Origin of the sequence: Nonomuraea sp. NPDC059194 (assembly GCF_042754765.1) — a bacterium.
Lineage (GTDB): Bacteria > Actinomycetota > Actinomycetes > Streptosporangiales > Streptosporangiaceae > Nonomuraea.
In genome coordinates, this window is sequence record NZ_JBHZBH010000048.1 from 1 (window position 1) to 53,273 (window position 53,273).

Below are 53,273 nucleotides of genomic sequence, written 5' to 3' on the forward strand. Positions count from 1 at the left end.
ACCCGCAAGACCCTGCTCGTCCTGGCCGCCGAGCCCCGTCCGGCACTGGCGCCGCCACCGGTTCCCGTGGTCCCTGATCACCCCGCCTACCAGCAGATTCTCACCCTCATGACCGGCACCGGCCAGCCCACACGAGCACGTGACCTCTGCCTGGCCCTGGACCTGCCCCTGGAGCGTAAGAACATCGAGAACACCCGCGCCAAGCTCAAACGCCTGGTCAGCCTCGGCATACTCGTGGAGACCGAGCCGGGATTGTTCACTCAGCCGCGTCCGTAGCCCGGCAACGAGCCCGTGGCCTGCTCTCCTCCTGCAGCGCAAGCGATCAAAGGGACATCAACTCGCGAACCGCCCTCTGAGGGGCCAGGCCAGGCCCACTCTTATCGCACGTACACCCGGCTAACCCCGCAATGCAAAGCCCGGCGGTCGTGGCCGCCGGGCTGACAAGGCTCACTCGAAGAAGTCGGTGATGTCGTCCCCGAAGGGCACCCGCTTGACCCGCACCGCCGCGGGCGCCGAGATGGTCGCCTTCGCGTCCCAACTTAACCGGGTGTTCGAGACCATGTCCCAGATTGCGTTTTTCGCGTGTTCCTTCCCCATCCTCAGCACCGTCTGGACCATGATGGGGCGTCCGCTGAGATCGGTGGCAATCCCCCACATCAGGGTGAGGCCTCGCATCCCCGGGTTGAGCGGCCCGCCGACCATCTCACGGAAAGCGGGCGACAGCTTGAACAACTCACCCAGCGTGATCGTCCCCCGGAAGCTCCAGGTCTTCTTGACCGCCCGGTCGTCGGCATCGAAGACTCCGCCGGATGCCCTATCGAGGGTGGCCTTACCGACGAGGGCTTTCAGCGTGGGCAGCTCGAAGACGTCGATGACCTGATCGCCGTAAAGCGCGGCTCCACCTGACGCTTTGCCCAGGTTCACCCATCCCTTGCGCCCGTACGCGAGCCCGTCGGCGTACAGCGCCCCGCCGACCGTTCGCAACCGCTGCGGACTGGTGAACAGCTTGACCAGATCCGCGTCCCGTTGATCACCGTTGGCGGCATCCTCCTTGAGGAAGCGCACGTGCCAGTAGTTCGCTCGGACCGCCCGCCGCAGGTCAGAGCCCGCGATCCCAGAGCCGCCAAGCCGCAGGTTCCCCTTGGTCGTGACGTAGAACTTGGTGGTCGGGAACGAACCGCGAGGCAGATCATCCATCCGGGGGTCATGCGGCATCACCGCGCTCGCCAACTGCGTGACCCGCACAGAGGCCCCGCCGGCGATCAGCTTCCTGACCGCACCCACCACATCAACCGATACCGCCTGCGCCGGGGCAGCCGGGATGACCACGACAGTCGCCATCATGGCCATCAACGATTTCCTCATAGCGAGGATTATGAAGGCATATGCCGACATGCCATCGCCATGGCTGACCGCTGCTCGACCAGGAGATCCCCCAGCTTCTATCCGTACGGCGCAGCAGGCTGGGCGTGGTGGCTGGCGTCTTGATCGCCAGGACGCAGATACGGAAGCCGCCGAGAGGCGGCTGGCCTGGCGAGGGTGCGCTCCATGATCCAGCGAACCTTTGGCGGGACTCGATGTCTTATCGGGTTCGGGAGGGAGTTCAGCGTCGGCGTGTTGCGGGGTCGCGGCCTTCTTGCCAGCGGGCGAGGGCTTCGGGTGAGACGCGGGCGTAGCGGGCAAGGGATGCGACGGAGGTGTGCCCGGAGTAGGCCAGCAGCGTGGAGGCGTTAGCGCCGTCTTCGGCGGCGTGCGTGAGCGCCGAATGGCTTGTCCGCGCACCGTCCGTGTTCGGATGAGTTCGTGTGGCGATTGACCTGTCGAAGTTGTGGCACCCCGCTGCAACGCCCTCGGGCAGGGGCGTGTTGTGATTCGCGGTTGAGTATGTGATGCGGATCACAACGCGCGAGGTCATGGTCAGTCAGGCTCCTGCGAGGAGTCCCGGGAGTTTGCGCATGTCGTCGAAGACCGTTGTGTTCGGTCCTTCGAGCCATTGCGCGGGCGTGAGTCCGCCGGTGTATCCAAGGGCGCGCATGCCGGCAGCGCGGGCTGCCTGGATTCCGTATTTGCTGTCCTCGACGACGATGCAGGCCGACGGGTGGACGCCCATCTGCTTGGCGGCGTGCAGGAACAAGTCGGGGGCCGGTTTGCCGTGGGCGACCTCACTGGCGCTGAAGATGCGGCCTTCGAAGTATCGGTAGATCCCGGTGTGGCCCAGGGTGTGGCGCATCGTGTCGTGACTGCCGCCAGAGGCGACGCAGCTGGGAAGCGTGAGGGTGTCGAGGACTTCGAGGATGCCATCAACCAGGGTGAGTTCGGCATCGACGGCCGCGCGGTGGAGTTGCTCGAATCTCTCCAACCAGAGCGTGGCCCGGCTCGGACCTACTCGAGCGGTGATTTGCTCTCCGTTGGAGACGATCGACCGGCCGATGAACTTTTCGATCACCTCGGCTTCGGTCAGCGGCCAGCCCAGCTCGGCGCCCACGGCGACGTGGAGGCGCACGGCTATGCGTTCGCTGTCGATGAGCACGCCGTCGCAGTCGAAAATGACGAGCTCAATCGGATTGATCATCCGGTCAGCGTAGGGAGGAGTGGTCGCCCGTGTCAGCTGCATGGTCCGGTTGAGGGGCTTCGGGGCACCAGGCGCCGTACTCGGTTGTTGTGATCGTCTTGTCGGCGGAGTCGCTGGATCTCCTCGTGCTGGGCGGCGAGCTGGGAGAGTGCTTGGGTCTTGAAGGCGGAAAGGTCGGCGATCGTCTGGTCTCGGTGGGTCAGCCGTTCTCTGAGCGCGTCGATCTCGGCTTTGAGCCGCTGGATCTGGGCGTCGCGCCGGTCGGGGAAGCCGCCTGCCTGGAGAGCTGGGTTTGGAGCCGGGGCTCGAACTCTTCGCGGAGGTGGGCGCAGGGCCGGGTGCCGTAGAAGGCTGTGCGGTCCACGTTCGATTCTCGGGCGAGGGCCTTGACGTCGCATTTTCCGTCCGCGGGGATCGCCCCGCTCAGCAGCGAGTCCATGACGTCCCGGATCCGGCGCTCGTTCTCTTTGCGCTGCTCAGCACTGAGCCGCATGCTTACTGTTCCTGACCTGCGTTCTGGGCGGTCGCGTCGATCTCGGCGAGGACGCGCTGGGCTCTGCTGTAGTCGGCCTCAAGCCGGGCCCGCTCGGTCCTGCGGGTCGGGCTGAGCTGGGTGAGGAAGGCTTTGGTGGTGGTGGCGGTCTCAGCCCAGACGGGCCGGTGGCAGGGGTGGTGGGTGGCCTGTGGGCAGCGGGCGGAGTCACACATCCCGGCCAGAGGTTTGTCGGCGGTGAGAGTGCCGGCGAGCTTGAGACAGAGAGCTCGGGAAGGATCGGTGAACCAGCAGTAGTTCGCGGTTCCCAGGTGCAGTGTCTTGGCGCGTTTGGTCCGCGTCCGAGATGCTCGAGTAGATCACCGTAGGGTGGCGAGCGTGGGCGACGGTGTTCTCCCACATGGCCGCCAGGCCTGTGGTCGTCAGCCGAGCAGGAACGTGCGGGCCTGGTCTGCGACCGGCTCAGGGGCCATCCAGAAGGCGGAGTGATCCTGGTCGGCGAGCGTCAGCACGGTCATGTTCGGCAGGATCGCGGCCAGCGCCTGGGCGCCGACGCGTATGAAGGCCTCGCCGTTGCCACCGACGGCAACCGCGATCGGTGCCTTGATCGACCAGCGGTCGGTGGGCAGTGGCTTACCGTCCTGGAGCCCACGCATGATCTGGCCGTCGTAGGCGTAGGTGTGGGCGTACTTGACCATGGCCTCCCAGGAGGGGTCCTGCTTCATCGCCGGGATGTACTCGGCCGGGACACCGATCATCTCGGTCATGAAGTATTCGACGGCTTCGCTGCGCTTACCCGCCGCGACCAGGGCGTTCTGGTGTTCGACGTAGTCGGCGGGCGCCGGGGGCTTGGAGTCGTCGACGATGAACGGCGGCTCGTACAGGTAGAGTCCCGTCACCTTGTCACCCAGCGCGCTCGCCGCGTCCAAGGTCAGCCCGCACCCACCGGAACCGCTGGTCAGGGCCGCGGAGCCGCCCGCGACCTCGATGAGCGCGGCGATGTCTTCGATCTCGCGCGCCGGGTCGTAGGGCTGCGGATCGCCGCTGGCCCCGCGGCCGCGCCGGTCGAAGCTGATCACGGTGAAGTCCTTGGACAACGCCTCGGCCACGCCCGCGACGCCGGTGTGGTCTTCGGCGACATTGCTGATCACGATGATGGCCGGGCCGGACCCGGTCTTCTTGTACGCGATCGTGGTGCCGTCGGCGGAGGTGATGGTGGAAAGTTCGGGCATGATCGTTTCTCCTTCGTTGGTTGATGGGCCGTCCAGCAGGCCGCCGAGCCGGTCGAGGGCTTCGGCGTAGCCGTCGGCCATCTGGAGTTCGACGGCCCGTTGCAGTGCTTGGCTGTCGGGGAAGCTCGCGGCGACGGAGACGATGCAGCCGTTGCCGGTGGAGGTGAAGGTGACCGAAGTCGGGAAGGTGCCCGTGCCGTCGGGCTGCCACGCCGCGTCGGCGAACACGTCGTCGTAGGCGAGCTCGCAACGATCGACGACGGTGGTGTAGGTGGCGATGCTGCGCACCGGCGCGGCCGAGCCATCCGCTGGCGCGATCTCGAAGCGCCAGCGTCCTCCCGGCCGCACGTCCATCTCGTACACGGTCGCGGCCCACCTCTGCGGCCCCCACCAGCGAGTGACCGCCTCGGCGTCCGTCCAGGCCCACCACACACGCTCAACCTCGGCCGCGTAGGTGCGGCTGATGTGGAGGGTGTTGGCCGACCTATCGACCACGATCCCGTCTGCGGTGTCTGGGGACATGCTCAAGCTCCTCATTGATCGGCCGTGTCGTCGAGAAAGGCGCCGAGGCGATCCATCCGCTCCGACCACAGAACGGCGAACCCCTGCACCCAGTCACTCAGCTCACGCATCGCGCCCGGGTACAGCCGGTAAATCCGCTGCTGTGCCCGCTTGGTGACCTCGACCACGCCCGCCTCGGACAGCAGCCGCAGATGCCGGGACACCTGCGGTTGGCCCAGGCTCAGCGCCTCGACGATGTCACCCACTGACCGCGGGCCGTCCCTGAGCAACTCGACGATCCGGAACCGGTTCGGCTCCGAGATCGCCGTCATTCGCAGTTGCACGCTGTTGACCACACCCCGAACATACATGACGGTGTATATATGTTCAAGTGTATGTACTGCGCCAGGGCGCCGATCGTCTGTGGGGCCTGTCCGTCCAGGATTTTGACTTCCCGCGTCTGTGGACCTCCGGATACCGCAACTACCCACAAGAAGCCATCCCGCGACTGGCCTTCATCCGCGACGCCCAGGCCGCCGGCCTCACCCTCGCCGAGATCCGCAGCGTCCCGGCCATCCGGGACGGTGGCCAAGCAGCCCCTGCGAGCACGTCACCGACCTGATCGACCAGCACCTCACCCAAGTCGAACAACCCCTGACCTGCGGCGGAGGCTTATCGTTCAATTCCGGCCGGATAGTCCCAAGACCCCAACCCGAGGCGGGCGGCTCCGGCGCCTGCAACACCTGGACGGTGCCCAGCTCCAAGGTCTCCTGATCTGTGTAGACCGTGCCAAGCTTCTGCCCCTAACATCCCGCTTCATGATGATCCGCGTGCTGGCTGCCACGGCGGCCGGACTGATGGCGTTCTCCGGTGCGGCAGCCGCCTACCCGGTCAAGGGCGTCCCCGAGCTGACCCACAACGCCCTGTACAAGAAGGGCAAGCTCCCCAAGATCAGCTGCAAGCTGAGCAAAGGCACGACGAAGTCCTCGACCACCAAATATCTGAACACCCTCGTCGGCTGCCTGAACGACGCCTGGGGGCCGTTCATCCCTGACTTCAAGCCGGTCAAGACCGATATCAAGGCCACTCACGACAAGGGCTCCTGCTACAACGGCATAGAGATCACCGGCTCGTTCGTCACCAGCTGCTACACCCAGCTCCAGATTCAGCTCGGCGCCGACTGGATCAGCGCCAAGGACGACCTGCCGATCCTCACCCAGGTCGCCCAGGCCTGGAGCGGTGTGGTCATGGGCCAGACGGGCATCGGTGCGGCCTACTGGGGCATGCCGAACGACGCCGATGAGAAGCAGCTGGAGGAGCAGGGGCGTCGCTTCGACATGCAGCGGCTGTGCCTGTCCGGCGTGACGCTCAAGGCCCTGGGTGGAAAGTCGAAGAACTGGAAGGCCACGCTGAAGGCCGAGGAGCCCACGCCGAAGGATAAGCACTGGCGCGACCGCTTCAGCAAGGACAAGCTCAGCGCCAACGACCTCTCCTGGTTCACGCAGGGCTACACCAAGGGCACTCCGGGCGCGTGCAACACCTGGAAGGCGCCGGAGTCCAAGGTCGCGTGACGAACTCCTCCGACGCCTTCTCGTAGGCGGCGGGATTCACATTCCATGACCCCACGTGCCCTCCGCCGCTGGTCTGGACGAGGGTGACGAGATCGGGCCGGGCTCTGGCGAGCTCCAGCGCGGGCCCGATCGGCACCCCCGTGTCGTCCGTGTCAGCAAATATCAGGATCGGCGGTTTGAAGGCGGAGGCGTGCCGTACATTTCTTGCACGCCTTTCGCCGCCCGCGCATCCGCTGGGAGATCCGCGCAGACATCCACGAGGCATACCTCGGCCTGGCCTGCGCGCTCATCTGCTGGCGCCGCCTTATCTCATTGCGTTAGGCCCTCTTAGTCGACCTGGCCGCGGGAAGCGTTCCGGCGGCCGGCGAGGCGATCTCGCAGACCGCCTTGGCACGCCGGGACGCTGTGAGCCTGTGCATCGAGCTGTCCTGAGCCACGCGCGCACCGCAGGTGCTTCACACGGGCGGGCCCGCCTTGACGCGCCGCACCAGTCGTTCCATCGACCCCCGGTAGCTGTGGAGGTGCTCCAGCCACCACGTGGCGCCCGCGTCGGCGTAGGCCCGGACCGACGAGCCTGGCTCGCTCACCCCGATGACCGCCACGTCGGGGTCGCCCGCGTTTGCCCGGTGCCGGCGCAGCTCGCTGACCTGGGCGGCCAGGGAGTCGGGTGAAAGCGTCATGTGGCCCTCCTGGTCGTCGCCGACGACGATCCAGCCGTCCCAGCGGGCGGCACGCCGAAGGGCACCCGGAGCCGTGCCGCCGACCCACACCGGCACCCGGGGCCGCTGGAGGGGCAGCGGCGCGAGCCGCACCCCGTCGACGGTGTAATGAGCGCCCCGGTGGTGCACCTCCTCGCCGGACCAGAGCGAGACCATCACGTCGAGTGCCTCGTCGAGCACGACCCCGCCGGGACGCGTTGAGTCGAAGGCGGTGAACTCCTGCCTCACGCCGCCCAGCCCGGCGCCCAGGATCGCGCGGCCGCCGCTCAGCCTGTCGAGCGTCGCCACCGTCTGGGCCAGCCTTTCCGGGCGGTGCCGGGCCACGGCCGTCACCGCCGTGCCCAGCCTGATGCGCGAGGTCGCCTGCGCCGCCGCGGCCAGCGTCACCCACGGGTCGGCCGATGGCATGCCCCAGGTGAAGGCCAAGTGGTCCCACACCAGCACGGCGTCCCACCCGGCGGCCTCGGCCTCGCGGGCGAGGGTGACCAGGTGTGCCGGCTCCGCGAGGTCACCGAGGATCGCGACGTCGATGCCGTAGCGCATGCCCCCACCCAAGCACCCGGCACCGACAGTTCTGGGGGTGCCGCGATCGCGCAGCGCGGCGCCCCGTCGGCCTGCTAACGCCCCTGGCCGTTCTGTTGTCGATCAAGCCCCTGGCGGGCGGGTCGGCCGGTGCGGGCCTGCTCGATCCGACCAGCGCAGACCGGGCAGGCCGGGCTGGTCGGGGCGGTTTCGTCGCGGCGGCCGCCGAAGGCCTTCGCACGACGCAACGCGGGCGCGCTGGTCATCGCGGCGGCCATCGGCTCTCCCTCGATCGGGCGGCCATCATCTGGATCAGCCAGGCGCGGTCACGGTCCGCGCCCGGGTCTGCAGGGCTGTCGCCCGTGCTGCGTTCGGCGAACGGCTTCTTGGGGGACAGGCCCGCCCGTAGCTTCCAGCAAAAACCAACGATTAGCTTTTGATCTTGGTGTGGCGGGTCATCACCGCGGCGAAGCGGAGGTTGGCGCGGATGACGGTAAAGCTGTTGTCGCGGCTGTGGCGCACACGCTTGAATCTGCAGGCCGCTGCGGATGAGTCGGAAGGAGGAGGCGCTTCATGAGTGAAGCGTTCTACTCGCACGCGGGGCTGTACGACCTGTCCAACAACACCGACACCCGGTTTCCGGACACCATCGCGGGCATGGAACTCGCCCCCGCCGGCTCGCCGGCCGATCTCCTCGCACCGTGCCGCTGTCCGGTGTCCTCGTCGGCTACGGCCGGGTGTCCACGCCAGAGCAGAACTTGGCCCGGCAGCAGGCGGCGTTGTCGGCGGCGGGGTGCGCGAAGTCGTTCTTCGACAAGGCGAGCCCGCAGCAGCGTGGCGAGCTGGACGGCGGCCAGGCCGTACGCCAGACCGCGTAAGGCCTGCGCTGCGAAGATCGACCGGGCGGCACTCACGCGGGCTCCCTGCCGAACAGCAGCTGGCGGCGGAAGAACTCATACAGCTCCGTCAAACAGCGGGCCGGTCAGATCCAGAACTCGGCCGTCGCCGCAGACCATCGACACGCCGCACAGGGCGACATCGAGACCGGGCGCCTCGGGCGCGTCAAAGCGCTCATCGTCGATGTCGGCCTCATGCACGATCTCGGCCAGCTCCACATTCGATCTTGTCCGATACTGGGCCTGGACCGCGTCAACGCCACCCTCGCGGGCCTCGGCCTCACCTCCACCCGCCTGATCGGCGGCTGCGCGACACTGCTGGGCACGGTCCTGACCGACCTCGGCGTGACCTCGTGGGAGGAGGTGGCCCGCGCCGAGCCCGAGGCCCTGCGCGTGCTGTCGGTGCTCGACCCCGCCAGGACCTCCGCCTCCACCCCGCGCGAGACCACCACGCTGCCGGCCGGGATCTGGCGCGACGAGGCGGGACCAGCGCAGGCGCGCGAGGAGGTCAGGCAGATCATGGGACGGCAGGTCTGGCCGCACCGGCTCGCGTCGGGCTTCGGGGACGAGGTGCGCGTCTCCGGCAAGACGGGCACATCTTCGGCATCCGCAACGAGGCGGGCGTCGTGGAGTACCCCGACGGGAAACGCTACGCCGTGGCGGTCTATCTCAGGCCGCGCTCCCTCGGCTACCGCCTGCCCAGGGCGGACGCCGTCATCGGCGCGGCGGCCCGCGAGGCGGTCGACGAGCTACGCGGCTGAGGTCGGTCTTCGTCCACTATCGTGAGGAGATGACGACCCGGCCGCGGGCCAGTCTGCGCCGGATCCTCGACGACCTGGGCAGCACGGTGCTCGACGTGGCCGCCTCGCCCGGCGACCTCGACGCCGAGGTCACCGGCGTCCACATCTACGACCCCCTCGACGAGCTGCTGCTGCCCTCGGGCGGGCTGCTGCTCGGCGTGGGGGTCGAGGGCGCGGAAAGCATCTGCGACCTGCTGGAGGCCGCGAGCACGGCCTCCGGCATCGTGGTCAAGCAGCCCGTCGCGATCGACGAGCGGGTGCGGGCCAGGGTGCTGGAGACCGGCGTCGCCGTCCTGGGCCTCACCCGCGCCGCCTCCTGGTCACAGGTGGCGGCGCTGCTGCGCTCTGTGCTGGCCGAAGACGACCTCACGGCCTCGGGGCAGCAGCCGCCCGACGATCTGTTCTCCCTGGCCAACGCGCTGTGCGCGCTGCTCGACGCGCCCGTGACGATCGAGGACCGCTCTGCCCGGGTGCTGGCCTTCTCCGGCCGCCAGGACGAGGCCGACCCCGGCAGGATCGCCACCGTCCTCGGCCGCCAGGTGCCCGAGATGTACCAGCGCATGCTGGAGGAGCAGGGCTGGTTCCGCAAGATCTACCAGAGCCAGGGCTCGGTCTACATCGCGCTGCCCGAGGGCCTGCCGAGAGTGGCGATCGCCGTCAGGTCGGGCGACGAGATCCTCGGTTCCATCTGGGCCGCCGTCCACGAGCCGCTCAGCGAACAGCGCGAATGGGCGCTCGCCGACGCCGCCAAGATCGTCGCACTGCACCTGCTGCGCCGGCGCGTGGGCGCCGACACCCGCAGACGGCTGCAGGCCGACCTGCTGTCCACCATCCTCGAAGGTGGAAGGGACGCCGCCGAGGCCGCGGGTCGTCTCGGCGTGGCCAGTGAACGGCTGTGCGTGCTGGCCGCGCAGCTCACCGAGACGCAGGCCGACGCGGCCCAGGCGGAATCCGACAGGCAGCGCTTCTGCGACGCGCTCGCCCTCCACGTCGGCGCCATCCATCCCAAGGCGGCCGCGGCCCCCCTCGGCTCGGTGGCCTACGCCGTCCTGCCGCTGCACGCCAGCGGCGAGGAGGAGGCGCGGGCCGTACGGGTGGCGCAGAGCTTCCTGTCCAGGGTGGGCCCGCGGCACAGCGCCAACATCGGGGTCGGCAGGCTGGCCGCCGACCTGGGCCAGGTGGCCAGATCGCGCGCCGACGCCGACAGATCGCTGCGCGTGCTGCGTTCGCGTGGCGGCTCGGGGCAGGTGGCGGGCTACAGCGACGTCCACTTCGAGTCGCTGCTGCTGCAACTGGGCGACCTGGCCGCGACCGAGGAGCAGACGCCGACCGGGCCCTACCACCGGCTGCTGCGCTACGACGCCGAGCACGGCACGGAGCTGGCCGCCACGCTCGGCGCCTACCTCGACAGCTTCGGCGACGTCAACGCCGCCGCCGCGGTCGTCCACGTGCACGCCAACACCTTCAGGTACCGGCTGCGCCGCCTGACCGAGATCAGCGGACTCGACCTCGCCGACCCCGAGGCCCGGCTGGCCGCCATGCTCATGATGCGCATCTTCGGACGACGGCACTAGACGACCGGTTCCTTTCGTCGCGGAGCACGAAGAAACCCGCGAGGGTGCCGTACACGGGGGTGATCGAGGACGGCGGCGGCGTCCAGATGGCCTTCCAGGACCCCTACGCCTCGCTGAACCCGCGGATGACGGTCGGGGCGTCCGGCGCGGAGGGGCTGCGCAGGCCCAGCGCCCAGGAGGTCGAGCGGCTGCTCGGCCTGGCGCGCGGACGGCCGCCCGCTACCCCCGCGAGCTGTCGGGAGGCCAGCGCCGGCGGGTCGCGATCGCCCGCGCGCTCGACGGGGCGCCGCGCCTGCTGGTCGCCGACGAGATCACCTCGGCGCTGGACGTGTCCGTGCAGGGCGCCCTGCTGAACCTGGTGCGCTCGTTGCGCGCGGAGCTGGGCCTGTCGATGCTGTTCATCTCGCACAACCTGGCGGTGGTCCGCTACGTCGCCGACGACATCGCGGTCATGCGGCACGGCCGTCTCGTCGAGTACGGCCCCGCCGACCAGGTGGTGGCGGCACCCGCGCACGACTACACGCGGGCGTTGCCGGCGGCCGTACCGCGCCTGCCCGCCTGCTGAACGCTCACCCCGCGCGGACTCACCCCGCGGACTCACTCAGCGGGGTGGCGCGGGGACAGCCAGCGGATCCACGCGGGACGGGAGGCGGAGTCGGCTCCCGTCCTCGTCTCGGTGGCCGGCGGGGTCGGCACGATGACCAGCGGGCAGCGGGCGTGGGCGATGCAGTAGCGGCGGGTGGACGGCAGCAGCAGCCGGTCCAGCGCCCCCCTGTGGCCCCTGCCCACCACCAGCAGGTCGATCGGCCTGGCCAGCTCCACGAGCAACGGTCCCGGCTCGCCGAGCCTGGCGATGGCGAGCGTGCTGATGTCGGGCGGCGCGCCGCCCGTCATGTCGTCGAACAGGTTCTGGATGAGCTCGACGCTCCTGGCATCCTCCAGTTGCCTGACGGCATGCGTGTACGGCAGCGCCTCGGGAAACGGGTGCACGGGCGCCCTGCTGACATGGACGGCGAGCAGCGCCATCCCACGCAGCCGGGCCGCCCCGACCGCCCAGATCAGCGCCCAGCGCGAGGCGGGTGTGTCGTCGACGCCGACGACGACCCGCGGTCCTTCGGGTAGCATCGCGTCCTCCTCAAGAGAGGTACGCGTCCATACTGCGCCCCTTACCGCCGTTCCACCACGTAATGGGACTTGGCATGAAAACCCGTTATCCGGGCGCCGTCGTCCAGCAGCCCGCCCAGCACGTCGCGAACCGCGTGCCGCCAGGCCTTGGCGGCTCCCGGATCCCGCCTGCGCAGCGTCTCGACATCGGCGGGCACCGCCACCAGGAGCACCTTCGCGTCCGTGTCGCCCATGACCGGCCTGCCGTCCTGCTCCTTCAGCGCCGTCACCGCCCCCTCCACCGTGTACGGCGCGCACGGCTCGGCCAGCCGCCACACCGCCAGGAGCCGGTCCGACTCGTCCCCTCTGTTGACGGCGTCGTCCATGACGCCGTAGAAGCTCGGCAGGTACTCCTCCGGCCTGGCACCGAGCTTGGCCAGGTTGAAGTGGGCGTTGCGGCGCACCAGCGGGTCGTAGGTCCAGGTGACGCGGTCGATCCCGCGGGCCAGCGCCCACTCGCGCTGGTGGCGCTTGAGCGCGAGCCCGATGCCCCTGCCGAGCAGCGCCCCGGTGATGTGGGAGTGGAGCACCCCTCCCTCGGCGAAGAACGCCACGGAGGCGCCCACCATCCGCCCGTCCTCGTATGCGCCCGCCACGTAGTTGCCCGCATGCGACAGCGCGCGCATCAGCTCGGGGTTGATCGGCTGGTTGCCCTGCTCGAACCCCCAGATGCCGGTGAACACCGCGAAGGCCTCGCCGAACTCGTCGAGGCCGTGCAGCTCCCTGATCTCGGTCATCCCAGCGGTCTCCGTCGTCCCAGCTGTTTCCGTCATCCGAGCGATCCCGGTCACCGCAGCGCCTCGACGAGGAGCCGGTGGACGTTGCCGCCGAGGATCTTGAGGATGTCCTTTTCGGGGACGCCCCTGCGCACCAGCGTCTCGGTGACGAGCGGCAGGCCGCTCGGGCCCGCCAGCCCCGGCAGGGTGGCCATGGGGTCGATCTCGCCGTAGCCGAGGTCCTCGCAGCAGGGCGGGGTGGTGTCGGCGAGCACCTCGCGGACGAAGTCGGGGCCGAGCCCGACATGGTCGACGCCCGCGACGGAGGCGATGTGCTCGATGTGGTCGACGAGCCTGCCGAGGGTGAAGTCGGCGGGGTCGTCGGCCAGGAAGTCGGGCACGAAGTTGACGCAGACCACGCCGCCGGTCGCGGCGACCGCACTCAGCTGGTCGTCGGTGAGGTTGCGGTGGTGGTCGCGCAGGGCGCGGGCCGAGGAGTGCGTCGCGATGAGCGGCCTGGTGGCCAGTTCCAGCACGTGCGCGACGCCGGAGGCGCCCAGGTGGGAGAGGTCGAAGACGATGCCGAGCCGTTCCATCTCCTTCAGCGCGGCGACGCCGTGGGAGGTCAGGCCGCTGCCCGTGGCGTCCTCGCCGCTGCCGTCGGCCAGCGGGGTGCGGCCCCAGTGCGCGATGGAGGCGACCCGGACGCCGAGCCGGTGCATGGTCGAGATCAGCTCCACGCTGGCGTCCAGGCCCGGCATGCTCTCCATGGCCAGCACCAGCGCGATCCGGTCCTCGGCGAGCGCGGCGTCGATCTCGGCCGCGTCGGTGCACAGCGCGACGGCGTCGGCGTTGCCCTCGGCGATGACGTGGGCGCACTCGATCATCCTGAGCGTCTCGCGCAGCGCCCCCTCGGGGCGGAAGGCGTCGTCGATGAAGACCGGCAGCACCTGCAGGTCGACGCCGCCCTCGCGCAGTTGCGGCAGCCACCGCTCGCGGAAGAAACCCGCCCAGCGCTGCGGGGGGCGGGCGGCGACGGCGATGAGGAGGTCGTTGTGCGTGTCCGCGACAAGGGCGCGGTGGTGGAGATCCAGCGGCATGACCGTGACGGTATGCCAAGGGCTGCCGGAGCAGTTCGTCCTGGACTATCAAGACCTGGCCGTTCTTCGTCCGGCAGCCCAACCGCCCGCCTCAGCCGAGGCTGATCCACTCCGTGGAGGTGGTCACCTCGTCCAGGACGTCCTTGACCGGCTCGACGCCGAGACCCGGCCCGGTGGGCACGTGCAGGTGACCGCCGTCCAGTTCGAACGGCTCGGTGATGTCGGTGGCGTAGTAGCGGCGCGAGGCGGAGGTGTCGCCGGGCAGCGTGAACCCGGGAAGGGCGGCCAGCGCCACGTTCGCGGCCCGGCCCAGGCCCGTCTCCAGCATGCCGCCGCACCACACCGCGATGCCGTGCGCCCGGCACAGGTCGTGGATGCGCCGCGCCTCCAGGTACCCGCCGATCCTGCCGGGCTTGATGTTGATGATCGAGCAGGCCTTCAGCGAGATGGCGGCGGCGGCGTGCTCGGCCGACTCGATCGACTCGTCCAGGCAGATCGGCGTGCGCAGCCGCCTGGCCAGCTCGGCGTGCTGCACCAGGTCGTCGTTGGCCAGCGGCTGCTCGATCAGCAGCAGCCCGAAGTCGTCGAGCTGGGCCAGGCGCTGGGCGTCGACGAGCGTGTAGGCGGCGTTCGCGTCCACCTGCAGGAGCACGTCGTCGCCGAAGCGCTCCCTGACGGCCCGCACGGGCTCGACGTCCCAGCCCGGCTCGATCTTCAGCTTGATCCTGACGTAGCCCTCCTCCAGGTAGCCGCCCACCGCGTCGAGCAGTTGCGGGACGGAGTCCATGATGCCGACCGACACCCCGCACGGGACCCGGTCCCTGGCCGCGCCGAGGAAGCGGCCGAACGACTCGCCCGACGCCCTCAGCTGGGCGTCGAGCACGGCCGTCTCCAGCGCCGCCTTCGCCATCCGGTGGCCCTTGACCGGCTCCATGGCCCTGCCCACGCCGTACGCGTCGACGTCGTCGGGCAGCGAGGGCAGCAGGAAGCGGCGGATCACCTGCGCGGCGCCGTCGACGTACTCGGAGGAGTAGAGCGGCTCGGACATCGCCACGCACTCGCCCCACCCCTCGGCATCCGGCGTGACCACTCTGACCAGGAGCACGTCTCGGGAGGTCTCGGTGCCGAAGGACGTGCGGAAGGGCGCGACCAACGGCATGGCGATCCGTCGCAGCTCCACTCCGGTGATCTTCATTCTGTCTCCACTTCGTCGCAGGGGTCACGTCCGACGCTAGGACACGACGACCCTGCGAGGATTCGTGCAGGAAGCCCGAAAACAGGCGTTGTTTCGTCTCCTACCCCAAGGGATCGCGAAAGCGTGGGCGGCTGACACCGCGAAATCACCAAGTCTGGACGAAACTCCGCCTTACCAGTTGACCGTGCCCGGGAAGGATCCCGGCATGCCCAACGTGCGCTTCAGCGTTCACACAGCAGGGGAGACGGGCCTGGGAAAGACGTCCGTCCTGGTGGCAGGCGAGCAGCAGGCACTGCTGATCGACGGCCAGTTCACGCTGGCCGAGCAACACCGCGTCCTGGCGGACGTGCTCGACAGCGGCAAGCACCTGTCGACCGTCTTCGTCAGCGCCGCCGACCCCGACTACTACTTCGGCCTGCAGGTGGTCAGGCAGGCGTTCCCGAACGTCCGCATCCTCGCCACCCCCGCCACCGTCGAGCACATCGAGGCCACGTGGCGCTCCAAGCTGGAGATCTGGAAGCAGCTCGGCGGCAACCTGCCCACCGACGTGGTGGTCCCCGAGCCGCTGCTGGGCGGCTGTCTGGAGCTCGAGGACCACGTGTTCGAGGTACGGCCCGGCGACCCGGCCGCCGAGTGGCGCACCGGCTACCTGTGGAACGCCGACCGACGCGCGATCCTCGGCGGGGCCGCCCTGTTCGCCGGGGTCCACCTGTGGACCGCCGACACCCCCACGGAGCAGGAGCGCGAGGGCTGGCGGCGGACGCTGGACGAGATGAGCGCGCTCGAACCCGAGTACGTCGTGCCGGGCCACCGCGCCGCCACCGGAGGGCCGCTCGACGCCTCGGTGATCCGCTTCACCCGCGACTACCTCGTGGCCTTCGAGACCGAACTGCGCGACGCCAGACGGCGCGACGACCAGGCCAGAACCCTCCGCAGGGCGATGACCAGGCGCTATCCGGGGCTCGGCGGACTGGTCAACCTTGAGCTCGGCGCGAAGGTGGCCACGGGGGAGATGTCCTGGGGCTGAGGCTCTCTATGATCTCCAGGTGAGCGACGAAGAGATCCGCGGCGTGCTCGGCTGGGCGGAATGGACGTCGCAGCCGCTGACCCACAACGCGTCGAACGCGGTGACCAAGGGGATCTGGCGGATCACCGGCGACCGGCCGGTGATCCTCAAGGTGCTCACCGGCTCGGACGAGGGCAGGCCCGGCTGGGAGGCCTCCCACGACCCCCGCCACTGGAACTACTGGCGCAGGGAGGCCGAGGTCTACGCCGAAGGGCTGCCCCGGCTGTGGAAGGGCAGCGGCCTGCGCGCTCCCGAACCGCTGGCGCTGGTCGAGCGCGACGACGGCGACGTGGCCCTCTACCTGGAGGACGTCTCGGAGCGGAGCGGCGCCCCGTGGACGCTCGACCGGCACGCGCTGATGGCGCTCCAGCTCGGCAGAGCGCAGGGCGGCACGGCCGAGATCGAGCGGCCGTGGCTGAGCCGGTCGTTCCTGCGCGACTACGTGGGCTCGAAGGCAGTGCCGTACGAGCTGCTGGACGACGCCGAGGCCTGGCGGCACCCGCTGGCGCGCGAGCACTTCCCCGAAGGCCTGCGCGGCGAGCTGCTCAGGCTGCACAGGGACCGCGAGTGGTTCCTCGGCCTGATGGAGTCGCTGCCGCGCGCACTGTGCCATCTGGACGTCTGGCCGAACAACCTGGTGTCCCGCGGCCCCGACACCGTCCTGCTGGACTGGGCGTTCGTCGGCGACGGCGCGCTCGGCGAGGACCTCGGCAACCACCTCCCGGACAGCGTCTTCGACCTGTTCCTGCCCGCCGCCGACCTGCCCGCCCTCGACCGCGCCTGCTACGGCTCCTACGTGCGCGGCCTGCGCGAGGCGGGGTGGCGGGGCGACGAGCGGCTCGTCCGGCTGGCCGTCTGCGCCTCGGCGATCAAGTACGACTGGCTCGGGCCCGCCATGCTGCGCGCCGTCGACCGTGAGCAGCTCGACTACGGCGGCGCGCGGCCCGTCGAGGCCACCCGGCGCTACCGGGAACGGGGCCGGGCGCTGATGTTCCTGGCCGGTTGGGCCGACGAGGCCAGGCGCCTGGCCGAGACCATACGTTAGATCCACCTAATGTCTTAACAAAGGTTTGACACGTCGCCGCGGGACTCGATAGAAACAGCTGACCCCCACCGACTCAAGGAGCGACGTCCATGCGCCTCGGCGTCATCGGTCTCGGCCTCATCGCCCAGGCCGTACACCTGCAGAACCTGCAGGCGCTGCGCGAGAAGTACCAGGTGACGCACGTCTGCGATCTGTCGCCCACGCTGGCGGCCCAGGTCGCGGCCGAGTACGGCGGGCCCGTGCGCCACTCCACCGACGCGGCGGACGTGCTGGCCGACCCCGAGGTCGACGCGGTCCTTCTCCTCACCCCCGGCACCCACGCCGAGCTGACCCGCAGGGCGCTGGAGGCGGGCAAGCACGTGCTGGCCGAAAAGCCGTTCGCGCACACCGTCGCCGAGTGCCAAGAGCTCCATGAGATGGCCGCGGCCAAGGGCCTGGTGCTGCAGGTGGCCTACATGAAGATGTACGACCCGATCATGCCGAGGGCCAGGGCGGAGCTGGCGAACCTGGGCGCGATCCGGCTGGTGCGGGTGACCGTGCTGCATCCCGCCGACCGGCCGCAGTTCGACCACCAGCGCTTCCTGCGCCACGGCGACGCGGTGGTCCCCGACGACGCCTACGGGCGGCGCAAGGCCGCCGAGGCGGTCGGCGACCTGGGCGAGCCGTACGTGTCTATCTACGCCAACGTGCTGCAGGGCTCGGTCGTGCACGAACTGTCGGTGCTGCGCGCGCTGTTCGGCGAGCAGCCGATCACCATCGCGCACGCCCAGGCCGCCGGTGCCAAGCCGGGCGTGAAGCTGGAGGAGCCGCCGCAGCTGCAGGCGCTCGGCACGTTCGGCGAGGCCCAGCTGGCGCTGTCGTGGAACTGGCTGCCCGACTACCCCGACTACGGCGAGGAGATCGCCGTCTTCGGCTCCGCGGGCCGCCTCTACCTGAACCTGCCCGGCCCCTACCTGCGCGACGCCCGCGCCTCGCTGGTCGTCCAGACCGTCCAGGGCGGCGAGCGCGCCACCACCGAGTTCCGGTCCGACCACCGCACCGGCTTCCTCCACGAGTTGCTCGCCTTCCACGCCTCCGTCACCGAGGGCGCGCCCGTCATGTCCACCGCCATGGGCGCCGCCTACGACACCGCCGCCCTCCAGCAGATCGCCAGGAGCCTTCGTTGACCAAGATCGCGTCCGCGCCCTGCAGCTACGGCGTCCACAGCGGTCACGCCATCGGGATGAAGCCGGTCGAGCTGCTGGAGGCCATGGCAGCCGCGGGCTACACCGGCAGCGAGCTCGGCCCGCCCGGGTTCTTCGGCTCGCCCGACGAGACCGCCCGCGCCTTCGCCGACAACGGCCTGACGGTCGTCGGCGCCTACGTCCCGCTGAAGCTGTCGCAGCCGGAGCAGATGCAGGCCGCCGACCTGGCCTCGATGCGCCACACGCTGGAGGAACTGGCCGCCTCGGGCAACCCCGAGGTGGTGGCCGTGCTGGCCGACGACGGCGACGAGGCGCTGCGCGCCAACCCGTGGCGCACCACCGGGTGGGACTCCGGGTGGGATGAGGCCGCCTGGCGCCGCGCGGCCGAGCGCGTCGCCGCCGCCTGCGAGGTCGTCAGCTCGTACGGCGTGCGCCCCGTCTTCCACCCCCACTACGCCACCTACGTCGAGCGGGCCGCCGAGATCGACACGCTCATGGAGCTGACCGACGTCGCGCTCTGCCTCGACAGCGGCCACTTCGCGCTGGGCGGCGCCGAACCGGCCGCGTACGCCGAGAAGTACGCCGACCGGGTGGGCCACGTCCACGTCAAGGACGTCCGCCACGCGGTCGTCGCGGACGCCAGGGCCAGGGGCGATGTGCGCATGAGCGAGTGGTGGGGCGAGGTCGCCTGCCCGCTCGGCCAGGGCGACGTCGCGCTGGAGCCGTTCCTCGCCCAGCTCAGGGCCAACGGCTACGACGGCTGGTACGTCATCGAGCAGGACAGCGCCCCCGTCACCCCCGAGACGTGGGCGGCCACCCTCGCCGACCAGCGGCACAACCACACCTGGCTGGCCGGGCGCCGGTGACCGTGGACAGGCTCGCGGCGCTCATCGAGACCAGGGCGCGCCGCCCCTCTGCCATCGCCGAGGCCGCCGCCCGCCGCGCCCGCCCCGCCGGCCTGCTCGGCGAGCACGGCAAGCTCATGGTCATCGCCGCCGACCATCCCGCGCGCGGCGCGCTCGGCGCGGGCGACCGGCCGCTGGCCATGGGCGACCGGCTCGACCTGCTCGACCGGCTCTGCACCGCGCTGGCCAGGCCGGGCGTCAACGGCGTCCTCGGCACCCCCGACATCCTCGAGGACCTCCTCCTGCTCGGCGCCCTCGACGGCAAGGTCGTCATCGGCTCCATGAACCGCGGCGGCCTGGCGGGCGCGGTGTTCGAGATGGACGACCGCTTCACCGGCTACGACGCGGCCATGATCGCAGCGATGCGCTTCGACGGCGGCAAGACGCTGACCAGGATCGACTACGCCGACCAGGCGAGCGTCGACACGCTGGAGTCCACCGCGAGAGCCGTCACCGACCTGGCCTCGCGCGGCCTGCTGGCGATGGTCGAGCCGTTCGTCTCGCGCAGGGTCGACGGCAGGGCGCGCAACGTCCTCACCACCGAGGCCGTGGTCAGGTCCGCCGCGATCGCCGCGGGGCTGGGCGCCACCTCGGCCTACACGTGGCTGAAGCTGCCGGTCGTCGATGACATGGAGCGGGTGATGGCGGCCACCACGCTGCCCGTCGTCATCCTCGGCGGCGAGGTCGACTCCGACCAGGAGGCGGTGTTCGCCAGGTGGCGCAAGGCGCTGGCCTGCCCGACCGCGCGCGGCCTGGCGGTGGGCAGGTCGCTGCTGTACCCGCCGGACGACGACGTGGTCGCGGCCGTCGACGCGGCGGTGGCCCTGCTCTGACGACCGGCCAGACCGGCCAGAACGGCCAGATCGAAAGGCCGGGCGGGCGCCGGGCGCGGGGCCCGAACCGCAGGGTCAGGCGTCCAGCACGTGGAGGGTGGGGGAGCCGGGGCTGAGCAGGACGGGGCCGCCGGGTGCGCAGGCGACCGTGTCGGCCACCCGCGCGCCGAACAACCCCGTGAGATAGATGGCCGGCGCCACGCGCAGCGTCATCCCCTCCGCCAGCGGCTCGGGATCGGTCAGCGAGGGGCCCTCCTCGTGCCCCCACCCGATGCCACCGCCGCCGACGTCGGCGAACCCGCCGTAACCGCTGTCCTCGATCACCTGGCGCGCGCGGGCGGCGACCCGCTCGGCGGGGGCGCCGGGCCGTACCGCGTCGAGGGCCGCGGCGCGCGCGGCGAGCACCACCGACAGCATCGCCTCGAAGTCCTCGGGCGGCTCGGCCACCGCGAACGCCCTGGCCACCTCCGCGCACAGGCCCTCCCACCTGCCGCACACCGCGATCTGCAGCGCGTCTCCCGGGTTGATGAGGCGATCGGTGGGCCGGTGCTCCTTCACCGCGGTGTGCTCGCCCGCGGCCACCCGTACCGACACGATCTCCTCGCAGCCCGACTCGATCAGCAGCATCCGCAGCCTGCGCGCCATCTCCCGCTCGCTGGCCCCGAACCAGGCCAGCTCGCGCGCCGCCGCCAGGACGGCGTCGGCCGCCCCGGCCGCCCGCGCCACGGCCTCGATCTCCCGGGCCGACTTCCTGGGGCGCAGGTCGCGCAGCACCGCCGAGGCCGGGATGAGCTCGGCGTCGATCCGCATGCCGAACAGCTCGGCGACCCGCATCTCGTCGTCCACCCCGACCCTGCGCGCCCCTCGCGGGATGCACGGCACGGGGTCGCCGGTCTCGACGGCCGGGCCACCGGCGGTGACCACCAGGAACCCGTCGCCGGTGCCGCCGAGGAAGCGGAAGTCGGGTGAGGGGCGCAGCACGAGCGCGTCCACTCCAGCCTCGGCCATCGCCTGCCTGACGAGCTGCTCCCTCATCTCTCGGGTGCGTGCAACCAGCAGGCGGCGGGGCCGAAGTCGGGCTCCTTGACCCTGCACACGTCCATGACGTGCGGGCAGCGCGGGTGGAAGCGGCAGCCGGACGGCGGGTCGGCGGGGTCGGGGACGTCGCCGGGCAGCTCGGCCGGCAGCGTCCCGAGGCCGTCGGGCTGGGGGATGGCGGCCAGCAGCGCGCGCGTGTAGGGGTGGCGCGGGTCGGCCCACACCTCCTCGGTACGGCCCACCTCGACGATCTTGCCCAGGTACATCACCGCGATCCGGTCGGCGATCAGCCGTACCACCGACAGGTCGTGGCTGATGAACAGCAGCCCGGCGCCCGAGTCGACCGCCAGGTCCCGCATCAGCGTGGCCACCTGCGCCTGCGCCGAGGCGTCCAGGGCGGAGATCGGCTCGTCGCCGATCAGCAGCCGCGGCCTGGCCGCCAGGGCCCTGGCGATCGCGATGCGCTGCCGCTGGCCGCCGGAGAACTCGTGCGGGTGCCTGGCGGCGAACTCACGCGGCAGGCCGACGCGTTCCAGCAGGTCGGCGGGCGCCGTCGTGGTGTCGCCCGCCGTCCGCAGGCCGTCGGCGATCTGGTCGCCGACGCGCCGACGCGGGTTCAGCGAGGCGTAGGGGTCCTGGAAGACCATCTGGATCTCGGTCAGCGCCCGTCTGCGCAGGCCGAGCGGGGTGACCGGGCGGCCGCCGAAGGTGATCGCTCCCTCGGCCGCGTGGTGCAGGCCGCAGACGGCACGGGCCAGCGTCGACTTCCCGCAGCCCGACTCGCCCACCAGGCCGACGACCTCGCCGGGGGTGACAGTCAGGCTCGCGCCCGCCACCGCCCGCACCACGGGCCGTCCCGGCGAGCGGTGCTCCACCACCAGGTCGCGGATGTCCAGCGTCGTCATGCGCTCTCCTCGGTGGAGCCGTCAACAGCCCGGTCAACGTCGTGCGCGGCCAGCGGGGCGGGCGCGTCGGGCAGCGAGTCGAGCAGCGAGCGGGTGTAGGGGTGGGACGGCGAGCGCAGGACCTGCGCCCGCGGGCCCGTCTCCACCACCAGGCCGTCCTTCATCACGCTCACCTGGTCGGCCACCGCCGACATCACCCCGAGGTCGTGGGTGACCAGCAGGACGGCCAGCCCCAGGTCGTCGCAGAGCCCGCGCAGCAGCCGCAGGACGCCCGCCTGCACGGTCACGTCGAGCGCGGTCGTCGGCTCGTCGGCGATCAGCACCTTGGGCTCGCAGGCCAGCGCGATGGCGATCGCGATGCGCTGCCGCATGCCGCCGGAAAACTGGTGGGGATAGCGGCCGAACGCCTCGGACGGGCCGGGGATGCGCACCTTGCCGAGCAGCTCCACCGCCCGCTCGCGCGCCTCGGCGCGGCCGAGCTTCAGGTGGTGGCGCATGTGCTCGGTCAGCTGCCTGCCGACGGTCAGCATCGGGTGCAGGCTGGTGGCCGGGTCCTGGAAGACCATGGCGACCTCGCCGCCGCGCACCTTGTTCAGCTCCTTGGGCGGCAGGCGGAGCAGGTCCCTGCCCTCCAGCGCGATCGTGCCCGTGGCGCGGGCGCCGTGCGGCAGCAGCCCGAGTACGGCCAGGCCCGTCATGGTCTTGCCGGAGCCGCTCTCGCCCGCCAGGCCGTGGACCTGGCCCTGCCGGAGCGACAGGTCGACGCCGCCGAGGACGTCCCGGCCGCCGATGGCGACCCTGAGGCCGGTGATCTCCAGCATCACAGGGCACGCTCCTTGATGGCGCGGGCCGTGCGCGGGTCGAGGGCGTCGCGCAGCGTGTCGCCGAGGAAGTTGAAGGCCAGCACGACCGTCAGGATCGCCAGGCCGGGGAAGGTGGCCACCCACCAGCTGTCGAAGACCTCGACGCCGCCGGCGACCATCGCGCCCCACTCGGGGGAGGGCGGCTTGGCGCCCAGGCCGAGGAACGACAGCCCGGACAGCAGCAGCAGCGCCGTACCGATGTCGAGGGTGGCCAGGACGAGCACGGGTCCCGTGACGTTCGGCAGCACGTCCACGCGCAGCGAGCGCCACACCGAGAAGCCGAGGAGCCTGCCGCTCAGCACGAACTCCCGCTCCCGCACCCCCAGCACCAGGCCGCGGGTGACACGGGCATAGGCGGGCCAGGCCACCACCAGGACGGCCAGGACGGCGTTGGCCAGGCTCGCGCCCAGCGCCGCGGCCACCACCATGGCCAGGATGACCGTGGGGAAGGCGAACACGAGGTCGGCCACCCGCATGATCGTCTCGTCCACCCACCGGCCGAAGTATCCGGCGCACGCGCCGAGCAGGCCGCCGACCAGCACCGACAGCGCCACCAGCAGCAGCGTCAGCGGGATCGAGACCCGCGCGCCGTACAGGACCCTGCTGAGGATGTCGCGGCCGAGCTGGTCGGTGCCGAACCAGTGGCCGGGACCGGGCGCGGCGAGCCTGGGCAGGTCCTGCGCGAGCGGGTCGTGCGGGGCCAGCCACGGGGCGGCCAGCGCGATCACCAGCCAGGCGAGCGCCACGGCCCCGCCGACGATGGCCAGGGGCTGCCGCCAGGCTTCGGGGAGTCGTCGTGTCACTGGAGTCTCACTCGGGGGTCGATGACGCCGTACAGCACGTCCACGATCAGGTTGATCACCAGGTAGACGCCGCCGACGACCAGGCCCACGCCCATGACGGCGGGCAGGTCGAGGGTGGTGGCGCTCTTGTAGGCGTACTGCCCGACGCCCGGCCAGGCGAAGATCGCCTCGACCAGCACGGTGCCCGACAGCAGGCTGCCGAACGCCAGGCCGGCGACCGTGATGATCGGCACCAGCGCCGAGCGCAGCACGTACCTGAACAGGATGACCCTGCCGGGCAGGCCCTTGGCCCTGGCCGCGCGGACGTAGTCCTGGCCCAGCACCTCCAGCACCGCGCTCCTGGTGAAGCGGGTGAGCAGGCCGATCGTGTAGAGGGCGAGCACCAGTGCCGGGGTGAGCAGGTGGCCGACGGCGCTGGCGAAGACGTCCCACTGTCCAGCCAGGGCGGAGTCGACCGTCGCCAGGCCGGTGACCGGCGGCGGCGCGGTCAGCCCCGGGTCGATGCGCCCGCTGCCCGGAGTGAGCTGCAGGCGGTAGAAGAACACGTAGAAGGCCACCAGCGCCAGCCAGAACGTCGGCACCGAGATGCCGATCAGGCTCAGCACCCGCAGCGCGTGGTCGGTCAGCCGGTCCCTGCGCAGCGCCGCGACGACGCCGAACGCCACGCCCAGCACCAGCGAGACCAGGATCGCCGCGCCCGCCAGTTCCAGCGTGGCGGGCACGGTCTCGGCCAGGTCCTGGCTGACCGGGCGGTGGCTCTGCTGGCTGGTGCCGAGATCGCCCTGGAGCAGTCCCTGCAGGTGGATGAGGTACTGCTGGGGCAGCGGCTTGTCCAGCCCGTGCTCCTGGCGCCACTGGGCGACGATCGCCGGGTCGCCGAGGGCGCGCTGGCCCAGGTTGGCGGCGGCGGGATCGCCCGGCACCAGGTTCGTCAGGACGAAGGTGACCAGGGTGATCCCCCAGGCCAGCAGGATCGCGATGAGCACCCTGCGCAGCAGGAAGCGGACCAGCGGATGCCGGCCCCGCGCCCGGCCGCCGCGCGGGGCGGCGGCCGGAGAGCGTTCGGGGGCTTTCGCGCCGGAGACGGTCATCTCAGCGGCCTACTTGGCGGTCAGGTCGGCCAGGTCGACGGTCCAGACCGGGTGGTACTCCAGCCCGGACACCGACGCGGCGGTCACGATGTTCTGGCTCGGCTGGATGAGCGGGATGAACGGCCCGCCCTCGTTCAGCTTCTGCTGGACCTCCGCGTAGGCCGCCTTGCGCGCCTCGTCGCCGATCGCGGTGGCCGCCTTGTCGCCCGCGGCGGAGATGTCCTTGGCCGCGCCGTCCTTCCAGCCGGCGCGCAGGCCGACCAGCTTGCCGGGCAGGAAGGCCAGGTAGTCGCTCGGGTCCGGGTAGTCGGGGCCCCAGTACCACAGGCCCAGCTCCTCCTTGCCGTTGCGGTAGTTGTCCAGCGCGGTCGTGACGGGCGCGGGCGCGAGGTCGACGGTGATCCCGACCTCCTTCAGGTTCGCCTGGAGGCGCTCGGCCAGCGGCTGGAACGACAGCCCGTTGACCGTCAGCTCGCTCGGGTACTCCAGCTTCACCGTCGGGTTCTTCACTCCGCTTGCCGCCAGCGCCGCCTTGGCGCCCTCGACGTCGCGCTTGGCCGCCTGGTCGGCGGGCAGCGCGCCGAGCAGCTGCGACGGGATGATGCCCGGCGCCTGCGTCGAGCCCTCGCCGGCCAGCTCCAGCAGCCCGGCGTAGTCGACGCCCTTGCGCAGCGCCTCGACGAACTTGGCGTTCGGCGTGGTCTTGCTGACCGCGGAGTCCTGGTTGGCCAGCAGGAAGATGACGTTCGCCGAGGCGGTCTTCTGCACCTGCAGCGTCGACGGCATGCCGGACACCTGGTCGCCGGACAGGTTGAGCGCCACCTGGCTGTCGCCGCGCTGGACGTTCAGCTTCTGCGTGGCGGCCTCGACGTTGCGGATGACGACCCGGTCGTAGGCGGGCTTGGCGCCGTAGTACTTGGGGTTGGCCTTGAGCACGACCTGGCTGGTCAGGTTGAACGACTCGATCGTGTACGGCCCCGAGCCCGCCGAGGCGGAGTTCAGGTACTGCTCGGCCTTGTCGCCGGCGTCCGTGGTCGCCCCGTGCTCCTTGGCGACCTTGCTGTTCAGTACGCCGAGGGCGGGGTTGGGCAGGATGTACGGCAGGGCCGGGTTGGGCGCCTTCGAGGTCAGCGTGATCGTCGAGGCGTCGGTCTTGGCCACCTCGACCCCGTCGAGCAGGAACGAGGGGGTGCCCTTCATGTCGCGCACCCTGGTCAGCGAGAACACCACGTCGTCGGCCGTCACGGGCGAGCCGTCGGCGAAGGTGGCGCCCTGCTTGAGCTTCAGCGTCAGGACCTTGCCGTCCTCGGACAGCTCGTAGGACTCGGCCAGCGCGGGCACCGGCTTGGTCACGTCGGCGCCGTCGAAGGTCAGCAGCGTCTCGTAGACGGCCTTGCCGACGAACAGGCCCGTCGGCTCGTAGGTGCGGCCGGGGTCGGCGGTCTTCAGGTCGAAGGACGTGTCGACGACGAGGGTCTTGGCGCCGGACTGCGGGGCGGCCGACGACTTGACGCCGCCCGCGGAGCAGGCGGCGAGCGCGAGAGCACCGACGACCAGCAGTGCTGCCGTCTGAGAGCGGGTCGCCATGGGGTGTCCTCCGAAGCTGGACGGTTGGTTCTGGTTGGTCGAGGATTGTGCGGCAAAATGTCCAGCTCATGTCATATGGGTGAGATAGACCTGAAGGGATTGGCCACACAATGACGGAAATGTCTGGCAATAGTGGAAGGCTTGGGGATCCGGCTGGACGGATCGGCATCGGGCTCGATCTCGACGCCACCCACATGAAGATCCTCGAGGTCCTGCGGGAGAACGGCAGGATCTCGGTCGCCGCGCTGGCCGAACGGGTGGGCATCTCGCGGGCCAACGCCTACACCCGCTTCGAGGCGCTGCGCGCCGACGGCGCCATCAAGCGCTTCACCGCCGAGATCGACCACGTGCGCGCTGGGCTCGGCATCACCGCGCTCGTCTTCGTGACCGTGCGGCAGCAGATGTGGAAGCAGTTCAGGGCCGAGCTGGCGCGGATGCCCGAGGTGGAGTACTGCGCGATCACCACCGGGCAGCACGACGCGATGATCCAGGTGCGGGTCTCCGACGTGGCGGAGGTGCACCGGCTGGTGACCGAGCGGATGGCCAACATTCCGGCGGTGAAGGCCACCGAGACCGTGTTCATCCTGGACGAGGTGCTCAGACGGCCCTACGTGCTGCCCACCGACCGTGACGCGGCGGGCCGGACGAGCAGGAGGGCCACGCCGGAGGCCGCGGAGGTGCCGCTGGGCAAGATGCGGTTCGTCGGCGCGGCCGAGGGTCGCGCCGCGCTCAGGAAGGACGGCTGACCTCTGTCGGTTCGGGAAGGCCGGGGACGCGTCCGTGGTTGGGCATGAACGTGAACGAGACGGATGTCGTGGTGATCGGGGCGGGGCAGGCGGGTCTGTCCAGCGCCTACTTCCTGGACCGGTTCGGCCTGGCCCCCGTGGTGCTCGACGCCGCCGACGGGCCGGGAGGGGCGTGGCGGCACCGCTCGCCGTCGCTGACCATGGACAAGGTCCACGGCATCTTCGACCTGCCGGGCCTGCACAGGGAGCAGTCCGCCGACGGCCGCGCGCCCGCCGCGCTGGTCGTGCCCGACTACTACGGCGCGTACGAGGAGGAGGTAGGGCTGGAGGTCGTGCGCCCCGTCCAGGTGCGCGCGGTGACGCGGGGCGACGACGACAGGCTCGTGGTCGACTCCGACGCCGGGCGGTGGGCGGCCAGGGCGGTCGTCAACGCCACCGGCACGTGGACGCGCCCCTACTGGCCCTACTACCCGGGAGGGTCGGGCTTCCTCGGCAGGCAGCTGCACTACGCCGCCTACCGGGGGCCGGACGGGTTCGCCGGACTGCGGGTGGTCGTGGTGGGCGGCGGCGCCTCGGCGATGCACGTGCTGTCCGAGCTGGGCGGGGTCGCGGCCGCCACGCTCTGGGTCACCCGCCGCCCGCCGGTCTGGCGCGACGACGACTTCGGTGAGGAGGCGTGCAGGGACGCCGTGGCCCAGGTCGAGGAGCGGGTACGGCAGGGCCTGCCACCGCAGAGCGTGGTCAGCGTCACGGGCCTCGGCTACACGCCCGTCGTGCTGGAGGCGTTGGAGAAGGGGACGCTGCACCGGCTGCCGATGTTCGCCAGGATCGAGCCTGACGGCGTCGCGTGGGCCGACGGCGGGTTCGAGGCGGCCGACGCGATCGTGTGGGCGACGGGCTTCCGCTCGGCGCTCGACCACCTGGCCCCGCTCCGCCTGCGCACACCGGGCGGAGGTATCAGGGTCGACGGCACCCAGGCGGTTGAGGAACCGCGCCTGCAGCTCGTCGGATACGGGCCGTCGGCCAGCACGGTCGGCGCCAACCGCGCCGGCCGTACCGCCGCCCTGAACGTCCGCAGGCTCCTGGCCGCCACCAGGGCGGCCGCCTGATCGGCCCGGCCCGCTCAGTGGTAGGCGTGCACCACCGCGTGGCCCTTGCCCTTGCCGATGAGCCACTTGTTGATCGGCGTCGTCACCAGGAAGGCCACCAGGAACGCCACGGCCAGCGCGCCCCAGAACAGGCCCGAGGACAGCCCCGCGTCCATCGCGCCGGGGATGATGAGCATGACGCCGTTGTCCACGATCTCCATGACCAGGATCGAGACCGTGTCGGCGGCCAGCGCCACCTTCAGCGCCTGGCTCCAGCTCAGTCCGGCCCTGCGCACGGGAAGCATGGTGAGCAGGTAGCCGAACACGAAGGCGAGCGCGACGGCCAGGGCGATCGTCGGCGCGTTCGACCAGCCGAGCGCGGTGCCGATGACCATGCCGAGCACCTCGCCGATGGCGCATCCGGTCAGGCAGTGCAGCGTCGCCGTGGCGGCCATGCCCCACGAAACGCCGCCACCGTGACCCTCGTGACCCTCGTGACCCTCGTGACCACCGTGACCCTCGTGTCCAGCGTGGTCACCGTGTCCAGCGTGGTGATCGTGATGCTGAGGGTGGTGTTCGTGGTGCCCGTGATGTCCATGCGTTTCCGACATTTCACGCTCTTTCGCTCAGGTGTCTGCTCGGGAACTTATACCCCCTATGGGTATATATCGAGCTTTGTGGAAGAGCGTACTACACGGCATAGTTCGACAACAGATCTAGCCATATAGTGGGATGTGGGGCTTACGTCCTGATATGCGGATGTCTGTCCGCGCCGAGACCGGTGAGTCGAGTGGCGCCGGGACTCCGCCGACGCCTCCACCCGGACCTCTCCCCGACGCCCCCGCTCTGGTGGTCCTGGAACGATCCCCGCAGGCCAGATGCCGGTTCCGGCGGGAGAGAGCAGTCCTGATGCCGGGGCCCCGATGTCGTACTTTTCAATCAATCCTCTACTATCGTCCATCGGATCGAACGGCGCTCTCCCCGGCGCCGTCCCCCCTCGGACAAAGGAGAAGCGTGGCGGTTGCGGCCCCCGGCGACCGGCGGCGCCCCCCGCTCCGCCTCCTGCTCGCGGCGGGCCTGGTGGTGACCATGCCCGTGACCCTGCCGCCCGCGCAGAGCCTCGCCAAGCCCAAGCCGACCGTCAAACAGCTCAAGAAAGAGCTGGCCGAGCTGCAGAAGAACTCCGACAAGCTGATCGCCGAGTACTACAGCAGCCGCGTCGAGCTGCAGAAGGTCGAGAAGGCGGAGAAGAAGGCCCGCGAGCGGCTGAAGGTCGCCCAGGCTGACTACGACAGGGAGTCGGCCCAGCTGCGCCTCATGGCCACCGAGCAGTACATGTCGGGCGGGCTCGGCATCGTCCCCGCCCTGCTCGGCGAGGTCGACATGGCGGGCATGGCCACGCTGCGCGCGATCAGCGAGGAGCAGGGCGCCCGCCTGGAGGGGTTCACGCAGGTACGCGACCAGCACCGCGAGGCCAAGACCGACGCGCAGGCGCGGGCCGACGAGCTGGGCGCGCGCATCAAGGAGCTCGGGGCGCAGAAGAAGGACGCCGAGAAGGTCATCGAGAAGATCAAGGACAGGATCGACCTGCTCTACCCGACGCCCGGCGTGCGCAGGCCCGACGGGTCGTGGGTGCCTCAGCTCCCTTCGGGTCCCGACAACATCACGCCCAGGATGCGGCTGGTCAAGAAGCTCATCGCGGAGCGGTTCGGCGTGCCGTACGGGATCGGGTGTTACCGGGCGATCCAGGACGGCGGAGAGCACCCGATGGGGCGCGCCTGCGACTTCATGCTGAGCCGCGGCGGCGCGATGCCCTCGGCCGCGGAGGTGAAAAGGGGTAACGAGATCTCCGCCTGGGTGGTCAAGAACGCCGGGCGGCTGGGCATCATGTACGTGATCTACCGCCAGCGGATCTGGCACGTCAGGACCGGCTCGTGGCGGGTGATGTCGAACAGGGGCGGCACCACGGCCAACCACTACGATCATCCGCACATTTCTGTCTATTGATACCCTTCTGTCCGTGATCGACATCGACAAGGCGCGGGCGGAGACTCCCGGCTGCGCGAACGTGGTCCACCTCAACAACGCCGGAGCGGCACTGCCCCCTCGGGTTGTGATCGACACCGTCAAGGATCACTTCGACCTCGAATGCACCATCGGCGGTTACGAGGCCAAGGACCGCGCGGCCGAGCGGGTCGAGGGCTTCTACGACTCCGTCGCCGCCCTGCTCGGCGCGCACCGCGACGAGATCGCCTACATCGAGAACGCCACCCGCGCCTGGGACATGGCCTTCTACGGCATCCCGTTCCAGCCGGGCGACAGGATCCTGACCACCACCAGCGAGTACGTCAGCAACGGCATCGCCTTCCTCCAGGTCGCCCGCTCGCGCGGCGTCGTCGTCGAGGTGATCCCCGACGACGCCGACGGCACCATCGACCTCGGCATCCTGGAGGCGGAGCTGGCCAAGGGCGGGGTCCGCCTGGTGGCCATCAACCACGTGCCCACCCACAACGGCCTGGTCAGCCCCGCCGCCGAGGTCGGCAGGCTGTGCAACGCCGCGGGCGTGCTCTACCTCCTCGACGCCTGCCAGTCCGTCGGCCAGATCGCCGTCGACGTCGCCGAGATCGGCTGCGACATGCTCTCGGCCACCGGCCGCAAATTCCTGCGCGGCCCGCGCGGCACGGGTTTCCTCTACGTACGGCGCAGCGTGCTGACCGAGATCGAACCGCCGTTCCTCGACCTGCACTCGGCCAAGTGGCGGACGCCGTCCAACTACGAGATCCGCGATGACGCGATCAGGTTCGAGACCTGGGAGCGCTACTTCGCGGGGCAGCTCGGCCTCGGCGCCGCCGTCGACTACGCGCTGTCGATCGGCCTCGACGCCATCGAGCCCAGGGTGTCGGAGCTGGCCGCCGGGCTGCGCGCGGCCCTGGAGGCCAAGCCGGGCGTGACCGTCCACGACCGCGGCCTCAAGCGCTCGGGCATCGTCACGTTCACCGTGGCGGGACAGGACAGCGACCAGGTGAAGCTGCGCCTGCGCGAGCAGGGCATCAACGTCAGCTCCACCGAGCCCGACCAGCGCTTCGACACCGTCTCACCCGCCTCGGCCGTGCGCGCCTCCGTGCACTACTACAACACCGAGGACGAGGTCGGCCGCCTGCTCGAGGCCCTGTGACGCCTGCCCTGTGACGCCTAGCCCTGTGACGTCTAACGTACCCGGCCGCGGGGCTTGAGCCGCGCGGTGGGCAGGGCGGGGGCGCGCAGCGGGTCGCCGTCGAAGCCGGTGACCTCGCCGAACAGCGCGCCCTGCGTCCACTCCTTGCGGAAGGCCTCGATCTCCTCGTGCGTGCGGCCGACGAAGTTCCACCACATCACGATCTGCTCCTCGAACGGCACGCCGCCGATCAGCAGGAGCCTGCCCTGCCCCGACACCCGCAGGCAGGAGCGGCCGAGACCGAGGTAGAGCAGCGGGCCCACGGGCAGCGCCTCCCCGTCGACGGTCAGCGAGCCGTCCAGTGTCAGCACGGCGTGCTCGAAATCCGGCCGGATCGGCAGCTCGGCCTCGCCGTCGACCGACACCTCCACGCCGACCAGCGGCGTGTAGGCGGTCGCCGGTGACCTCGCGCCGCCGAACGAGCCCATGACGACCGTGGACTCGTGACCAGGGCCGCGCACCACCGGCAGGTCGCCGTGGTGCTCGAAGCGCGGCGCCACCTGGCGCGACTCCTCGGGCAGCGCCACCCACAACTGCACGCCGTGCAGTTCCGTCTCCGGCGATTCCTCGGCGTGGGAGATGCCGCGCCCTGCCGTCATCAGGTTGAGCTCGCCGGGCCGTACCAGCTGGTGGCTGCCGAGGCTGTCACGGTGGAGCACCTCGCCCGCCACGAGCCAGGTGACGGTCTGCAGACCCGTGTGCGGGTGCGGCGGCACGCGCATCCGTGCCGTCTCGGGGCCGTAATGGTCGACGAAGCACCACGCGCCCACCATCCGCCGCCCGACCGCGGGAAGAGTGCGGGTCACCGTCATCGCGCGCGGACCGCCGAGCGCGACCTCGTGCCCCTTCACCAGCTCGCGGACGGGCGCGCCCGCCGCGCACACCGTCTCCCGCGGGTTCGGCTCCACGTTGCTCACGCTATGACTGTACGGCTTGCCACCAGGCGTCCACCGCCTGGGCGGAGGCGGTCTCGACGAGCTCGCCCGGCCGCGGCACGACGATCTTCACATCGCGGGCCTTCGCCTCGCGCCACAGCCGCTCGACCGGCTCTGCCCACGGGTGCAGCGCCAGCGTGAACGTCGCCCAGTGCACCGGCAGCAGCAGCGATCCGCCCAGGTTGACGTGGGCGTTCACCGCCTCCTCCGGGTTCATGTGGATGTCGGGCCACGAGGGGCTGTAGGCGCCGATCGGCATCAGCGTCAGGTCGAACGGGCCGTGATCCGCGCCGATCTTGGCGTACCCCTCGAAGTAGCCGGAGTCGCCCGCGTAGAAGACCTTCCGCTGGGCGCCGGCGACCACCCAGGAGCCCCACAACGTGTCGTTGCGGGTCAGCGAGCGGCCGGAGAAGTGGCGAGCCGCCGTCGAGACGAACCGCAGGCCCGCGACGCTCGCCTCCTCCTCCCAGTCGAGCTCGATGATCCGGTACAGCGGCACGCCCCAGCGCTCCAGGTGTGCCCCGATGCCCAGTGGCACCAGGAAGGGCGCCTTGGAGATGCGGGTGAGCCTGCGCACCGTCGACAGGTCGAGGTGGTCGTAGTGGTCGTGCGAGATGACGATCGCGTCGACCTTCGGCACCTGCTCGATGGCGACAGGGAGGGGATGGTGCCGCAGCGGCCCGACGAACGGCGTCGGGGACACCCGCCGGCTCCACACCGGGTCGAACAGCACCCGCCTGCCCTCGATCTCCACGAGGGTGGAGGCGTGGCCGTACCAGACGACGTTCAGCCCGGTGGGCGACGGGTCGCTCGCGGGAGGGGTGCGCACCGGGATCGGGCCCGCGGGCCTGCGCGACTCGCGGTCCTTCATCAGCTCGCGCAGCAGCGCAGGGGAGGGCGCGCCCACCCTGGTCGGCTCGGGCATGGGGTTGAAGAAGGCGCCGTCCCCGAACTGCGGGGAGCGGCGGATCCTGCTCGCCCGCTCCTCGCCCGAGGTCAACGGACGGACGCCCAGCTCCGCGGGCACGTCGCGCAGGGCCCAGCCGGCCGCGGCCAGCGCCGCCCCACCCGCGATCAGTCGCCGTACCGTCCGTTTCGCCGCCATCGCTCACACTCCCAAGTCGGTCCCTCCCGACAACCGCGTCCGGAGGCTCACGTGTTCCCGCCTAGCACGATATATCGCGATATGTTCCCCTGCGCCCGCATCCTGAGGCCACTCTCAGCCATTCCCGCATGCGGGCACCGCCTCCCCTCGATCTCAGACCGTCTTGATCGCGCCGCCGTCGATGACGAAGTCGGCGCCGGTCACGCTGGCCGCCAGCGGCGAGGCCAGGTAGGTCACCAGCGCGGCGACCTCCGCGGGCTCGACCAGGCGGCCCGTGGTCATCCCCGTCGCCCCGGGCAGCCCGGCCAGCAGCTGCTCCAGCGACAGGCCCATCGAGGCCGCCAGCGCCGCGCCGTACCCCTCGGGGTCCTCCCACAGCGCGGTGCGCACGGGGCCGGGGGAGACGGTGTTGAGCCGCACGCCCTGCGGCCCGAACTCCTCGGCCACGGCCTTGCCGAACGCGGTGAGCGCCGCCTTCGCCGTGGTGTAGGTGACGGGTCCCGCGTGCGGCATGCGGGCGCCGTTGGAGGAGATGTTCACCACGGCCCCGCCCCGTCGCAGCAGGCTCGGCATGGCGGCGCGGGTGGTCCGCACGGCGGCCAGGAAGTTCAGCGAATGGACGGCCAGCCAGTCGGCGTCGTCGAAGCCCAGGAACCCGCTCACCTGGCCCCCGCCGTCACCGCCGCCGACATTGTTGACCAGCACGTCGATCTCGCCCACCTCCTCGAGCGCGCGGGCGATGAGCTCGACGGGTCCTTCGGCGGTCGACAGGTCCACCGCGATCGGAATGGCGCCGCTCTCCCGCAGGGCGGGCGGCACGGTGCGCGCCGCAGCGACGACGTTCACCCCCTCCTCGGCGAGCGCCGAGACGATCGCGAGCCCGATACCCCTGCTCGCGCCTGTGACGACGGCGGTCCTGCCCTTGAGTCCCAGATCCATGACGCACGTTCCTCTCGTTATCTGCATCAGAAGCGATGCGGTCAACGTAGAATATGCAACATCAATGATGCAAGTCAGGCGCTAGCGGCAACGATCGTGTAGTGTCTCGCCCATGGGAAGGGCACTGCGCTCCGATGCGGAACGCACCGTCATGACGATCCTCGAAGCGGCCGAGCGGGTCCTGTCGAGGAACCCGGCGGCGAGCATGGAGCAGATCGCGGAGGCGGCGGGGGTCGCCCGCACGACCGTCCACCGGCGCTTCTCCTCCAGAGACGCGCTGGTCGAGGCCATGACCGCGTGGGCCGCCCGGCGCTTCGCCGAGGCCGTCGCGGCCGCCAACCCCGACAGCACCCCGCCGTTGGTCGCGCTCTACCAGGTGACCGCCAACGTCCTGCGCGTGAAGATCGACTGGGGCTTCGCGATGAGCCGTACCCAGGACGCCGACCCCGAGGTCGCCCGCATCCACGCCGAGGTGACCGAATCCTGCCGCAGGCTGCTGTCGAGAGCCGCCTCGACGGGGCTGATCAGGCCGGAGGTCGACCTCGAATGGGCCCGCCGCGTCTACTACGCGCTGATCCACGAGTCGGCCGCCGAAGCCGACGGCGACCCCGACGCGATGGCCACCCGCCTGGTCGACACCCTGCTGCGCGGCATCGGCGCCGACCGCGGCCTGTAGGCGCCGGTCGTGGACGCCGGCCGCCCCGGCCCCTGGCCGACGGCGAGGTGCTGGACCTGGGCGGCGCCGCGGAGGCGGGGCGGCGCTGCGCGACCTCGCCGGCAGGCTCGCCCTCGGGCAGATCCACTCGGGAGCCGGCGGCGCCGGGGAGATGCTGGCGACGGCCAACTCGCCAGGTGTGGTCATTCCCGAGCAACGAGCGGATGATCAACCGAGTTCCTCGACCCTCCGGAGCGCTGCTCTACCGGCGGTGAGCGCCAGGCAGGCGTACCTGCGGGCCACCGCCTACTACGGGACGGCCCTGGCGACCATCGACGGCACCGAAGGAGCTCGTGCCGTTCACCGCCGACGAGGGCGCCGACGGCCACTGCGAACCCATGGCGCGCAGCCTGGTCGACCAGCGGATCTTCGACTGGTTCGACGAGCGGCTGGCGAGCCCGGCCGGCTGACCACGGGCTCCGGGCGATAAACGATGGCACGGCGGCCGGGGCCGGTGACAGACTCCGGCGCATGACCGTAACCCGGGTTGACCTTCTCCTTCGGCAGCTCGACATCGCATGGGCGCTGTTCGAGTACCACCTCAAGGACATCGACGACGCGCTGTGCCTGTGGGAACCGGCGCCCCGCTGCTGGACCGTCCGCCCGGACGGCCAGGGCCGTTGGGTGGCCGATTGGGAGGTGCCGGAACCCGATCCCGTGCCGGCCGTGTCGATCGGGTGGGTGACGTGGCACATCGGTTTCTGGTGGACGACCACGCTCGGGCACTGCTTCGGCGACGGAGCGCCCCCGCGTGAGGAGATCACCTGGCCGGGCTCGGCCGCGGCGGCTGCCGAGTGGCTGCGCGGGCTGAAGGACGACTGGCAGGCCCGGCTGCGGCAGCTCACCGACGCCGACCTCGACTCCGCCGACAGGACCGCCGGGTTGTGGGGGCAGGACCAGACGCTGGCCGACGTGGCGGGCTGGGTCACCGTCGAGCTGACCAAGAACGTCTCCGAGATCGGCCTGCTGCGCATCCTTCACGGTGCGACGACGCGTGATCCGAGCTGACGGCTCGCCGTTCAGCGCACCCCGAGCAGGCGCGGTCCCGCCGTTCAGGGAACCCCGAGCAGGCGCAGCCCTGCGGTGACGCCCGCGGCGGCCAGGACGATCACCAGGAACGGGACCTTCCGCCAGGCCAGCACCCCGGCGACCGCCACCCCCGCCACCCTGGCGACGCCCGCGGGACCGTGACCCTCGGTCAGCGTCGTCGTGGCCACCAGTGCGGCCAGCAGGACGACGGCGGCCGACTCCATCAGCCGCTCGGCCCTGGGCGGGAAGCTGACCCGGTCCCGCAGCAGCGGACCGGCCAGGCGGAAGGCGAACGTGCCCGCGGCGAGCACCAGGGCGGCGGCCACCAGCGCGATGGGGCTGTTCATCGGCGTGCCTCCTGCCGGGTGGCGATGAGGGCGAGCCCGGCCAGCGAGAGCAGCACCGGCAGGCCCGCGGGCAGGAAGGGCGTGGTGACCAGGGCGATCACGGCTCCGGCCAGAGCGGCGTGGCGCTTGTCCCTGTCGCGGAGCGCGGGCAGGATCAGCGCCAGCAGGATGGCGGGGAACATCGCGTCGAGCCCGAGCGCGCCGGTGTCCTCGATGACGGTGCCCGCCAGGCCACCGGCCAGGGCGCCGAGCGGCCAGCAGATCAGGATGCCGACACCGCACGCCCAGTAGGCGGCGCGTTTGCGGTCGTCGCCGTCCTGGGCGATGGCGAAGACGACCGTCTCGTCGTTCATCAGGTGGGTGCCGAGCAGCCGCCGTCTGCCGTACCCGAGCACGTCGGGCAGGGCCAGCCCGAACGGCACGTGCCGGGCGTTGACCGCCAGCCCCGCCAGCACCGCCGCGATGGGGCTGCCGCCCGCGGCGATGATCCCGATGAACAGGAACTCCGAGGAGGCGGCCAGGACGAGCACCCCGAGGAGCACCGGCAGCCACAGCGGGAACCCCGACGAGACAGCGGTCGCGCCGTATGACAGGCCGATCACGCCGACGGCCAGGCACACCAGCGCGATGTCCCGCAGTGGACCGCGACCGAGTGTTCGTAGAATCGAACGCATGTAGTGCAGAATGAACGGCTTTGTCCGTGTTCGTCAAATCGAACAGATGGATGCTACGGTGAACGCATGGAGCGGGACGTGCCCATGAAGACCATCGCCGCGGCGCTGCGCAGGGAGCGCGGTGCGGCAGGCCTGTCGCTCACCGAGGTGGCCCGGCGCGCCGGCATCGCCAAATCGACGCTCTCCCAGCTCGAATCGGGCCAGGGCAACCCCAGCATCGAGACCCTGTGGGCGCTATCAACGGCGTTGAACGTGCCCTTCTCCCAGCTCATCGACCCGCCGAAGCCCCGCGTGCAGGTGGTCAGGTCAGACGAGGGCGTGGCGGTCGCCTCGGCGCAGGCCGACTACCGAGTCGTGCTGCTGGCCGCCGGCCAGTCGGGCACGCGCCGCGACATCTACCGCCTTCAGGTCGAGCCCGGCGACGTGCGCGCCTCCGACCCGCACATGCCCGGCGTGACGGAGCACGTCATCCTGGCCACCGGCCGGGCCCTGGTGGGCATCGCGGGCGAACCGGTGGAGCTTCGCCCAGGCGACTACATCGCCTACCCGGGCGACCTGCCGCACGTCTTCGAGGCGCTGGAGCCGTCGACCCAGGCGGTCCTGGTCTCCGAACACACCTGACGGGGCCCCTTCTCGCCGGAACCCGTCCAGGCGGACAATGAGGGGGTGAGCAGGCGTGTCCGCGCCGCGGTCCTGGTCGAAGGCATCGTGCAGGGGGTCGGATTCCGGCCCTTCGTGTACGGGCTCGCCACCGGGCTCGGCCTCGACGGGCTGGTCGGCAACGACGAGCGCGGCGTGTTCATCGAGGTGGAGGGCGCCGACGACGGCGTCGAGGAGTTCCTGGCGACGCTGCGGACGAGCCCGCCCCCGCTGGCGCGCGTCGAGCGGATCAGCGCGGGCCGCATCCCCACAACGGGCGAGGCGGGGTTCGTCATCGCCGACAGCGCCACGGGCGGGCGCAGGAGCGCGTTCGTCTCGCCCGACGTGGCCACCTGCGCCGACTGCCTGCGCGAGATGGGGGACCCGGCCGATCGGCGATCCGGCTACGCCTTCACCAACTGCACGAACTGCGGGCCCCGGTTCACGATCGTCCGCGGCGTGCCGTACGACAGGCCGAACACCACGATGGCCGCCTTCGCCATGTGCGCCGACTGCGCGCGGGAGTACCACGATCCGGCCGACCGCCGCTTCCACGCCCAGCCGGTGTGCTGCCCAGCCTGCGGGCCCCGGCTGCGGCTGCTCGACCGGAACGGCGAGGAGATCGCGGGCGACCCCCTGGAGGGCGCGACGCGCCTGCTGGGCGACGGCGGCATCGTGGCGGTCAAGGGGCTGGGCGGCTACCACCTGGCCGCGCTCGCCGCCAGCACACCGGCTGTCACGGAGCTGCGCGAACGCAAGCACCGGGAGGAGCGGCCGTTCGCCGTCATGGTGCCCGACCTGGCCGCCGCCCGCCGGTTGTGCGAGGTGGACGAGGCCGAGGAGCACCTGCTCACCTCGCGGGCCCGCCCGATCGTGCTGCTGCGCAGGCGCCCCGGCGCCATCGTCGCGCCGCCGGTGGCGCCGGGCAACCGATGGCTCGGCCTGATGCTGCCCTACACCCCGCTGCACCACCTGCTGCTCCGCAGGCTCGCCACCCCGATCGTGCTGACCAGCGGCAACGTCTCCGACGAGCCGATCGTGTACGTCGACGAGGACGCCATCCCCCGCCTGGGCGGCATCGCCGACGCCTTCCTCACCCACGACCGGCCCATCCACACGCGCACCGACGACTCCGTGCTCCGCCTCTTCCGCGGCCAGGCGCTGCCGATCCGCCGCTCCAGGGGCTACGTCCCCCATCCGCTGGCCCTGGCCTGGCCGTGCCCCAGGACCGTCCTCGGCTGCGGCGCCGAGCTGAAGCACACCTTCTGCCTGGCCAGGGACGGCCACGCCTTCGTCTCCCACCACATCGGCGACCTGGAGAACTACGAGACGCTGCGCTCCTTCACCGAGGGCGTCGAGCACTTCAGACGGCTGTTCGACCTGACGCCCGAGGTGGTCGCGCACGACCTGCACCCTGAATACCTGTCCACCAAGTACGCGCTCGCCCAGGACGGCGTCACCCTCGTCGGCGTGCAGCACCACCACGCCCACCTCGCCTCGTGCCTGGCCGACAACGGCGTCGAGGGGCCAGTGATCGGCGTCGCCTTCGACGGGCTCGGCTACGGCGAGGACGCGACGCTGTGGGGCGGCGAGTTCATGGTCGCGGACCTGAGCGACTTCCGCAGGGCGGGCCATCTGGCGACGGCGCCCATGCCGGGCGGCGTCGCGGCCATCAAGGAGCCATGGCGCATGGCCGCCGCCCACCTGGAGGCGGCCTACGACGGTGACGTGCCCGCCGACCTCGATGTCGTACGGCGCAACGCCGCACGCTGGGAGGCCGTCGTCGCCCTGGCCCGCAGCGGTGTCAGCGCGCCGCTCACCTCCAGCATGGGCAGGCTGTTCGACGCGGTCGCGGCGATCGTCGGCGTCCGCGACGCGATCACCTACGAGGGCCAGGCGGCGATCGAGCTCGAACAGCGCTCCGACCTGGAGGAGCGGGGCGCCTACACCTGCCGTCTGGTCGGGGAGGACCCGTTCCTCGTGCCCGCCGCCGAGCTGATCCGCGCGGTCGTCGAGGACCTGCGGGCAGGCACGGACCCGGCGCTGATCGCCGCCCGGTTCCACAACGCGGTCGCGCGCGTCGTCGCCGACGGCTGTGCCCGCGTGCGGGAGGTCACCGGGCTGACCACGGTGGCGGTGTCGGGCGGGGTGTTCCAGAACGTCCTGCTCCTCGGCCGGGCCGTGGACCTGCTGGAGGAGCGCGGGTTCCGCGTGCTGACCCACCACCGGGTGCCGCCGAACGACGGCGGGATCAGCCTCGGACAGGCGGCCGTCGCCGCCGCCCGCGACAGACTCTCCCGCGCCAGCCTCGGCTGACCCGAGCTGGGGTGAATCTGGTCAGCCGCCCTGGTCGCCAGGCGGAAGGGTCGGGCTCTCCTCGTCCTCGGCTTCCTGCGCCCCGACACCCGTGGAGTCCTCGGCGGTCGACGTGCCGTAAGGGCGCTGCGACTCGCCCTTGACGCCCGCGGTCTCCCGCCCGGCCTCCTGCTCCTGCTGGGCGATCTCCTCGCCCTTCCTGGCCGTGCTCTCGCCCACGCCGTGCGGTGAGCGCGCCTCGGTGTCGGTGGCGGAAACGCCCGAACGTTCCTCCTCGGACGGCTCCCGTCCCGGGCCCGGCGCCCCGGCCGCCTCGGGAGTGAACGCGCGGTCGCCCGCCTGGACGGCCTCCTCGCTCCCTTGTCCGACGTCGGGGGAGTAGCCGTGCTGCTCCTCCGGTTCGCGGGATTCGGTCATGGTCGGCACCTCCGTCAAAGGCTCAGCAGATGCGGGGGAGTGGGTCGCCGACCAGCAGATCGACGATGCGGGTACCGCCGAAGGTGGTCTTCAGCAGCACAAGTCCGGGCGGATCATCCTTGATCCGGCCGATGAGCGCGGCGCCCTCGCCGAGCGGGTGCCCGCGCAGGGCGGCCAGTGCGGTGTCGGCCGCCGCGCCGTCCACGACCACGACCATGCGGCCCTCGCAGGCGACGTAGAGGGGGTCGATGCCGAGCAGTTCGCACGCGCCGCGCACGCCCGGCCGTACCGGAATGGCGTCCTCGTCGACGACCACGGCCACGCCCGAGGCACGCGCGATCTCGTTGAGAATCGTCGCCACCCCGCCCCGGGTGGCATCACGCAGGCAGCGCACCGCGCCTGTGCCAGCGCCCGCGTCCGTGCCCGCGTCCGTGCCTGCGTCCGTGCCCGCGCCCGTGTCTGTGTCCGTGCCGGTGCAGGCGTCAAGCAGCGCGGCGGTCAGGCCGTTCAGCGGGGCGGTGTCGGAGGTCAGGTCGGCCTCGATGTCCAGCTCGCCCCTGGCGAGCATGATGGTGACCCCGTGCTCGCCGATCGGCCCCGACACCAGCACCGCGTCGCCGGGACGGGCGCGGGCCACCCCGAGGTTGGTCGCCCGCCCCAGCAGCCCGACGCCCGCGGTGTTGACGTAGCAGCCGTCGGCCTTGCCCCGCTGCACGACCTTGGTGTCGCCCGTGACGATCAGCACGCCTGCCGCGGCGGCCGCGGCGGCCATCGAGGCGGTGATACGCCGCAGATCCTCGACGGGGAAGCCCTCTTCCAGGACGAACCCCGCCGACAGGTACAGCGGGCGGGCCCCGCACACCGACAGGTCGTTGACCGTGCCGTTCACGGCGAGGTCGCCGATGTCGCCCCCGGGAAAGAACAGCGGTGAGACCACGTAGGAGTCGGTGGTGAAGGCGAGCCGCGTCGAGCCGATCTCCAGCACCGCCCCGTCCTCGAGCGGTTCGAGCAGCGGGTTGCGGAAGGTGTCCAGGAAGACGGCCTCCACCAGGGTCTGCGTCGCCTTGCCGCCCGAGCCGTGGGCCATGGTGATGTGCTCCTCCTTCACCCTGGCCTTGCGGCGGCGCGCCCGGTCGATCCGTTCGAGCACCTGCTCCTCGCGGCTGGGCCCCTCGGCGTCGGCCGCGTGCTCGCGCACCGCCGCCTCGGCCCAGTCGGCGGTCCCTCCGATGCTGGTGCCGCCGAGATCCGTCCCGCCGAGGCCGGTCCTGTCGGTGCCGGTCCCTTCGATACGCGTCACCGTGTCGCCTCCCTCACCCGTTCGCGGGAGAAGCGGCCGAAGTTGTAGTAGGCCGCGCACGCCCCTTCGGAGGAGACCATGCAGGTGCCGATCGGCGTCTCCGGCGTGCAGGCCGTACCGAACACCTTGCACTCCCACGGTTTGAGCACGCCCTTGAGCACCTCGCCGCACTGGCAGGCTTTCGGGTCGGCCACCCGGCTGCCGGGGATCTCGAAGATCTGCTCGGCGTCGAAGGCGGCGTATTTCTCCCGCACCTTCAGCGCGGAGTGCGAGATGAAGCCGAGACCGCGCCACTCGAAGTACGGCCGCAGCTCCATCACCTCGCCGATGACCCTGAGCGCCTTGAGGTTGCCGGCCCACGGCACGACCCGAGCGTACTGGTTCTCCACCTGCGAGCGCCCCTCGGCGAGCTGCACCAGCAGCATGTAGATCGACTGGAGGATGTCCAGCGGCTCGAAGCCCGCCACGACGAGCGGCTTGCCGTAGTCGCGGGCGATGAACTCGTACGGCCGGCAGCCGATGATCGTCGAGACGTGTCCAGGCCCGATGAAGCCGTCCAGGCGCAGGTCGGGGGAGTCCAGGATCGCCTTGATGGCGGGGATGATCGTCACGTGGTTGCAGAAGACCGAGAAGTTGTCCAGGCCCTCGGCCGCCGCCCGCAGCACCGTCATCGCGGTGGACGGCGCCGTGGTCTCGAAGCCGATCGCCATGAAGACCACGTGCTTGTCCGGGTTCTGCCTGGCCACCTTGAGCGCGTCCAGCGGCGAGTAGACCATCCGGATCGCGGCGCCCTGCGCCATGGAGTCGAAGAACGAGCCGCGCCCGCCGGGCACCCGCATCATGTCCCCGAAGGAGGTCATGATGACGCCGGGCTGCTCGGCGATGTGGATGGCGTCGTCCACGCGGCCCATCGGGATGACGCAGACCGGGCAGCCTGGGCCGTGCACCAGCGTGATGGTCTCCGGCAGATAGTCTTCGAGGCCGTGCTTGTAGATGGTGTGGGTGTGGCCGCCGCACACCTCCATGAACTTGTACGCCCTGCCCGGCTCGCACAGGCTCGCGATCTTCGCGGAGAGGGCACGGGCCTTCTCGGCGTCGCGATACTCGTCGACGAAGCGCATCGCGCCTCACCCCCGGTCGATCGATGATGCGCGCAGCGCGGCCAGCTCGTCGTCGTAGGCCTGGCCGATGCCCTCCAGGAAGTCCAGCGCGGCCCTGGCCTCCTCCTCGTCGATCTTCGACAGCGCGAAGCCGACGTGGATGAGGATCCAGTCGCCGGGCTGGAGCCGTTCGTTGTCCAGCAGGCCGATGTTGATCGCCCGCCGTACCCCGCTGACGTCGACCTTCGCCAGGTCAGCGTGGTCTGGCAGGATCTCCACGATCTCGCCGGGGATTCCCAGGCACATGGTGTCCCTCCGCCATCTGGATGGATTCGAGGATCAGGGCGTCGCCTCCCCGCAGGTCGATGTCGGCGCCGCCGCAGCCGCCGCACACGGCGAGCGCGTCGGCGGTGTCCTCCTCGCGCCCGCAGGTCCTGCAGGTGAGCCGGGTGGGCACCACGACCAGGTCGATCGTGGCCCCGTCGGCGACCGTTCCCTGCGCGACCAGGGAGAAGGCCTGCTCCAGCGCGGGGCCGGTGATGCGAAGAAGGGCTCCGGCGCGCACCCTGACGTGTGTCACCCGCCGTCCGACGGCCCGGCGTTCGACGGCGTCGAGCACCGAGGCGGCGATGCCGAACTCATGCACTGCTCACATCTCCCGGATCTTCAGGTAGCGCTTGATGTCGGGCAGCGACTGCCACAGCAGGGCGGCTATCCCGGCCACCACCAGCACGATCAGCACGCGTTTGAGCATCGTTGACCCCTCCTTCGTGGTCTGCTGCGACGAGATCGCGGACAAGGTCGCGAACAAGGTCGGCGGCCTGCGGCACGGCCTGCGCAACCGCCTCGCTGAGCTCCATGCCGGGCGAGGTGTCGGCCGGCCGGCAGCCGACGACCAGGATCCGGCCGGTCGTGACGCCGAACGCGCCCAGCAGGCCGAAGATCGCGTCCGGGGTCATGCCGTGGGCGTCGGCGAGCGCTCCCCGAGCGAGTACGTCGTCCCCTGGCCCGTCCTCGTCGATCGCCGGTTCGAGGAGCGCCAGCGTTCCCGGCGGCCCGTCGACGGGCACCGCGTCGACCAGGATCACCTCGTCGTAGCCGGTCAGCAGCTCGTAGGCCAGGTGGATGCCGCCGATCCCGAAGTCGGCCACCACCACGCCGTCCGGCAGGCCGCCGGCCGACAGCAGATGCTTGGCGACCTCGACGCCGAAGCCGTCGTCGCCGAGGAAGACGTTGCCGACCCCCGCCACCAGGACCTTGCGGCTCATCGGTCCTCCTTCAGCGGTTCGACCTCGTCGGGGGCGAAGTAGAGGAAGCGGCCCTGCTCCCGCTGCAGGTCGGCCCCCGGATCGTCGTCCAGCGTGACGGCCAGGTGGCGGACGCCGTCCACGTCGAGGAAGACCGCCTCGACCGTGGCGTGCCGCCCGGCCAGGAACATGTCGTGGGCGTCGGCGCGCCGCGCGCGCGAGGTGCCGCGGCCGGGCAGCAGCCGCACCCCGCTGCCCCTGGCCAGCCGTACGCCGTCGACCACGACGCTGTCGGTCTCGGGACAGACCGTCCGGTCGGCGCCAGGATCCCACCACGGCAGGTTCTCCCGCTCGGCGGGGCGCAGGGTGTGGACGGCGCCGTGCAGCCGTTCGAGCACCTCCGACGTCAGGTCGCCCACCCTGTCGATGATCTCGGCGGCCCGCGGGTCGGTCGCCCTGGCCTCGCGCTTCTCCGCGTCGGTGAGGGCGAGCGTGCGCAGGCTGAGCAGCTCGTCGATCTCGGTCGCGTCGAACAGGTCGCCAGGGCTCTCGTGCGCGATGGACGGGTAGTCGTACAGGATGATCGGCGCGGACAGCATGACGTCGCGCCGCCCCTCCTCGCCGGCCAGCACGGGCCAGGTGCGCAGGTTCACGCAGGCCCGCGCGTGCGCCGCCGCCCACTCGGGCGGGTCGAGCAGCGACACGAACGCGCCCTTCTCGACCGCGAGCAGCGTGTGCGCGCCGATCAGCGAGCAGCGCAGGGCGTCGTCGCGCGAGGCGTCGGGATCGGCCCAGTCCGTCGTGTTCTCCACCCGCACCCGCAGCCTGACCAGCCCGTACGGCCCGGCGACCGGCTCGGCCCTGACCCTCAGCACCGCGTCGAGGCGCCGGTCCTCGCGCACGATCCGCCCGGTCGAGTCGGGCAGCGGCTCCACCGTGCGCTGCGCGGGATGCCCCACCTCGTAGATCCGCTCGGCGGCCAGCACCTCGGCCAGCGGCACCTCCGCGTCGCGCTCCCGCTCCACGGCCTCGTCGAAGGTCAGGTACGTCTCACCGGCGACCTCGAGCGCGGGGACGACCCGGTGGCCCGAGCCCTCGGCGCGCTCGACGGTCCTGGTACGGACCTGCAGGAAGCGCAGGGCGATCCGCAGCAGCGCGTCGCCCGAGGCCTCGAGCAGGCACTCGGTCTGGCAGGCCGGGTGCTCGGCCGTCGCGGTGTAGGCGGGCGGCACCAGGACGCCGAACTGCCAGCGCGCCTGGTTCTTGGCGGCCGAGGCCCGGTACGGGTAGAGCAGGTAGCCCTCGTAGAGCACCGCGTCGGCGACCCTGCGGGCGCTGTCCATCGCCGCGCTCTCCATCGGCGCGCTCACGGCGCCGCCTCCCTCGCTCTGGCCAGCAGCGCCCGCAGCGTGTCGTCCCACGTGGCCAGCGCCTGGTCGGACTTGAACCGGTGCAGGTCACGCAGCGTGTCCCGGCTCAGCCGCAGCCACCCCTCGCCGGGGAAGTAGCGGTCCATCAGCTCCCGCCAGACCGCCACGGGCAGCCCGTGGCGGGCCTCGCGGTCCCACGGCACCTGCTCGACGGAGAAACCGGTGGGCGTCCTGGCGAACACCGTGCCGCTGAACAGCAGCAGCAGCGGGATCTCACCGTCGTCGAGGGCGGCGAAGTACTTGCCCGCCGCCACCTCCAGGTCGTAGGTGACCGGCACCTGCAGGTCGACCTCCGTCGACCCGGTGAAGCCGGGGACGATCATGGAGACGTTCGCGAACTGCAGCGGCCTGAGCGTCTCACCCCAGCGGGAGCGCGCGCCGAACAGGTCGGCGAGCAGGCCGGCCTCCGCGTCGGAGTAGCCGCGGCGCTGCGGCTCGATGCGGATCTGGCAGCGCAGCGCGATGGCGTTGACGGCGTTGCCGCCCGCCTCGGTGATCCGCATCGAGAAGCGCAGCGTCGGCGCGGCCGCGTACCGGTCGGCGCCGGCGTCGAGGCAGGTGAAGCCGAGCTCAACCATGATCGGCCCGCACCTCCCGGCTTCTGGCCCGCAGGTCGGCGAAGAAGGCGTCGATGGCCCGCCAGGCGTCCTGGCCGCCGTCGAAGCCCTTCCACCGGGTCCTGACCAGCCCGACCAGCTCGTAGCAGGCGTCGATCGGCACGAGATGGCACACGAACCCGCCGGGCCGCCGGTCGACGAGCAGCGCCTCGACGTCGGCGGCGAGGCCGGCCAGCCCGGGGTTGGCCGCCATCACCCGCTCCCACGTCGGCAGCGGCAGCTGCGACTCGGTGGCCCCGCCGGGGCTCGGGTAGAAGGCGACGGTACGGCCCAGCGCGGAGTTGTGGAAGAAGAACGCCATGCGCACCGGGATCTGCAGCTCCTCCCAGTCGGCCGCCGACAGGGCGAAGTCCGGCGCGTACAGGTAGCGGTCGGGCACCGCCAGATACCTGCCCATGGCCGCGCCCGGCACCGTGAACAGCAGGTAGCAGCCCCGGCACGCGCACAGCAGGGCGCGGCTGTCGAGGTTCACCACGTGCGCGTGCCCCGCCTCGATCGGCTCGGCGCACAGCTCGCAGCGCTCGCCCGCGGCCAGGGTGTCGTCGGCGGGGCGGGGCTCGCGGAAGCGGCGCAGTCCGGTGCTCATGGCGCCGCCGCCCTCTCGGGGACCGGGCACGGGCCGGGCGGTTGTCGCGGCTGGATCTGGTACAGCCCGTCCTCGGGCTCGGCCACGCCGTCCACCTCGACGTGGGCCACCTCCGGCGCGGCCCGCGCGATCGCCTGCTCGATCGCGGTCGTCACCGTGACCCGCGAGGAGGGGCAGCCGTGACAGGTGCCCGCCAGACGCAGCCGTACGACGCCCTGTTCCTCGAAGCCCACCAGCTCGACGTCGCCCGCGTGGCTGCCGAGATACGGCCGGACGCCGTCGAGCGCCGCGCGCACACGTTCCTCCGTGCTCAGCGGGTGGAGATCGTGCACCACGAGCAGACCGGAGACGAGCTCGTCGTCGGCGAGCCCGCGCAGCGTCGCGGCCGCGCCGGTGTCCGTGACGATCTCCATGATTCGCTCCAGCGCCGCGCCGTACAGTTCGACCAGCACGCGGACGAGCTCCTCGGCCCGCTCCCGCGCGACCGGGTCGCCGAGCGCGGTCAGCTCGGCGAGCAGGCGCTCCACGCGCTCGCCCGCCGTAGCCGCGTCGATGGTCGCAGGCATCGGTCCCGTCCCCGTCAGGACCCGCCGAAGGCGTGCGGGGTGTGCAGCTTGCGCAGCTGCCTGCCGCCGCCGAGATACATGTGGACACCGCACGGCAGGCACGGGTCGAAGCTGCGGACCGTGCGCATGATGTCGATGCCCTTGAAGTTCTCGCGGGCGTTCTCCTCGAAGATCGGCGTGTTCTGCACGGCGTCCTCGTACGGCCCCGGCGTGCCGAAGGAGTCGCGCACGCTGGCGTTCCACGGCGTCGGCGGATACGGGTGGTAGTTGGCGATCTTCCCGTTCCTGATCACCATGTGGTGGGACAGCACGCCGCGCACCGCCTCGGTGAAGCCGCAGCTGATGGCCTCCTCGGGCACGGTGAAAGGCGACCAGGTCTGGGTGTGGCCCGCGCGCACCTCCGCCAGCGCCTGCTCGACGAAGTGCAGCGCGCACGCCGCGGCGTACGCCTGGAAGTAGGTCCTGGCCCTGTTGCGTTCGATGGTGTTGGAGTACAGCTCGCCGTCCCACTCGGGGATCTTCCACTCGAACGTGCGCTCCGGCCTGGTGGCCGAGCGCGGCAGGTTGATGAGCACGCTGTGCCCGGTGGCCTTGACGTAGCCGATGTCGACCAGACCGGACAGCGCCGTCGACCACAGTCTGGCCAGGGGCCCGCCACCGGTGTCGAGCGCGAGCAGGTTCGTGCCGTCGAACCAGCGGGGCGACATCACCCAGCTGTACTTGTCGGTGAAGTCGCGTTTGCGAGGATGCGGGATCGTGTGCTGGTTCCACGGGTGCCTGATGTCGACCGGGTTGCCCAGCGGGTCGCTGGTGACGAACGGCTCCTGGTCCTCCCAGTCGTCGTAGTACGAGCTGCCCAGCAGGATCCTGATCCCGAGGTTGATGTCGACCAGGTCGTTGGTGACGACCCTGCCGTCGACGACCACGCCGGGGGTCACGAACATCCTGCGGCCCCAGTCGCTCATGTTCTCGTAGGTGAAGTCGCAGTACTCCGGGTCGTTCAGGCTGCCCCAGCAGCCGAGCAGCACCCGCCGCCTCCCGACCTGCTCGTAGCCGGGAATGGCCTCGTAGAAGAAGTCGAACAGGTCGTCGTGCATGGGCACCACGCGCTTGAGGAACTCCACGTAGCGCATGAGCCTGGTCAGGTAGTCGGTGAACAGCTGCACGGTGGCGACCGTGCCGACCCCGCCGGGGTAGAGCGTCGACGGGTGGACGTGCCTGCCTTCCATCAGGCAGAACATCTCCCGCGTGGTCCGGCTGACCTGCAGCGCCTCGCGGTAGAACTCGCCCTCCAGCGGGTTCAGCGAGCGCATGATGTCGGCGATGGTCCGGTAGCCGTGCTCGCCCGCGTGCGGCGCCTCGGTGCGCTCGGCCTGCTCCAGGACTCCTGGGTTGGTCTCGCGGACCATCTTCTCGCAGTAGTCGACCCCGACCAGGTTCTCCTGGAAGATGTTGTGGTCGAACATGTACTCGGCGGACTCGCCCAGGTTGATGATCCACTCGCCGAGATGCGGCGGCCGTACGCCGTAGGCCATGTTCTGGTTGTAGACCGAGCACGTCGCGTGGTTGTCGCCGCAGATACCGCAGATCCTGCTGGTGATGAAGTGCGCGTCCCTGGGGTCCTTGCCCTTCATGAAGATGCTGTAGCCGCGGAAGATCGACGAGGTGCTGTAGCACTCGGCGACCGTCCTGTTCCTGAAGTCCACCTTGGCGTAGATGCCCAGGCTTCCGACGATCCTGGTGATCGGATCCCAGGCCATCTCGACGAGTTCGTCGCCGGCCTGCTGTGGTGTCGTCGTCATGTCAGCCTCGCTGGTTACCAAGGGGCCCGGTAGCCCGTGAGCAGTTCGCGGCCCTTCCTGCGCCACCGGGGCTCCTTGTCGACGGTCCGCTGGGTGATGTGGCGCAGCGAGCGGATCATCGCCCCGTACGCGCCGCTGGCCGTCACGGAGATCCTGGCGCCGGGCGGCTCGTCCATGAAGGGCATGAACTTGTCGGGGAAGCCGGGCATCGTGCAGGCGATGCAGATGCCGCCCACGTTGGGGCAGCCGCCGATGCCGTTGATCCAGCCGCGCTTGGGGACGTTGCACTTCACCACCGGCCCCCAGCAGCCGATCTTGACCAGGCACTTCGGCGAGCCGTACTCCGTGGCGAACTGGCCCTGCTCGTAGTAGCCGGCCCGGTCACAGCCTTCGTGCACGGTCTGCCCGAACAGCCAGGTGGGGCGCAGCGCCTCGTCCAGCGGGATCATCGGCGCCTGCCCCGCGACCTGGTAGAGCAGGTAGAGGATGGTCTCCGACAGGTTGTCCGGGTGGACCGGGCAGCCCGGCACGTTGACGATCGGCAGCCCCGCCTTCGACTTCCAGTCCCAGCCCAGGTAGTCGGCCACGCCCATGGCACCGGTCGGATTGCCGGCCATCGCGTGGATGCCGCCGTAGGTGGCGCACGTCCCTGCGGCGAGGATCGCCGTCGCCTTGGGCGCCAGCCGGTCCAGCCACTCGCTGGTCGTCATGGGCTGGCCGGTTTCGGGGTTGTTGCCGAACCCGCACCAGTAGCCCTCCTGCTTGATCGACTCGTTGGGTATCGACCCCTCGACGACCAGCACGAACGGATCCAGCTCGCCGCGGTCGGCCTTGTAGAACCACTCGATGAAGACGTCCGCGCCCTGCATCGGACCGCACTCGAAGTCGATCAGCGGCCAGTGCACGGCGACTTTGGGCAGACCAGGAAGCGCACCGAGCACGATCTCCTCGATGCTCGGCTGGGTGGCGGCGGTCAGCGCGACGGAGTCGCCGTCGCAGCTCAGCCCCCCGTTGATCCACAGCAGATGGACAACCGGTTCGTCCTGCGTCTGTGATGTGCTGTTCAGCGACTCGGTCGGCGCGCTCATGCGCCTCACCACCCTCGCGGGTCTGGACTCTTCAGCTGGAACGCGGCGGCGGCACCGTGCCGCGCCGCCCGAGCGCGTCCTGGGTGAGCTCCCAGAGCGCGTGGTAGACGGTGGTCTGCGCCTCCTGGATGCGGTGGACCGACGACGACGGCACCACGAACAGGTGGTCGATCGTGCCCAGCTCGGCCATCTGGCCGCCGTCGTAGCCGGCCAGCCCGACGGTGACCATGCCGCGCCGGTCCGCCTCCTGGAAACCGGCGATCAGGTTGCGGGAGTTGCCGCTCGTCGACAGCCCGAACGCGATGTCACCCGCGCGGGCCGAGGCGGCCAGCTGCCGGGCGAAGACCACCTCGAACCCGATGTCGTTCGCGAGCGCGGTCACCACCGCGACGTCCGCGGTCAGGGCGAAGGCGGGCAACGGCAGCGCGCCGCCGCCGGGGTTCAGGAACAGGGCGGCCACCTCCTGGGCGTCAGTGGAACTGCCCCCGTTGCCGAAGGAGAACAGCCGCCCGCCCCGCTCGAACGCGGCGGCCATGGCCTGCGCGCACGCGGCCAGCCGGGCGCCGTCCCGCTCCAGCACGCTCTGGCGCAGGGCGACGATCTCGCCCGCCTTGTCGACGGTGGACTGCCGCACCGCGGTCATCACCGCGTCCAGATCGGCGCCCCCGGAGTAGAGGAACGGATACAGCGACTCCATCGGCTCTTGCGGCCCGCTCACGTCGTCACCTCCCCGGCGACCACCCTGGCGACAACGGCGATGGCCTCCTTGGCGTGGACCAGGACCGTGTCACCGGCCGCGGCCTCCACCAGGGCGACGCTCACCTCCTCGCGGCCCCGCCCGGTGTCCACCTCGGCCATGCCGTCCTCCAGCAGCCTGACCACCGTCACCGGGACCGCCTCGTCGGAACAGGTGACACAAACCTCCTCATGACAGACGGGCTCGCGGGCGGTCATGCGACCACCTTCGGATCCAGCACACCCGGCTGCTCGAAGAAGACGTGCACCAGCTCCCACAGGATGTGATACGTCGTGACGTGCACCTCCTTGACCACTCTGGGATCGGCGGACCTGGCGATCAGGACGTGGTCGACCGCCGTGCTCCGCGCGATCTGCCCGCCGTCGCCGCCGACCAGCGCCAGCGTCAGCAGGCCGAGCTCCTTGGCCGTCTCCAGCGCTTCGAGCACGTTCGCGCAGTCGCCGTCCGTGGAGACGCCCAGCGCCATGTCCTGCGGCGCCGCCAGATGCCTGAGCTGGTGGGCGAAGACGTCCTCGAAACCCGTCTCGGAGGCGATCCCGGTGATCGTGGCCACGTCACCGGTCAGCGAGAACGACGGCAACGCCCGCTTGCCCACGATCACCGGGTGGACGAACTCCACCGCGATGTGCTGGGCGTCCGTGGCCGCCTCGCCGTTGCCGAAGACGATCAGCCGTCCGCCGCTGTGGAACCTCGTCGCCATGTCGTGGCAGGCGCGCGCCACCTTCTCGGCATCCTCGGCGAGGCCGCGGGCGGGGCCCACACGGCGCGCGAAGACCTCGGGAACGGAGGCCAGGACCGTCTGCTCCATAGCGGACCACTTCCCCACGTTGAGCGTTTCTTGGTTCTCGTGCCGAAAGGTCCCCCGCTTTCCGACCGTACGCCCAGGTGAGACCCCCGAAAGAAAAACAATGTCGGATATTTCGCAAAAGTCGGCAGTCACTTCCCCCGGTGCTCATTTCCCCTGCGGGCCTCGGCGGACGTGCGGATGACGGCCAGCGGTCCCGGCGCGTGGTGCAGCAGGGAGTGGCTGACCGAGCCGAGCACCAGCCCCGCCAGTTCGCCGCGCCCGCGCGAGCCGACCACCAGCAGGTCCGCGCCGCGCGCGGCATCCCGCAACGCGTCGACCGGGTGGCCCCGCACGACCTCCTCGATCACGGTGACGTCGGGGTAGCGCCCGCACCAGCCCGCCAGCGTCTCCTTCAACTGGCGCACCTCGTTCTTCTCGTCCTCCCCGACGTCGTCCGGGATCGGCTGGAACCCGCCGTGCTTGTCGTACCTGCTCCACACGTGAACGGCCCGCAGGTCCGCCCCGCGCAACGCCGCCTCGGCGAAGGCGAACTCCAGCACCGGCGCGGCCCGCGGCGAGGTGTCGATACCGGCCACGATCTCCCCGCTGGAGGTGACGGGCGTCTGCCGTACGACGACGACATCGCAGGGGGCGTGTCCTGCCACGCCGTACGCGACGGAGCCGACCATCAGGCCGCGCACGGCGCTCAGCCCGTGGTTGCCGACCACCAGCAGGTCGGCCTGCTCGCCCTCGCGGATCAGCGCGGCGCGTGGATCTCCCGGAAGGATCCTCGATTCCACTGTCAGCTTCGGGTGCGCGCGGCGGGCCCGGTCGACAGCGGCGGCGAGCACGGTCGCGGCGCCCTGGCGCATCCAGTGGGCGACCTCGGCGTAGCGGCCCTGCTCGGTCTCGGCGGCCCACCGATGGATGGCGTGCACCACCCGCAGCGGCACGTCGCGCAGCGCCGCCTCCGCGGCGGCCCAGGCGACCGCCTCCAGGCCGGCGCGTGAACCGTCGACCCCGACCACGATCATGACGTCTCCCTTCACGGATGTCCCCATGAGAGCAGCACTCGCCCGGGGCGGCGTAGGGCCAAAGGTCCCTTGACCTCACCTTTCGTCGGCCGGCCCGCGGTGCGACGGGTACGGCCACGGGTTGGGCCGGCAGCTCTCGAGGGACTTCGACTGCTGCACCATGACGGGCGCGGGCCTGCCCCTGCCGGGGCAGCTCACATGATGGTGGCCGAGCCCGTGGCCGACCTCGTGGTTGATCACGTACCGGCGGTAGGCCGTCAGGTCGCCGTGGTAGGCCTCCACGCCCCTCGCCCAGCGTTCGGCGTTGATGACCGACCTGCTGCCGTTCCAGCACGACAGCTCGCCGCCGGTGCGCAGCGGCAGGCACTGGGCGTCCGTGGTCAGCGGGCTGGTCAGGGCGACGCTCAGCCGTACGGGACC

63 protein-coding genes and 2 pseudogenes (1 of these 65 running past the window's edge) are annotated in these 53,273 nt (G+C 71.0%); 22 read left to right on the forward strand and 43 right to left on the reverse strand.

The window, feature by feature from the left end; all coding sequences use genetic code 11:
- Positions 1-276 (forward strand): hypothetical protein (locus tag ACFXJ8_RS37720; RefSeq protein ID WP_379649353.1); only part of this gene is annotated, 276 nt, incomplete at its 5' end.
- Positions 277-447: 171 nt separating this feature from the next.
- Here the strand turns inward: ACFXJ8_RS37720 and ACFXJ8_RS37725 are convergent.
- Positions 448-1,365 (reverse strand): hypothetical protein, encoded by a 918-nt coding sequence (locus tag ACFXJ8_RS37725; protein ID WP_379649355.1) that lies wholly within the window; start codon positions 1,363-1,365, stop codon positions 448-450.
- A gap of 556 nt (positions 1,366-1,921) precedes the next feature.
- Positions 1,922-2,572, reverse strand: coding sequence for an HAD family hydrolase (locus ACFXJ8_RS37730; protein ID WP_379649357.1), 651 nt, complete (start codon positions 2,570-2,572; stop codon positions 1,922-1,924).
- Between the two features lie 89 nt (positions 2,573-2,661).
- On the opposite strand from ACFXJ8_RS37730, the gene ACFXJ8_RS37735 reads away from it, so the two are divergent.
- Positions 2,662-2,919 carry a hypothetical protein gene (locus ACFXJ8_RS37735; protein WP_379649359.1) on the forward strand — a complete coding sequence of 86 codons (258 nt, stop codon included), beginning with the start codon at positions 2,662-2,664 and terminating at the stop codon, positions 2,917-2,919.
- Positions 2,920-3,067: 148 nt separating this feature from the next.
- On the opposite strand, the gene ACFXJ8_RS37740 is transcribed toward ACFXJ8_RS37735, so the two are convergent.
- The 3 genes from ACFXJ8_RS37740 to ACFXJ8_RS37750 all read right to left on the reverse strand — a co-directional run bounded on the left by ACFXJ8_RS37740 (position 3,068) and on the right by ACFXJ8_RS37750 (position 5,154).
- Positions 3,068-3,280: a hypothetical protein gene (locus ACFXJ8_RS37740; RefSeq protein WP_379649361.1), complete on the reverse strand. Its 213-nt coding sequence runs from the start codon at positions 3,278-3,280 to the stop codon at positions 3,068-3,070.
- A 207-nt stretch (positions 3,281-3,487) separates the two neighbouring features.
- Positions 3,488-4,819, reverse strand: a complete 1,332-nt coding sequence (locus ACFXJ8_RS37745; RefSeq protein ID WP_379649363.1) for an alpha/beta fold hydrolase — start codon at positions 4,817-4,819, stop codon at positions 3,488-3,490.
- Positions 4,820-4,830: 11 nt separating this feature from the next.
- A complete protein-coding gene (locus tag ACFXJ8_RS37750) occupies positions 4,831-5,154 on the reverse strand; it encodes an ArsR/SmtB family transcription factor (protein ID WP_379649365.1) in 324 nt (107 codons plus the stop codon).
- 35 nt (positions 5,155-5,189) lie between these two features.
- On the opposite strand from ACFXJ8_RS37750, the gene ACFXJ8_RS37755 reads away from it, so the two are divergent.
- Positions 5,190-5,420 carry a MerR family DNA-binding protein gene (locus tag ACFXJ8_RS37755; RefSeq protein ID WP_379649367.1) on the forward strand — a complete coding sequence of 77 codons (231 nt, stop codon included), beginning with the start codon at positions 5,190-5,192 and terminating at the stop codon, positions 5,418-5,420.
- A gap of 196 nt (positions 5,421-5,616) precedes the next feature.
- Positions 5,617-6,369: a hypothetical protein gene (locus ACFXJ8_RS37760; RefSeq protein WP_379649369.1), complete on the forward strand. Its 753-nt coding sequence runs from the start codon at positions 5,617-5,619 to the stop codon at positions 6,367-6,369.
- Here the strand turns inward: ACFXJ8_RS37760 and ACFXJ8_RS37765 are convergent.
- On the reverse strand, positions 6,296-6,619 hold the full coding sequence (locus ACFXJ8_RS37765; protein WP_379649471.1) for an alpha/beta hydrolase family protein: 324 nt from the start codon (positions 6,617-6,619) through the stop codon (positions 6,296-6,298). The two genes, ACFXJ8_RS37760 and ACFXJ8_RS37765, sit on opposite strands and share 74 nt — an antisense overlap.
- Between ACFXJ8_RS37765 and ACFXJ8_RS37770 the strand changes: the two are divergent.
- A pseudogene (locus ACFXJ8_RS37770) lies at positions 6,571-6,690 on the forward strand (IS5/IS1182 family transposase); the annotation flags it as partial. The gene ACFXJ8_RS37765 and the pseudogene ACFXJ8_RS37770 overlap by 49 nt on opposite strands.
- A gap of 134 nt (positions 6,691-6,824) precedes the next feature.
- On the opposite strand, the gene ACFXJ8_RS37775 reads toward ACFXJ8_RS37770, so the two are convergent.
- Complete coding sequence (locus tag ACFXJ8_RS37775) at positions 6,825-7,631, reverse strand: LLM class flavin-dependent oxidoreductase (RefSeq protein ID WP_379649371.1); 807 nt, start codon at positions 7,629-7,631, stop codon at positions 6,825-6,827.
- Positions 7,632-7,705: 74 nt separating this feature from the next.
- Positions 7,706-7,888 carry a hypothetical protein gene (locus tag ACFXJ8_RS37780; RefSeq protein WP_379649372.1) on the reverse strand — a complete coding sequence of 61 codons (183 nt, stop codon included), beginning with the start codon at positions 7,886-7,888 and terminating at the stop codon, positions 7,706-7,708.
- A 423-nt stretch (positions 7,889-8,311) separates the two neighbouring features.
- Between ACFXJ8_RS37780 and ACFXJ8_RS37785 the strand changes: the two genes are divergently transcribed.
- Positions 8,312-8,488, forward strand: coding sequence for a recombinase family protein (locus ACFXJ8_RS37785; protein WP_379649373.1), 177 nt, complete (start codon positions 8,312-8,314; stop codon positions 8,486-8,488).
- A 75-nt stretch (positions 8,489-8,563) separates the two neighbouring features.
- Here ACFXJ8_RS37785 and ACFXJ8_RS37790 read toward each other — a convergent pair whose 3' ends face one another.
- Positions 8,564-8,725 (reverse strand): chromate resistance protein ChrB domain-containing protein, encoded by a 162-nt coding sequence (locus ACFXJ8_RS37790; protein ID WP_379649375.1) that lies wholly within the window; start codon positions 8,723-8,725, stop codon positions 8,564-8,566.
- On the opposite strand from ACFXJ8_RS37790, the gene ACFXJ8_RS37795 reads away from it, so the two are divergent.
- From ACFXJ8_RS37795 to ACFXJ8_RS37805, 3 genes are all read left to right on the forward strand, one after another.
- Positions 8,702-9,292 (forward strand): serine hydrolase, encoded by a 591-nt coding sequence (locus ACFXJ8_RS37795; protein ID WP_379649377.1) that lies wholly within the window; start codon positions 8,702-8,704, stop codon positions 9,290-9,292. The genes ACFXJ8_RS37790 and ACFXJ8_RS37795 overlap by 24 nt on opposite strands.
- Before the next feature lie 4 nt (positions 9,293-9,296).
- Positions 9,297-10,880 carry a PucR family transcriptional regulator gene (locus ACFXJ8_RS37800; protein WP_379649378.1) on the forward strand — a complete coding sequence of 528 codons (1,584 nt, stop codon included), beginning with the start codon at positions 9,297-9,299 and terminating at the stop codon, positions 10,878-10,880.
- A 334-nt stretch (positions 10,881-11,214) separates the two neighbouring features.
- On the forward strand, positions 11,215-11,445 hold the full coding sequence (locus tag ACFXJ8_RS37805) for a hypothetical protein (protein ID WP_379649380.1): 231 nt from the start codon (positions 11,215-11,217) through the stop codon (positions 11,443-11,445).
- Between the two features lie 32 nt (positions 11,446-11,477).
- Here ACFXJ8_RS37805 and ACFXJ8_RS37810 read toward each other — a convergent pair whose 3' ends face one another.
- The 4 genes from ACFXJ8_RS37810 to menC form a co-directional block, all read right to left on the reverse strand.
- Complete coding sequence (locus ACFXJ8_RS37810; protein WP_379649382.1) at positions 11,478-12,005, reverse strand: universal stress protein; 528 nt, start codon at positions 12,003-12,005, stop codon at positions 11,478-11,480.
- Between the two features lie 41 nt (positions 12,006-12,046).
- Positions 12,047-12,781, reverse strand: a complete 735-nt coding sequence (locus ACFXJ8_RS37815) for a GNAT family N-acetyltransferase (protein WP_379649384.1) — start codon at positions 12,779-12,781, stop codon at positions 12,047-12,049.
- A 50-nt stretch (positions 12,782-12,831) separates the two neighbouring features.
- Positions 12,832-13,860, reverse strand: a complete 1,029-nt coding sequence (locus ACFXJ8_RS37820) for a dipeptidase (RefSeq protein WP_379649385.1) — start codon at positions 13,858-13,860, stop codon at positions 12,832-12,834.
- A gap of 91 nt (positions 13,861-13,951) precedes the next feature.
- A complete protein-coding gene (menC, locus tag ACFXJ8_RS37825) occupies positions 13,952-15,055 on the reverse strand; it encodes an o-succinylbenzoate synthase (RefSeq protein WP_379649387.1) in 1,104 nt (367 codons plus the stop codon).
- 205 nt (positions 15,056-15,260) lie between these two features.
- On the opposite strand from menC, the gene ACFXJ8_RS37830 reads away from it, so the two are divergent.
- From ACFXJ8_RS37830 to ACFXJ8_RS37850, 5 genes are all read left to right on the forward strand, one after another.
- Positions 15,261-16,082 carry an MBL fold metallo-hydrolase gene (locus ACFXJ8_RS37830; protein ID WP_379649389.1) on the forward strand — a complete coding sequence of 274 codons (822 nt, stop codon included), beginning with the start codon at positions 15,261-15,263 and terminating at the stop codon, positions 16,080-16,082.
- Between the two features lie 19 nt (positions 16,083-16,101).
- A complete protein-coding gene (locus tag ACFXJ8_RS37835) occupies positions 16,102-17,166 on the forward strand; it encodes a hypothetical protein (RefSeq protein ID WP_379649391.1) in 1,065 nt (354 codons plus the stop codon).
- 89 nt (positions 17,167-17,255) lie between these two features.
- On the forward strand, positions 17,256-18,332 hold the full coding sequence (locus ACFXJ8_RS37840; protein ID WP_379649393.1) for a Gfo/Idh/MocA family protein: 1,077 nt from the start codon (positions 17,256-17,258) through the stop codon (positions 18,330-18,332).
- A complete protein-coding gene (locus ACFXJ8_RS37845; protein ID WP_379649395.1) occupies positions 18,329-19,216 on the forward strand; it encodes a sugar phosphate isomerase/epimerase family protein in 888 nt (295 codons plus the stop codon). The genes ACFXJ8_RS37840 and ACFXJ8_RS37845 overlap by 4 nt, the downstream gene beginning before the upstream one ends.
- Positions 19,213-20,088 carry an aldolase gene (locus ACFXJ8_RS37850; protein ID WP_379649397.1) on the forward strand — a complete coding sequence of 292 codons (876 nt, stop codon included), beginning with the start codon at positions 19,213-19,215 and terminating at the stop codon, positions 20,086-20,088. Before ACFXJ8_RS37845 ends, ACFXJ8_RS37850 begins: the two co-directional genes overlap by 4 nt.
- A 75-nt stretch (positions 20,089-20,163) precedes the next feature.
- Here ACFXJ8_RS37850 and ACFXJ8_RS37855 read toward each other — a convergent pair whose 3' ends face one another.
- Genes ACFXJ8_RS37855 through ACFXJ8_RS37880 form a run of 6 tightly spaced genes read right to left on the reverse strand, consistent with a single transcriptional unit; the run spans position 20,164 to position 26,375 of the window.
- On the reverse strand, positions 20,164-21,123 hold the full coding sequence (locus ACFXJ8_RS37855) for a M24 family metallopeptidase (protein WP_379649399.1): 960 nt from the start codon (positions 21,121-21,123) through the stop codon (positions 20,164-20,166).
- Positions 21,120-22,031 carry an ABC transporter ATP-binding protein gene (locus ACFXJ8_RS37860; RefSeq protein WP_379649401.1) on the reverse strand — a complete coding sequence of 304 codons (912 nt, stop codon included), beginning with the start codon at positions 22,029-22,031 and terminating at the stop codon, positions 21,120-21,122. Before ACFXJ8_RS37860 ends, ACFXJ8_RS37855 begins: the two co-directional genes overlap by 4 nt.
- Complete coding sequence (locus ACFXJ8_RS37865) at positions 22,028-22,852, reverse strand: ABC transporter ATP-binding protein (RefSeq protein WP_379649403.1); 825 nt, start codon at positions 22,850-22,852, stop codon at positions 22,028-22,030. The genes ACFXJ8_RS37860 and ACFXJ8_RS37865 overlap by 4 nt, the downstream gene beginning before the upstream one ends.
- Positions 22,852-23,697, reverse strand: a complete 846-nt coding sequence (locus ACFXJ8_RS37870; RefSeq protein ID WP_379649404.1) for an ABC transporter permease — start codon at positions 23,695-23,697, stop codon at positions 22,852-22,854. Before ACFXJ8_RS37870 ends, ACFXJ8_RS37865 begins: the two co-directional genes overlap by 1 nt.
- A complete protein-coding gene (locus ACFXJ8_RS37875) occupies positions 23,694-24,788 on the reverse strand; it encodes an ABC transporter permease (RefSeq protein WP_379649406.1) in 1,095 nt (364 codons plus the stop codon). The genes ACFXJ8_RS37870 and ACFXJ8_RS37875 overlap by 4 nt, the downstream gene beginning before the upstream one ends.
- A 9-nt stretch (positions 24,789-24,797) precedes the next feature.
- The gene (locus tag ACFXJ8_RS37880) at positions 24,798-26,375 is read right to left on the reverse strand and encodes an ABC transporter substrate-binding protein (RefSeq protein WP_379649408.1); all 1,578 of its coding nucleotides are present in this window, start codon (positions 26,373-26,375) and stop codon (positions 24,798-24,800) included.
- Between the two features lie 119 nt (positions 26,376-26,494).
- On the opposite strand from ACFXJ8_RS37880, the gene ACFXJ8_RS37885 reads away from it, so the two are divergent.
- Both ACFXJ8_RS37885 and ACFXJ8_RS37890 read left to right on the forward strand, forming a co-directional pair.
- The gene (locus ACFXJ8_RS37885) at positions 26,495-27,121 is read left to right on the forward strand and encodes an Lrp/AsnC family transcriptional regulator (RefSeq protein WP_379649409.1); all 627 of its coding nucleotides are present in this window, start codon (positions 26,495-26,497) and stop codon (positions 27,119-27,121) included.
- A gap of 44 nt (positions 27,122-27,165) precedes the next feature.
- Entirely contained in the window at positions 27,166-28,230 is a 1,065-nt protein-coding gene (locus ACFXJ8_RS37890; protein WP_379649411.1) for an NAD(P)-binding domain-containing protein, read from the forward strand.
- Between the two features lie 14 nt (positions 28,231-28,244).
- Here ACFXJ8_RS37890 and ACFXJ8_RS37895 read toward each other — a convergent pair whose 3' ends face one another.
- Entirely contained in the window at positions 28,245-28,664 is a 420-nt protein-coding gene (locus ACFXJ8_RS37895; RefSeq protein WP_379649413.1) for a DUF4396 domain-containing protein, read from the reverse strand.
- Positions 28,665-29,223: 559 nt separating this feature from the next.
- Here ACFXJ8_RS37895 and ACFXJ8_RS37900 point away from each other — a divergent pair.
- Entirely contained in the window at positions 29,224-30,216 is a 993-nt protein-coding gene (locus tag ACFXJ8_RS37900) for a coiled-coil domain-containing protein (RefSeq protein WP_379649415.1), read from the forward strand.
- Positions 30,217-30,229: 13 nt separating this feature from the next.
- Positions 30,230-31,384 (forward strand): aminotransferase class V-fold PLP-dependent enzyme, encoded by a 1,155-nt coding sequence (locus tag ACFXJ8_RS37905; protein ID WP_379649417.1) that lies wholly within the window; start codon positions 30,230-30,232, stop codon positions 31,382-31,384.
- Between the two features lie 32 nt (positions 31,385-31,416).
- On the opposite strand, the gene ACFXJ8_RS37910 is transcribed toward ACFXJ8_RS37905, so the two are convergent.
- From ACFXJ8_RS37910 to ACFXJ8_RS37920, 3 genes are all read right to left on the reverse strand, one after another.
- Positions 31,417-32,340 carry a pirin family protein gene (locus ACFXJ8_RS37910; RefSeq protein ID WP_379649419.1) on the reverse strand — a complete coding sequence of 308 codons (924 nt, stop codon included), beginning with the start codon at positions 32,338-32,340 and terminating at the stop codon, positions 31,417-31,419.
- A 1-nt stretch (position 32,341) separates the two neighbouring features.
- Complete coding sequence (locus ACFXJ8_RS37915) at positions 32,342-33,463, reverse strand: MBL fold metallo-hydrolase (protein WP_379649421.1); 1,122 nt, start codon at positions 33,461-33,463, stop codon at positions 32,342-32,344.
- Positions 33,464-33,616: 153 nt separating this feature from the next.
- The gene (locus ACFXJ8_RS37920; RefSeq protein WP_379649422.1) at positions 33,617-34,402 is read right to left on the reverse strand and encodes an SDR family oxidoreductase; all 786 of its coding nucleotides are present in this window, start codon (positions 34,400-34,402) and stop codon (positions 33,617-33,619) included.
- 112 nt (positions 34,403-34,514) lie between these two features.
- On the opposite strand from ACFXJ8_RS37920, the gene ACFXJ8_RS37925 reads away from it, so the two are divergent.
- Both ACFXJ8_RS37925 and ACFXJ8_RS37930 read left to right on the forward strand, forming a co-directional pair.
- The gene (locus ACFXJ8_RS37925; protein WP_379649424.1) at positions 34,515-35,078 is read left to right on the forward strand and encodes a TetR/AcrR family transcriptional regulator; all 564 of its coding nucleotides are present in this window, start codon (positions 34,515-34,517) and stop codon (positions 35,076-35,078) included.
- A gap of 510 nt (positions 35,079-35,588) precedes the next feature.
- Positions 35,589-36,125: a DinB family protein gene (locus ACFXJ8_RS37930; protein WP_379649425.1), complete on the forward strand. Its 537-nt coding sequence runs from the start codon at positions 35,589-35,591 to the stop codon at positions 36,123-36,125.
- Between the two features lie 44 nt (positions 36,126-36,169).
- Here ACFXJ8_RS37930 and ACFXJ8_RS37935 read toward each other — a convergent pair whose 3' ends face one another.
- Both ACFXJ8_RS37935 and ACFXJ8_RS37940 read right to left on the reverse strand, forming a co-directional pair.
- Positions 36,170-36,493, reverse strand: coding sequence for an AzlD domain-containing protein (locus ACFXJ8_RS37935; RefSeq protein ID WP_379649427.1), 324 nt, complete (start codon positions 36,491-36,493; stop codon positions 36,170-36,172).
- On the reverse strand, positions 36,490-37,167 hold the full coding sequence (locus ACFXJ8_RS37940) for an AzlC family ABC transporter permease (protein ID WP_379649429.1): 678 nt from the start codon (positions 37,165-37,167) through the stop codon (positions 36,490-36,492). The genes ACFXJ8_RS37935 and ACFXJ8_RS37940 overlap by 4 nt, the downstream gene beginning before the upstream one ends.
- A gap of 66 nt (positions 37,168-37,233) precedes the next feature.
- Between ACFXJ8_RS37940 and ACFXJ8_RS37945 the strand changes: the two genes are divergently transcribed.
- Positions 37,234-37,788, forward strand: coding sequence for a helix-turn-helix domain-containing protein (locus ACFXJ8_RS37945; protein WP_379649431.1), 555 nt, complete (start codon positions 37,234-37,236; stop codon positions 37,786-37,788).
- A 45-nt stretch (positions 37,789-37,833) separates the two neighbouring features.
- Positions 37,834-40,122: a carbamoyltransferase HypF gene (gene hypF / locus ACFXJ8_RS37950; protein WP_379649432.1), complete on the forward strand. Its 2,289-nt coding sequence runs from the start codon at positions 37,834-37,836 to the stop codon at positions 40,120-40,122.
- 21 nt (positions 40,123-40,143) lie between these two features.
- Here hypF and ACFXJ8_RS37955 read toward each other — a convergent pair whose 3' ends face one another.
- The 18 genes and pseudogenes from ACFXJ8_RS37955 to ACFXJ8_RS38040 form a co-directional block, all read right to left on the reverse strand.
- A complete protein-coding gene (locus ACFXJ8_RS37955) occupies positions 40,144-40,539 on the reverse strand; it encodes a hypothetical protein (protein WP_379649433.1) in 396 nt (131 codons plus the stop codon).
- A gap of 22 nt (positions 40,540-40,561) precedes the next feature.
- Positions 40,562-41,839 carry a hydrogenase expression/formation protein HypE gene (hypE, locus tag ACFXJ8_RS37960; RefSeq protein WP_379649435.1) on the reverse strand — a complete coding sequence of 426 codons (1,278 nt, stop codon included), beginning with the start codon at positions 41,837-41,839 and terminating at the stop codon, positions 40,562-40,564.
- The gene (gene hypD, locus ACFXJ8_RS37965) at positions 41,836-42,960 is read right to left on the reverse strand and encodes a hydrogenase formation protein HypD (RefSeq protein ID WP_379649436.1); all 1,125 of its coding nucleotides are present in this window, start codon (positions 42,958-42,960) and stop codon (positions 41,836-41,838) included. The genes hypE and hypD overlap by 4 nt, the downstream gene beginning before the upstream one ends.
- 6 nt (positions 42,961-42,966) lie before the next feature.
- Complete coding sequence (locus ACFXJ8_RS37970; protein ID WP_379649438.1) at positions 42,967-43,218, reverse strand: HypC/HybG/HupF family hydrogenase formation chaperone; 252 nt, start codon at positions 43,216-43,218, stop codon at positions 42,967-42,969.
- The gene (locus ACFXJ8_RS37975) at positions 43,193-43,585 is read right to left on the reverse strand and encodes a hydrogenase maturation nickel metallochaperone HypA (RefSeq protein ID WP_379649440.1); all 393 of its coding nucleotides are present in this window, start codon (positions 43,583-43,585) and stop codon (positions 43,193-43,195) included. Before ACFXJ8_RS37975 ends, ACFXJ8_RS37970 begins: the two co-directional genes overlap by 26 nt.
- Before the next feature lie 3 nt (positions 43,586-43,588).
- A complete protein-coding gene (locus tag ACFXJ8_RS37980) occupies positions 43,589-43,693 on the reverse strand; it encodes a DUF6893 family small protein (RefSeq protein WP_379649473.1) in 105 nt (34 codons plus the stop codon).
- A 55-nt stretch (positions 43,694-43,748) separates the two neighbouring features.
- A pseudogene (locus ACFXJ8_RS37985) lies at positions 43,749-44,207 on the reverse strand (hydrogenase maturation protease); the annotation flags it as partial.
- Positions 44,204-45,556: a hypothetical protein gene (locus ACFXJ8_RS37990; RefSeq protein ID WP_379649442.1), complete on the reverse strand. Its 1,353-nt coding sequence runs from the start codon at positions 45,554-45,556 to the stop codon at positions 44,204-44,206. The gene ACFXJ8_RS37990 and the pseudogene ACFXJ8_RS37985, both read right to left, overlap by 4 nt.
- Complete coding sequence (locus tag ACFXJ8_RS37995) at positions 45,553-46,194, reverse strand: DUF6084 family protein (protein ID WP_379649444.1); 642 nt, start codon at positions 46,192-46,194, stop codon at positions 45,553-45,555. Before ACFXJ8_RS37995 ends, ACFXJ8_RS37990 begins: the two co-directional genes overlap by 4 nt.
- Complete coding sequence (locus ACFXJ8_RS38000) at positions 46,187-46,819, reverse strand: DUF5947 family protein (RefSeq protein ID WP_379649446.1); 633 nt, start codon at positions 46,817-46,819, stop codon at positions 46,187-46,189. Before ACFXJ8_RS38000 ends, ACFXJ8_RS37995 begins: the two co-directional genes overlap by 8 nt.
- Positions 46,816-47,385, reverse strand: a complete 570-nt coding sequence (locus ACFXJ8_RS38005; RefSeq protein WP_379649448.1) for a NifU family protein — start codon at positions 47,383-47,385, stop codon at positions 46,816-46,818. Before ACFXJ8_RS38005 ends, ACFXJ8_RS38000 begins: the two co-directional genes overlap by 4 nt.
- 14 nt (positions 47,386-47,399) lie before the next feature.
- The gene (locus tag ACFXJ8_RS38010) at positions 47,400-49,187 is read right to left on the reverse strand and encodes a nickel-dependent hydrogenase large subunit (protein WP_379649450.1); all 1,788 of its coding nucleotides are present in this window, start codon (positions 49,185-49,187) and stop codon (positions 47,400-47,402) included.
- A gap of 14 nt (positions 49,188-49,201) precedes the next feature.
- Positions 49,202-50,275 (reverse strand): hydrogenase expression protein HypE, encoded by a 1,074-nt coding sequence (locus tag ACFXJ8_RS38015; protein WP_379649452.1) that lies wholly within the window; start codon positions 50,273-50,275, stop codon positions 49,202-49,204.
- 31 nt (positions 50,276-50,306) lie between these two features.
- A complete protein-coding gene (locus tag ACFXJ8_RS38020) occupies positions 50,307-50,993 on the reverse strand; it encodes an SIS domain-containing protein (RefSeq protein WP_379649454.1) in 687 nt (228 codons plus the stop codon).
- Positions 50,990-51,229, reverse strand: coding sequence for a HypC/HybG/HupF family hydrogenase formation chaperone (locus ACFXJ8_RS38025; protein WP_379649455.1), 240 nt, complete (start codon positions 51,227-51,229; stop codon positions 50,990-50,992). Before ACFXJ8_RS38025 ends, ACFXJ8_RS38020 begins: the two co-directional genes overlap by 4 nt.
- A complete protein-coding gene (locus ACFXJ8_RS38030; RefSeq protein WP_379649457.1) occupies positions 51,226-51,840 on the reverse strand; it encodes an SIS domain-containing protein in 615 nt (204 codons plus the stop codon). The genes ACFXJ8_RS38025 and ACFXJ8_RS38030 overlap by 4 nt, the downstream gene beginning before the upstream one ends.
- Before the next feature lie 128 nt (positions 51,841-51,968).
- On the reverse strand, positions 51,969-52,853 hold the full coding sequence (locus ACFXJ8_RS38035; RefSeq protein WP_379649458.1) for a universal stress protein: 885 nt from the start codon (positions 52,851-52,853) through the stop codon (positions 51,969-51,971).
- A 75-nt stretch (positions 52,854-52,928) separates the two neighbouring features.
- Positions 52,929-53,273 carry the final stretch of a DUF3152 domain-containing protein gene (locus tag ACFXJ8_RS38040; RefSeq protein ID WP_379649460.1) on the reverse strand. It continues 348 nt past the right edge of the window, so the window shows 345 of its 693 coding nt (coding positions 349-693); the start codon falls outside the window, past its right edge; its stop codon occupies positions 52,929-52,931.

Excerpts from the sequence above, each read along its gene's own strand:
- ACFXJ8_RS37745 (WP_379649363.1), bottom strand. The coding sequence starts at position 4,819 with ATGTCCCCAGACACCGCAGACGGGATCGTGGTCGATAGGTCGGCCAAC.
- ACFXJ8_RS37920 (WP_379649422.1), bottom strand. The coding sequence starts at position 34,402 with ATGGATCTGGGACTCAAGGGCAGGACCGCCGTCGTCACAGGCGCGAGC.
- ACFXJ8_RS37830 (WP_379649389.1), top strand. The coding sequence starts at position 15,261 with ATGCCCAACGTGCGCTTCAGCGTTCACACAGCAGGGGAGACGGGCCTG.
- ACFXJ8_RS38025 (WP_379649455.1), bottom strand. The coding sequence starts at position 51,229 with ATGACCGCCCGCGAGCCCGTCTGTCATGAGGAGGTTTGTGTCACCTGT.
- ACFXJ8_RS38030 (WP_379649457.1), bottom strand. The coding sequence starts at position 51,840 with ATGGAGCAGACGGTCCTGGCCTCCGTTCCCGAGGTCTTCGCGCGCCGT.
- ACFXJ8_RS37995 (WP_379649444.1), bottom strand. The coding sequence starts at position 46,194 with ATGGTTGAGCTCGGCTTCACCTGCCTCGACGCCGGCGCCGACCGGTAC.
- ACFXJ8_RS37740 (WP_379649361.1), bottom strand. The coding sequence starts at position 3,280 with ATGTGTGACTCCGCCCGCTGCCCACAGGCCACCCACCACCCCTGCCAC.
- ACFXJ8_RS37935 (WP_379649427.1), bottom strand. The coding sequence starts at position 36,493 with ATGAACAGCCCCATCGCGCTGGTGGCCGCCGCCCTGGTGCTCGCCGCG.
- ACFXJ8_RS37840 (WP_379649393.1), top strand. The coding sequence starts at position 17,256 with ATGCGCCTCGGCGTCATCGGTCTCGGCCTCATCGCCCAGGCCGTACAC.
- ACFXJ8_RS37915 (WP_379649421.1), bottom strand. The coding sequence starts at position 33,463 with ATGGCGGCGAAACGGACGGTACGGCGACTGATCGCGGGTGGGGCGGCG.
- ACFXJ8_RS38015 (WP_379649452.1), bottom strand. The coding sequence starts at position 50,275 with ATGAGCGCGCCGACCGAGTCGCTGAACAGCACATCACAGACGCAGGAC.
- ACFXJ8_RS37890 (WP_379649411.1), top strand. The coding sequence starts at position 27,166 with ATGAACGTGAACGAGACGGATGTCGTGGTGATCGGGGCGGGGCAGGCG.
- ACFXJ8_RS37940 (WP_379649429.1), bottom strand. The coding sequence starts at position 37,167 with ATGCGTTCGATTCTACGAACACTCGGTCGCGGTCCACTGCGGGACATC.
- ACFXJ8_RS37780 (WP_379649372.1), bottom strand. The coding sequence starts at position 7,888 with ATGGCCGCCGCGATGACCAGCGCGCCCGCGTTGCGTCGTGCGAAGGCC.
- ACFXJ8_RS37955 (WP_379649433.1), bottom strand. The coding sequence starts at position 40,539 with ATGACCGAATCCCGCGAACCGGAGGAGCAGCACGGCTACTCCCCCGAC.
- ACFXJ8_RS37865 (WP_379649403.1), bottom strand. The coding sequence starts at position 22,852 with ATGCTGGAGATCACCGGCCTCAGGGTCGCCATCGGCGGCCGGGACGTC.
- ACFXJ8_RS37885 (WP_379649409.1), top strand. The coding sequence starts at position 26,495 with ATGTCTGGCAATAGTGGAAGGCTTGGGGATCCGGCTGGACGGATCGGC.
- ACFXJ8_RS37725 (WP_379649355.1), bottom strand. The coding sequence starts at position 1,365 with ATGAGGAAATCGTTGATGGCCATGATGGCGACTGTCGTGGTCATCCCG.
- ACFXJ8_RS37815 (WP_379649384.1), bottom strand. The coding sequence starts at position 12,781 with ATGACCGAGATCAGGGAGCTGCACGGCCTCGACGAGTTCGGCGAGGCC.
- ACFXJ8_RS38000 (WP_379649446.1), bottom strand. The coding sequence starts at position 46,819 with ATGAGCACCGGACTGCGCCGCTTCCGCGAGCCCCGCCCCGCCGACGAC.
- ACFXJ8_RS38005 (WP_379649448.1), bottom strand. The coding sequence starts at position 47,385 with ATGCCTGCGACCATCGACGCGGCTACGGCGGGCGAGCGCGTGGAGCGC.
- hypD (WP_379649436.1), bottom strand. The coding sequence starts at position 42,960 with ATGCGCTTCGTCGACGAGTATCGCGACGCCGAGAAGGCCCGTGCCCTC.
- ACFXJ8_RS37880 (WP_379649408.1), bottom strand. The coding sequence starts at position 26,375 with ATGGCGACCCGCTCTCAGACGGCAGCACTGCTGGTCGTCGGTGCTCTC.
- ACFXJ8_RS38010 (WP_379649450.1), bottom strand. The coding sequence starts at position 49,187 with ATGACGACGACACCACAGCAGGCCGGCGACGAACTCGTCGAGATGGCC.
- ACFXJ8_RS37980 (WP_379649473.1), bottom strand. The coding sequence starts at position 43,693 with ATGCTCAAACGCGTGCTGATCGTGCTGGTGGTGGCCGGGATAGCCGCC.
- ACFXJ8_RS37820 (WP_379649385.1), bottom strand. The coding sequence starts at position 13,860 with ATGCCGCTGGATCTCCACCACCGCGCCCTTGTCGCGGACACGCACAAC.
- ACFXJ8_RS37875 (WP_379649406.1), bottom strand. The coding sequence starts at position 24,788 with ATGACCGTCTCCGGCGCGAAAGCCCCCGAACGCTCTCCGGCCGCCGCC.
- ACFXJ8_RS37860 (WP_379649401.1), bottom strand. The coding sequence starts at position 22,031 with ATGACGACGCTGGACATCCGCGACCTGGTGGTGGAGCACCGCTCGCCG.
- ACFXJ8_RS37775 (WP_379649371.1), bottom strand. The coding sequence starts at position 7,631 with ATGCGCTACGGCATCGACGTCGCGATCCTCGGTGACCTCGCGGAGCCG.
- ACFXJ8_RS37925 (WP_379649424.1), top strand. The coding sequence starts at position 34,515 with ATGGGAAGGGCACTGCGCTCCGATGCGGAACGCACCGTCATGACGATC.
- menC (WP_379649387.1), bottom strand. The coding sequence starts at position 15,055 with ATGAAGATCACCGGAGTGGAGCTGCGACGGATCGCCATGCCGTTGGTC.
- ACFXJ8_RS38035 (WP_379649458.1), bottom strand. The coding sequence starts at position 52,853 with ATGATCGTGGTCGGGGTCGACGGTTCACGCGCCGGCCTGGAGGCGGTC.
- ACFXJ8_RS37810 (WP_379649382.1), bottom strand. The coding sequence starts at position 12,005 with ATGCTACCCGAAGGACCGCGGGTCGTCGTCGGCGTCGACGACACACCC.
- ACFXJ8_RS37855 (WP_379649399.1), bottom strand. The coding sequence starts at position 21,123 with ATGAGGGAGCAGCTCGTCAGGCAGGCGATGGCCGAGGCTGGAGTGGAC.
- ACFXJ8_RS37795 (WP_379649377.1), top strand. The coding sequence starts at position 8,702 with ATGCACGATCTCGGCCAGCTCCACATTCGATCTTGTCCGATACTGGGC.
- ACFXJ8_RS37800 (WP_379649378.1), top strand. The coding sequence starts at position 9,297 with ATGACGACCCGGCCGCGGGCCAGTCTGCGCCGGATCCTCGACGACCTG.
- ACFXJ8_RS37730 (WP_379649357.1), bottom strand. The coding sequence starts at position 2,572 with ATGATCAATCCGATTGAGCTCGTCATTTTCGACTGCGACGGCGTGCTC.
- ACFXJ8_RS37895 (WP_379649413.1), bottom strand. The coding sequence starts at position 28,664 with ATGGCCGCCACGGCGACGCTGCACTGCCTGACCGGATGCGCCATCGGC.
- ACFXJ8_RS37930 (WP_379649425.1), top strand. The coding sequence starts at position 35,589 with ATGACCGTAACCCGGGTTGACCTTCTCCTTCGGCAGCTCGACATCGCA.
- ACFXJ8_RS37945 (WP_379649431.1), top strand. The coding sequence starts at position 37,234 with ATGGAGCGGGACGTGCCCATGAAGACCATCGCCGCGGCGCTGCGCAGG.
- ACFXJ8_RS37760 (WP_379649369.1), top strand. The coding sequence starts at position 5,617 with ATGATGATCCGCGTGCTGGCTGCCACGGCGGCCGGACTGATGGCGTTC.